Annotated in this window: 45 protein-coding genes and 2 pseudogenes (1 of these 47 running past the window's edge); 34 read left to right on the top strand and 13 right to left on the bottom strand. The window is 39.5% G+C overall.

The genetic code is table 11. The annotated features are described in order from the left end of the window. The 5 genes from hefA to H7N69_RS02170 form a co-directional block, all read left to right on the top strand. Positions 1-752 carry the 3' portion of an efflux RND transporter outer membrane subunit HefA gene (gene hefA, locus H7N69_RS02190; protein WP_187884667.1) on the top strand. Its footprint begins 682 nt before the window's first position, so the window shows 752 of its 1434 coding nt (coding positions 683-1434); the start codon falls outside the window, past its left edge; the stop codon is at positions 750-752. A 10-nt stretch (positions 753-762) separates the two neighbouring features. After that, complete coding sequence (gene hefB / locus H7N69_RS02185) at positions 763-1467, top strand: efflux RND transporter periplasmic adaptor subunit HefB (protein ID WP_187884666.1); 705 nt, start codon at positions 763-765, stop codon at positions 1465-1467. 12 nt (positions 1468-1479) lie between these two features. Further along, positions 1480-4560 (top strand): efflux RND transporter permease subunit HefC, encoded by a 3081-nt coding sequence (hefC, locus tag H7N69_RS02180; RefSeq protein WP_187884665.1) that lies wholly within the window; start codon positions 1480-1482, stop codon positions 4558-4560. Next, positions 4557-5126, top strand: coding sequence for an outer membrane beta-barrel protein (locus H7N69_RS02175; RefSeq protein WP_187884664.1), 570 nt, complete (start codon positions 4557-4559; stop codon positions 5124-5126). Before hefC ends, H7N69_RS02175 begins: the two co-directional genes overlap by 4 nt. A 156-nt stretch (positions 5127-5282) precedes the next feature. Beyond that, positions 5283-14846: a vacuolating cytotoxin domain-containing protein gene (locus H7N69_RS02170; protein ID WP_187884663.1), complete on the top strand. Its 9564-nt coding sequence runs from the start codon at positions 5283-5285 to the stop codon at positions 14844-14846. A 62-nt stretch (positions 14847-14908) separates the two neighbouring features. Here H7N69_RS02170 and H7N69_RS02165 read toward each other — a convergent pair. The 4 genes and pseudogenes from H7N69_RS02165 to ligA all read right to left on the bottom strand — a co-directional run bounded on the left by H7N69_RS02165 (position 14909) and on the right by ligA (position 19091). Then, positions 14909-15665 (bottom strand): annotated as a pseudogene (locus H7N69_RS02165) (ABC transporter permease). After that, a complete protein-coding gene (locus H7N69_RS02160) occupies positions 15665-16366 on the bottom strand; it encodes an ATP-binding cassette domain-containing protein (RefSeq protein ID WP_187884661.1) in 702 nt (233 codons plus the stop codon). Before H7N69_RS02160 ends, H7N69_RS02165 begins: the two are co-directional and overlap by 1 nt. Positions 16367-16663: 297 nt before the next feature. Further along, positions 16664-16996: a hypothetical protein gene (locus H7N69_RS02155; RefSeq protein ID WP_033583843.1), complete on the bottom strand. Its 333-nt coding sequence runs from the start codon at positions 16994-16996 to the stop codon at positions 16664-16666. Between the two features lie 124 nt (positions 16997-17120). Then, positions 17121-19091: an NAD-dependent DNA ligase LigA gene (ligA, locus tag H7N69_RS02150; RefSeq protein ID WP_187884660.1), complete on the bottom strand. Its 1971-nt coding sequence runs from the start codon at positions 19089-19091 to the stop codon at positions 17121-17123. A 72-nt stretch (positions 19092-19163) separates the two neighbouring features. Here ligA and H7N69_RS02145 point away from each other — a divergent pair, with 72 nt between their 5' ends. From H7N69_RS02145 to ppa, 7 genes are read left to right on the top strand one after another with little or no spacing between them, the layout of a single operon-like run. Then, positions 19164-20105, top strand: coding sequence for a chemotaxis protein CheW (locus tag H7N69_RS02145; protein WP_187884659.1), 942 nt, complete (start codon positions 19164-19166; stop codon positions 20103-20105). A gap of 34 nt (positions 20106-20139) precedes the next feature. Then, positions 20140-21873, top strand: coding sequence for an aspartate--tRNA ligase (gene aspS / locus H7N69_RS02140; protein ID WP_187884658.1), 1734 nt, complete (start codon positions 20140-20142; stop codon positions 21871-21873). 16 nt (positions 21874-21889) lie between these two features. Continuing rightward, entirely contained in the window at positions 21890-22465 is a 576-nt protein-coding gene (locus tag H7N69_RS02135; RefSeq protein WP_000811249.1) for an adenylate kinase, read from the top strand. A 24-nt stretch (positions 22466-22489) separates the two neighbouring features. Further along, on the top strand, positions 22490-23488 hold the full coding sequence (locus H7N69_RS02130) for a glycosyltransferase family 25 protein (protein ID WP_187884657.1): 999 nt from the start codon (positions 22490-22492) through the stop codon (positions 23486-23488). A gap of 39 nt (positions 23489-23527) precedes the next feature. Continuing rightward, positions 23528-24070, top strand: a complete 543-nt coding sequence (locus H7N69_RS02125; protein WP_097683619.1) for a glycosyltransferase family 25 protein — start codon at positions 23528-23530, stop codon at positions 24068-24070. Next, positions 24012-24899: a glycosyltransferase family 25 protein gene (locus H7N69_RS07850; protein WP_232260171.1), complete on the top strand. Its 888-nt coding sequence runs from the start codon at positions 24012-24014 to the stop codon at positions 24897-24899. The genes H7N69_RS02125 and H7N69_RS07850 overlap by 59 nt, the downstream gene beginning before the upstream one ends. A 51-nt stretch (positions 24900-24950) precedes the next feature. Beyond that, positions 24951-25472 carry an inorganic diphosphatase gene (gene ppa / locus H7N69_RS02115; RefSeq protein ID WP_001046997.1) on the top strand — a complete coding sequence of 174 codons (522 nt, stop codon included), beginning with the start codon at positions 24951-24953 and terminating at the stop codon, positions 25470-25472. Between the two features lie 152 nt (positions 25473-25624). Here the strand turns inward: ppa and H7N69_RS02110 are convergent, their stop codons facing one another. The 4 genes from H7N69_RS02110 to H7N69_RS02095 are packed head-to-tail and all read right to left on the bottom strand — an operon-like array spanning position 25625 to position 30714. Then, positions 25625-27883 carry an endonuclease MutS2 gene (locus H7N69_RS02110; RefSeq protein ID WP_187884656.1) on the bottom strand — a complete coding sequence of 753 codons (2259 nt, stop codon included), beginning with the start codon at positions 27881-27883 and terminating at the stop codon, positions 25625-25627. After that, the gene (locus tag H7N69_RS02105) at positions 27883-28245 is read right to left on the bottom strand and encodes a hypothetical protein (protein WP_000500506.1); all 363 of its coding nucleotides are present in this window, start codon (positions 28243-28245) and stop codon (positions 27883-27885) included. The genes H7N69_RS02110 and H7N69_RS02105 overlap by 1 nt, the downstream gene beginning before the upstream one ends. Further along, entirely contained in the window at positions 28245-29594 is a 1350-nt protein-coding gene (gene murC, locus H7N69_RS02100; RefSeq protein ID WP_187884655.1) for a UDP-N-acetylmuramate--L-alanine ligase, read from the bottom strand. The genes H7N69_RS02105 and murC overlap by 1 nt, the downstream gene beginning before the upstream one ends. Next, positions 29587-30714: a succinyldiaminopimelate transaminase gene (locus H7N69_RS02095; RefSeq protein WP_187884654.1), complete on the bottom strand. Its 1128-nt coding sequence runs from the start codon at positions 30712-30714 to the stop codon at positions 29587-29589. Before H7N69_RS02095 ends, murC begins: the two co-directional genes overlap by 8 nt. 119 nt (positions 30715-30833) lie before the next feature. On the opposite strand from H7N69_RS02095, the gene ispG reads away from it, so the two are divergent. The 4 genes from ispG (at position 30834) to H7N69_RS02075 (ending at position 36470) form a co-directional block, all read left to right on the top strand. Continuing rightward, the gene (ispG, locus tag H7N69_RS02090) at positions 30834-31913 is read left to right on the top strand and encodes a flavodoxin-dependent (E)-4-hydroxy-3-methylbut-2-enyl-diphosphate synthase (protein WP_000892453.1); all 1080 of its coding nucleotides are present in this window, start codon (positions 30834-30836) and stop codon (positions 31911-31913) included. Positions 31914-31915: 2 nt separating this feature from the next. Then, the gene (locus H7N69_RS02085) at positions 31916-33121 is read left to right on the top strand and encodes a 2,3,4,5-tetrahydropyridine-2,6-carboxylate N-succinyltransferase (RefSeq protein ID WP_187884653.1); all 1206 of its coding nucleotides are present in this window, start codon (positions 31916-31918) and stop codon (positions 33119-33121) included. A gap of 11 nt (positions 33122-33132) precedes the next feature. Continuing rightward, positions 33133-34191: a tetratricopeptide repeat protein gene (locus tag H7N69_RS02080; RefSeq protein ID WP_187884652.1), complete on the top strand. Its 1059-nt coding sequence runs from the start codon at positions 33133-33135 to the stop codon at positions 34189-34191. A gap of 230 nt (positions 34192-34421) precedes the next feature. Beyond that, positions 34422-36470 carry a DUF262 domain-containing protein gene (locus H7N69_RS02075; RefSeq protein ID WP_187884651.1) on the top strand — a complete coding sequence of 683 codons (2049 nt, stop codon included), beginning with the start codon at positions 34422-34424 and terminating at the stop codon, positions 36468-36470. Between the two features lie 47 nt (positions 36471-36517). Here H7N69_RS02075 and mdaB read toward each other — a convergent pair whose 3' ends face one another. Further along, on the bottom strand, positions 36518-37102 hold the full coding sequence (gene mdaB / locus H7N69_RS02070) for an NADPH:quinone oxidoreductase MdaB (RefSeq protein WP_079300975.1): 585 nt from the start codon (positions 37100-37102) through the stop codon (positions 36518-36520). Positions 37103-37214: 112 nt separating this feature from the next. On the opposite strand from mdaB, the gene H7N69_RS02065 reads away from it, so the two are divergent. The 5 genes from H7N69_RS02065 to hydE are packed head-to-tail and all read left to right on the top strand — an operon-like array spanning position 37215 to position 42874. Then, complete coding sequence (locus H7N69_RS02065) at positions 37215-38369, top strand: hydrogenase 1 small subunit (protein ID WP_187884650.1); 1155 nt, start codon at positions 37215-37217, stop codon at positions 38367-38369. A 9-nt stretch (positions 38370-38378) separates the two neighbouring features. Continuing rightward, entirely contained in the window at positions 38379-40115 is a 1737-nt protein-coding gene (locus tag H7N69_RS02060; RefSeq protein WP_097691420.1) for a nickel-dependent hydrogenase large subunit, read from the top strand. Between the two features lie 11 nt (positions 40116-40126). Further along, a complete protein-coding gene (gene cybH, locus H7N69_RS02055; RefSeq protein ID WP_000359925.1) occupies positions 40127-40801 on the top strand; it encodes a Ni/Fe-hydrogenase, b-type cytochrome subunit in 675 nt (224 codons plus the stop codon). Then, on the top strand, positions 40798-41334 hold the full coding sequence (hydD, locus tag H7N69_RS02050) for a hydrogenase biosynthesis protein HydD (protein WP_127985817.1): 537 nt from the start codon (positions 40798-40800) through the stop codon (positions 41332-41334). Before cybH ends, hydD begins: the two co-directional genes overlap by 4 nt. Before the next feature lies 1 nt (position 41335). Next, on the top strand, positions 41336-42874 hold the full coding sequence (hydE, locus tag H7N69_RS02045) for a hydrogenase biosynthesis protein HydE (RefSeq protein ID WP_187884649.1): 1539 nt from the start codon (positions 41336-41338) through the stop codon (positions 42872-42874). 4 nt (positions 42875-42878) lie between these two features. On the opposite strand, the gene H7N69_RS02040 is transcribed toward hydE, so the two are convergent. Then, positions 42879-43292: a hypothetical protein gene (locus H7N69_RS02040; RefSeq protein ID WP_001223760.1), complete on the bottom strand. Its 414-nt coding sequence runs from the start codon at positions 43290-43292 to the stop codon at positions 42879-42881. 62 nt (positions 43293-43354) lie between these two features. Beyond that, a complete protein-coding gene (locus H7N69_RS02035) occupies positions 43355-43807 on the bottom strand; it encodes a hypothetical protein (protein WP_187884648.1) in 453 nt (150 codons plus the stop codon). Positions 43808-43987: 180 nt separating this feature from the next. On the opposite strand from H7N69_RS02035, the gene oipA reads away from it, so the two are divergent. Further along, positions 43988-44905, top strand: coding sequence for an outer inflammatory protein OipA (gene oipA, locus H7N69_RS02030; RefSeq protein ID WP_187884647.1), 918 nt, complete (start codon positions 43988-43990; stop codon positions 44903-44905). Between the two features lie 238 nt (positions 44906-45143). Here oipA and queC read toward each other — a convergent pair whose 3' ends face one another. Then, the gene (gene queC / locus H7N69_RS02025; RefSeq protein WP_187869115.1) at positions 45144-45821 is read right to left on the bottom strand and encodes a 7-cyano-7-deazaguanine synthase QueC; all 678 of its coding nucleotides are present in this window, start codon (positions 45819-45821) and stop codon (positions 45144-45146) included. A gap of 62 nt (positions 45822-45883) precedes the next feature. Between queC and H7N69_RS02020 the strand changes: the two genes are divergently transcribed. From H7N69_RS02020 to H7N69_RS01965, 12 genes are all read left to right on the top strand, one after another. After that, positions 45884-47092, top strand: coding sequence for a CCA tRNA nucleotidyltransferase (locus tag H7N69_RS02020; protein WP_187884646.1), 1209 nt, complete (start codon positions 45884-45886; stop codon positions 47090-47092). A 13-nt stretch (positions 47093-47105) separates the two neighbouring features. Further along, positions 47106-47609, top strand: coding sequence for an SRPBCC family protein (locus H7N69_RS02015; RefSeq protein ID WP_187884645.1), 504 nt, complete (start codon positions 47106-47108; stop codon positions 47607-47609). A 14-nt stretch (positions 47610-47623) separates the two neighbouring features. Further along, positions 47624-48481: an NAD(P)-dependent oxidoreductase gene (locus tag H7N69_RS02010; protein ID WP_187884644.1), complete on the top strand. Its 858-nt coding sequence runs from the start codon at positions 47624-47626 to the stop codon at positions 48479-48481. 1 nt (position 48482) lies between these two features. Beyond that, entirely contained in the window at positions 48483-49136 is a 654-nt protein-coding gene (gene frxA / locus H7N69_RS02005; RefSeq protein ID WP_187884814.1) for an NAD(P)H-dependent flavin oxidoreductase FrxA, read from the top strand. Between the two features lie 165 nt (positions 49137-49301). Beyond that, a complete protein-coding gene (gene gltX, locus H7N69_RS02000) occupies positions 49302-50621 on the top strand; it encodes a glutamate--tRNA ligase (protein ID WP_187884643.1) in 1320 nt (439 codons plus the stop codon). Next, positions 50618-50911: a YggT family protein gene (locus tag H7N69_RS01995; protein WP_000577920.1), complete on the top strand. Its 294-nt coding sequence runs from the start codon at positions 50618-50620 to the stop codon at positions 50909-50911. Before gltX ends, H7N69_RS01995 begins: the two co-directional genes overlap by 4 nt. Positions 50912-50919: 8 nt before the next feature. After that, complete coding sequence (locus H7N69_RS01990) at positions 50920-52602, top strand: lytic transglycosylase domain-containing protein (protein WP_187884642.1); 1683 nt, start codon at positions 50920-50922, stop codon at positions 52600-52602. After that, positions 52599-53420, top strand: coding sequence for a UTP--glucose-1-phosphate uridylyltransferase GalU (galU, locus tag H7N69_RS01985; protein WP_000591496.1), 822 nt, complete (start codon positions 52599-52601; stop codon positions 53418-53420). The genes H7N69_RS01990 and galU overlap by 4 nt, the downstream gene beginning before the upstream one ends. Positions 53421-53431: 11 nt before the next feature. Beyond that, the gene (locus H7N69_RS01980; protein WP_187884641.1) at positions 53432-53839 is read left to right on the top strand and encodes a hypothetical protein; all 408 of its coding nucleotides are present in this window, start codon (positions 53432-53434) and stop codon (positions 53837-53839) included. 2 nt (positions 53840-53841) lie between these two features. Beyond that, the gene (gene murA, locus H7N69_RS01975) at positions 53842-55110 is read left to right on the top strand and encodes a UDP-N-acetylglucosamine 1-carboxyvinyltransferase (RefSeq protein ID WP_187884640.1); all 1269 of its coding nucleotides are present in this window, start codon (positions 53842-53844) and stop codon (positions 55108-55110) included. Positions 55111-55167: 57 nt separating this feature from the next. After that, positions 55168-56574: an aspartate ammonia-lyase gene (gene aspA, locus H7N69_RS01970; RefSeq protein WP_001217484.1), complete on the top strand. Its 1407-nt coding sequence runs from the start codon at positions 55168-55170 to the stop codon at positions 56572-56574. A gap of 44 nt (positions 56575-56618) precedes the next feature. Then, positions 56619-57209 carry a uracil-DNA glycosylase family protein gene (locus tag H7N69_RS01965; RefSeq protein WP_187884813.1) on the top strand — a complete coding sequence of 197 codons (591 nt, stop codon included), beginning with the start codon at positions 56619-56621 and terminating at the stop codon, positions 57207-57209. An 8-nt stretch (positions 57210-57217) separates the two neighbouring features. On the opposite strand, the pseudogene H7N69_RS01960 reads toward H7N69_RS01965, so the two are convergent. Continuing rightward, positions 57218-57671, bottom strand: a pseudogene (locus H7N69_RS01960) (glycosyltransferase family 10 domain-containing protein); the annotation flags it as partial.

Here is a 57671-nt window from a genome sequence, read left to right as displayed (position 1 = left end):
ACGAAGGGCTAACCACGATTGATGATTTGCAAAGCTTAAAAGCGCAAGGGAATTTGAGCGAATACGATATTTTGGACATGCAATTTGCTTTGGAGCAAAACCGCTTGACTTTAGAATACCTCACTAACCTCAGTGTGAAAAATTTGAAAAAGACCACGATTGATGCGCCTAATTTGCAATTGAGAGAAAGGCAAGATTTAGTCTCTTTAAGGGAGCAGATTTCTGCAATCAGATACCAAAACAAGCAACTCAATTATTACCCCAAGATAGATGTCTTTGACTCATGGCTTTTTTGGATCCAAAAACCCGCTTATGCCACAGGGCGTTTTGGGAATCTCTACCCCGGTCAGCAAAATACGGCTGGGGTTACTGCGACTTTGAATATTTTTGATGATATAGGCTTGAGCTTGCAAAAACAATCCATCATGTTAGGCCAATTAGCGAATGAAAAGAATTTAGCGTATAAAAAATTAGAGCAAGAAAAAGACGAACAGCTTTACAGAAAATCGCTTGATATCGCCAGAGCCAAGATTGAATCTTCTAAGGCTAGTTTGGATGCGGCCAATCTTTCTTTTGCCAATATTAAAAGGAAATACGACGCTAATTTAGTGGATTTCACCACCTATTTAAGGGGCTTAACCACGCGCTTTGATGCGGAAGTGGCTTACAATTTAGCGCTCAACAATTATGAAGTGCAAAAAGCCAATTACATTTTCAACAGCGGGCATAAAATAGACGACTATGTGCATTAAGGGAATGAAAATGATACGAAAAATTTTAATAGGACTTTTTTTGAGTTTTTTGAGCATGGAAGCTGGCGAAAAAGTGTATGCGATTTTCAATGTGAAAGCGATGCAAGACTCCAAACTCACTCTGGATAGCACAGGGATTGTGGATAGCATTAAGGTTACTGAGGGGAGCGTGGTCAAAAAGGGCGATGTTTTGTTGCTTTTGTATAATCAAGAGAAGCAGGCTCAAAGCGATTCTACCGAGCAACAACTCATTTTTGCTAAAAAGCAATACCAACGATACAGCAAAACCGGGGGCGCTGTGGATAAAAACACTCTAGAGAGTTATGAGTTCAATTACAGGCGTTTGGAATCAGATTACGCTTATTCTATTGCGGTATTGAATAAAACCATTTTAAGGGCCCCTTTTGATGGCGTAATAGCGAGCAAAAACATTCAAGTGGGCGAAGGGGTGAGCGCGAATAACACGGTGTTATTGAGATTAGTCAGCCATGCTAGGAAATTGGTTATTGAATTTGATTCTAAATATATTAATGCAGTCAAAGTGGGGGATACTTACACTTATTCTATAGATGGGGATTCTAATCAGCATGAAATTAAAATCACTAAGATTTACCCCACGGTTGATGAAAACACCAGGAAAGTGAGCGCTGAAGCCCTTTTGTCTAAGCCTATGGCAGTGGGGCTTTTTGGCGATGGGTTTATCCAAACGAAATAATAGGGTATTTTGATGTATAAAACAGCGATTAATCGTCCTATTACGACCTTGATGTTTGCTTTGGCGATTGTCTTTTTTGGGACTATGGGTTTTAAAAAATTGAGCGTGGCGCTTTTCCCTAAAATTGATTTGCCTACAGTGGTGGTTACTACGACTTATCCTGGGGCTAGCGCTGAAATCATAGAGAGTAAGGTAACCGATAAGATTGAAGAAGCGGTGATGGGGATTGATGGGATCAAAAAGGTTACTTCCACGAGCTCTAAAAATGTGAGTATCGTCGTCATTGAATTTGAATTAGAAAAGCCTAATGAAGAAGCCTTAAACGATGTGGTTAATAAAATTTCTTCGGTGCGTTTTGATGATTCTAACATTAAAAAACCCTCTATCAATAAATTTGATACCGACAGCCAAGCCATTATTTCATTGTTTGTGAGCAGTTCAAGCGTGCCGGCTACAACCCTTAATGACTACGCTAAAAACACCATTAAACCCATGCTCCAAAAAATCAATGGGGTAGGGGGCGTGCAACTCAACGGCTTTAGGGAGCGCCAGATTAGGATTTATGCAGATCCCACTTTGATGAATAAATACAATCTCACTTATGCGGATCTTTTCAGCACGCTTAAAGCGGAGAATGTGGAAATTGATGGGGGGCGCATTGTCAATAGCCAAAGGGAATTGTCTATTTTAATCAATGCGAATAGTTATAGCGTTGCGGATGTGGAAAAGATTCAAGTGGGTAATCATGTGCGTCTTGGGGATATTGCAAAAATTGAAATCGGTTTGGAAGAAGACAACACTTTTGCGAGCTTTAAAGACAAACCCGGTGTGATTTTAGAAATCCAAAAGATTGCCGGAGCGAATGAAATTGAAATCGTGGATAGGGTGTATGAAGCTTTAAAGCGCATTCAAGCCATTAGCCCTAACTATGAAATCAGACCCTTTTTAGACACCACGAGCTATATCCGCACCTCTATTGAAGACGTGAAATTTGACCTAATCTTAGGGGCGATTTTAGCGGTTTTAGTGGTGTTTGCGTTCTTGCGTAACGGCACGATCACCCTCGTTTCAGCGATCTCTATCCCTATTTCTATCATGGGGACTTTTGCGCTCATTCAATGGATGGGCTTTTCATTAAACATGCTCACCATGGTGGCTTTAACGCTAGCGATAGGGATTATCATTGATGATGCGATCGTGGTGATTGAAAACATCCATAAAAAGCTAGAAATGGGCATGAGCAAACGCAAAGCGAGCTATGAGGGGGTGAGGGAAATTGGCTTTGCTCTAGTAGCGATTTCAGCGATGCTGCTCTCTGTGTTTGTGCCTATAGGGAACATGAAAGGCATTATCGGACGTTTTTTCCAAAGCTTTGGGATCACGGTGGCTTTAGCGATCGCTCTATCGTATGTGGTGGTCGTTACGATTATCCCCATGGTAAGCTCAGTGGTGGTCAATCCCAGGCATTCTCGTTTTTACGTGTGGAGTGAGCCTTTTTTTAAAGCTTTAGAGTCTCGTTATACCAGATTGCTCCAATGGGTATTAAACCACAAGCTTATTATCTTTATAACGGTGGTTTTGGTGTTTGTGGGTTCGCTTTTTGTGGCTTCTAAATTGGGTATGGATTTCATGCTGAAAGAAGATAGGGGGAGATTTTTAGTGTGGCTTAAGGCTAAACCGGGCGTGAGCATAGATTACATGACACAAAAGAGTAAGATCTTTCAAAAAGCGATTGAAAAACATGATGAAGTGGAATTCACCACCTTGCAAGTGGGTTATGGCACCACGCAAAACCCTTTTAGAGCTAAGATTTTTGTGCAACTCAAGCCTTTAAAAGAGCGCAAAAAAGAGGGTGAATTGGGGCAATTTGAGTTGATGAGCGCTTTAAGGAAGGAATTAAAAAGCATGCCTGAAGCTAAAGGTTTAGATACTATTAATCTTTCTGAAGTCTCGCTTTTAGGGGGCGGTGGGGATAGTTCGCCCTTCCAAACCTTTGTGTTTTCCCATTCTCAAGAAGCGGTGGATAAAAGCGTGGCGAATTTGAAAAAATTCTTATTAGAAAGCCCTGAATTAAAAGGCAAGGTTGAAAGCTATCATACAAGCACGAGCGAATCGCAACCGCAATTGCAACTGAAAATCTTAAGACAAAACGCCAACAAATACGGCGTGAGCGCTCAAACCATTGGCTCAGTGGTGAGCTCTGCTTTCTCTGGGACTTCTCAAGCGAGCGTGTTCAAAGAAGATGGCAAAGAATACGACATGATCATCAGAGTGCCTGATGACAAGCGCGTTTCTGTAGAAGACATCAAACGCTTGCAAGTGCGTAACAAATACGATAAATTGATGTTTTTAGACGCTTTAGTGGAAATCACAGAAACTAAAAGCCCGTCCAGTATTTCTCGCTATAACCGCCAACGCAGCGTTACGGTGCTCGCTCAACCTAAAGCGGGTATCTCTTTAGGGGAAATTTTAACGCAAGTGAGTAAAAACACTAAAGAATGGCTGGTTGAGGGGGCGAATTACAGATTTACCGGTGAAGCGGACAACGCTAAAGAGACTAATGGGGAGTTTTTAGTCGCTTTAGCGACAGCGTTTGTGTTGATTTATATGATTTTAGCGGCGTTGTATGAATCCATTTTAGAGCCTTTTATCATCATGGTTACCATGCCTTTAAGCTTTTCAGGGGCGTTTTTTGCTCTAGGTTTAGTCCATCAGCCTTTGAGCATGTTCTCTATGATAGGCTTGATCTTGCTCATTGGTATGGTGGGTAAAAACGCCACGCTTTTAATTGATGTGGCGAATGAAGAGCGTAAAAAAGGTTTGAATATCCAAGAAGCCATTTTGTTTGCCGGCAAAACCCGTTTAAGACCGATTTTAATGACGACCATTGCGATGGTTTGCGGGATGCTGCCTTTAGCGTTAGCGAGTGGGGATGGAGCGGCGATGAAATCCCCTATAGGGATTGCGATGAGTGGGGGCTTGATGATTTCTATGGTGCTAAGCTTACTCATTGTGCCGGTGTTTTATCGTTTGCTCGCTCCCATAGACGACAAAATCAAGCGGTTTTATCAAAACCAAAAAACTTTAGAATGAAAAAAATTGCTTTCATTTTGGCTTTATGGGCGGGCTTGTTAGGGGCGTTTGAGCCTAAAAAAAGTCATATTTATTTTGGGGCTATGGTGGGTTTAGCCCCTATTGAAATAACCCCAAAACCGGCTAGTGATTCTTCTTATACGGCTTTTTTATGGGGGGCTAAAGGAGGGTATCAATTCGCTTTTTTTAAAGCTCTAGCGTTAAGGGGTGAATTTTCCTACCTTATGGCAATCAAACCCACCGCATTCCACACGATTAACACTTCTTTATTGAGCTTAAATATGGACGTGTTGAGCGATTTTTACACTTATAAAAAATATAGCTTTGGGGTGTATGGGGGGCTTGGGATAGGGTATTTTTATCAAAATAACCATTTAGGCATGAAAAATAGTTCGTTTATGGGTTATAACGGGCTAATTAATGTAGGGCTTGGCAGCACGATCGATCGCCACCACCGCATAGAGCTTGGGACTAAAATCCCTTTTTCAAAGACTAGAAATTCTTTTAAAAATTCTTATTTTTTAGAGAGCGTTTTTATCCATGCGGCTTATAGTTATATGTTTTAAGAGAGAATAAAAAATAGCCTATTGGTGGTCGTTATCAATAAGATAAGATCCTTATGATATAATATAAGGAGATTGTGCCGTTTTTAATTAAATTGTATAGATGGATAGCATCAAAAAATATAACAACGAGTATGATCACATGAAAGGGTTCAAAATATGACTTATAGAAATGGCAAAATAGATTTAAAGGAACGCTTTAGCAAAAACCGCTCTTTTAAGGGCATTAAAAAGAAAATCGCTAAAAAATACAAAATCAAAAACTCGCCTTTGACAATTTACTCCTTAAAAACGCATTCAAATCTTTCTGCATCTTTTAACAAAAAAATCTTCTTAGGGCTAGGGTTTGTTTCGGCTTTGAGCGCTGAAGATTATAATAGTTCAGTGTATTGGCTCAATAGCGTGAATGAAAATAATAACAACAAATCCTACTATGTCAGCCCCTTACGCACTTGGGCTGGGGGGAATAGGAATTTCACGCAAAATTATAACAATAGTCAATTATACATAGGGACAAAAAACGCTTCTTCAACGCCCAATCATTCTTCTATATGGTTTGGTGAAAAGGGCTATATCGGTTTTATTACAGGGGTTTTTAAGGCAAAAGACATTTTTATCACAGGGGCTGTTGGCTCAGGTAATGAGTGGAAAACTGGCGGAGGGGCGATACTGGTTTTTGAAAGCTCAAACGAACTAACCACTAATGGGGCTTATTTTCAAAATAACAGAGCTGGGACACAAACTTCTTGGATCAATTTGATTTCCAACAATGGCGTGAATTTGACAAACACGGATTTTGGCAACCAAACCCCTAATGGGGGCTTTAATGTTATGGGGCGAAAGATCACTTATAATGGCGGAACAATCAATGGTGGGAATTTTGGCTTTGATAACGTGGATAGCAATGGCGCAACCACCATTAGCGGAGTAACTTTCAATAATAATGGCGCGCTCACTTATAAGGGTGGGAATGGTATTGGAGGGAGCATCACTTTCACTAACTCTAATATCAATCATTACAAACTCAATCTTAACGCCAATAGCGTTACTTTTAATAACAGCATTTTAGGGAGTATGCCTAATGGCAACGCTAATACTATAGGAAACGCCTACATTCTTAATGCAAATAATATTACTTTTAATAATTTGACCTTTAATGGGGGTTGGTTCGTTTTTAATAGACCTGATGCTCATGTTAATTTTCAAGGCGCAACCACGATTAACAACCCCACTTCACCCTTTGTCAATATGACCGGTAAAGTTACCATTAATCCTAATGCGATTTTTAACATTCAAAATTACACGCCTAGCATAGGGAGCGCTTACACGCTCTTTAGCATGAAAAATGGCTCTATCACTTATAATGATGTGAATAATTTATGGAATATCATCAGGCTTAAAAACACGCAAGCCACAAAAGACAATAGCAAAAACGCCACTTCCAATAATAACACCCACACTTACTATGTAACCTACAATTTAGGCGGCACGCTCTATCATTTCAGACAAATTTTTAGCCCTAATTCCATTGTTTTACAATCCGTTTATTATGGCGCGAATAATATCTATTACACCAATAGCGTGAATATCCATGATAATGTCTTTAATTTAAAAAATATTAACGATGATAGGGCTGATGCGATTTTTTATCTCAACGGCTTGAACACTTGGAATTACACGCAAGCGAGATTCGCTCAAACCTATGGCGGGAAAAATAGCGCTTTAGTCTTTAACGCTACGACCCCTTGGGCTAATGGCAGTATCCCTAAATCTAACAGCACGGTGCGTTTTGGGGGGTATGAGGGAGTCAATTGGGGGAAAACGGGCTATATCACCGGCACTTTCACAGCCGATAGGGTTTATATCACCGGTAACATGATGTCTGGTAATGGCGCTCAAACCGGTGGGGGGGCGACTTTGAATTTTGTGGGCGCGACTGAAATCAATATCGCTGGAGCCACTTTTAAAAACCTAAAAACCACTTCGCAAAACTCTTACATGACTTTTATCGCCTTAGGGGATAGCTCTGGGAGTGGTAAGATCAATGTTTCTCAATCTGATTTTTACGACTGGACAGGTGGGGGGTATGATTTTACCGGTAATGGCGTTTTTGATAGCGTGAATTTCAACAAGGCTTATTACAAATTTCAAGGTGCTGAAAATTCTTACCATTTTAAAAACACGAACTTTTTAGCAGGGAATTTTAAGTTTCAGGGCAAGACCACCATTGAAAAATCCGTTTTAGATGACGCTTCTTATTCTTTTGATGGCACAAATAACACCTTTAATGAAGACAAATTTAATGGCGGTTCGTTTAATTTCAACCATGCAGAGCAAACAGACGCTTTTAATAACAACTCGTTTAATGGCGGATCGTTTAGTTTTAACGCCAAGCAAGTGGATTTTAATCATAACTCGTTCAATGGGGGCGTGTTTAATTTCAATAATACCCCTAAAGTCAGTTTTACTGATGACACTTTTAATGTGAATAGTCAATTCAAAATAAATGGCGCTCAAACAACTTTCACTTTCAATAAGGGCGTTGTTTTTAACATGCAAGGGCTTTTGAGTAGCCTAAGCGTAGGCACCACTTATCAATTACTCAGCGCTAAAAGCGTGGATTATAAAGATAACAATAACGCTTTGTATCAAATGTTGCGTTGGACTAGCAGGGAAAATCCTAGCGGCACGCTAGTGGATGAAAATAAAACCGTGCCAAACAGCGCTAAAATTTATAATGTCCATTTCACCGATAACGGCTTGACTTACTACATTAAAGAAAATTTTAATAACGGGATCACGCTCACTCGTTTATGCACTCTAGGTTATACGCATTGCGTGAATATTGATAACGATGTGTTTAATCTCAAAAATGTCAATAACAACGCCAGTAACACCGTGTTCTATCTCAATGGCATGACGACTTGGAAGATCGCTGGCACAGGCGTTTTCACGCAAGATTATAGCGGTGCTAACAGCGTTTTAGTGTTCAACCAAACTACCCCCTTTCTTGCTGGGGCGAATCCCACTTCTAATAGCATGGTGAGTTTTGGGAAAACTTCAGGGGCTGAATGGGGGCTAGTGGGCTATATTCAAGGCGTTTTTAAAGCCAATCAAATTGACATTACTGGCACGATTCGTTCTGGTAATGGGGCTAAAACCGGTGGGGGTGCGACTTTAGTGTTTAACGCTCAAAAGCGTTTGAATATCGCTAACGCTCATTTGAATAGCGATAAAGCCGGTTTGCAAAATTCATGGATGAATTTCATTGTCAATAACGGCAACTTGAATGTAACAAACGCAAATTTTAGCAACCAAACACCGCATGGAGGCTTTAACCTTAAAGCGGGTGGTATTACTTTTAATGGGGGGTCTGTGAGTGGAGGGGGGAATTTTGGCGTGGATAATGCTAGTGCTAACGGAAATGCCGTGATTAAGAATGTTAATTTTAGCGATAACGGCACCTTGATTTATAAAGGGGGTGAAAACAGTGCCGGAAATTCCCTAACCCTAGAAAACAACACTTTCAATTCCTATAACATCAACGCAAAAGTGCAAAACCTAATTTTTAACAACAACTCGTTTAATGGCGGTAGCTATTCGTTTAATGACACTAAAAACACCACTTTTAAAGGCACAAACACACTCATTAACAGCGATCCTTTCAGCCGCCTTAAAGGATCAGTCTCTATTGAAAATGATAGTATTTTTAATATTGAAAGGAATTTGACCGATAAAACCACTTACACGCTTTTAAGCGGGGATAGCATCAAATACAATAACCAAGCTTTAGCGGATAATGTTTTTTCAAAAAATTTATGGGATTTGATCCATTATGGTGGCGAGAGAGGGACTTTATTAAGGACGGAGAAAAACACTTATTTTGTGCAATTCACCCAAAGCAACGGCCAAAAATTTGTTTTTGAAGAAACTTTTAATCCTGGCTCTATCACCTATAAATATTTTACTATCCATTCTTCACTTTTTCACACAGATAATGATTCTAAGGATATTTGGAGTCAGGTGAGGAAGCAATTTGATTTCATTCCAGGAAAAACCCCCGTGTGCGTTGGGGTGTGCTATATCGCGCCTTATAAAAATCAAAACCTTATCGGCTCTAGCGCTTTTGCATGGTCGCTGAATTTTGGGGCTACAGTGGTGGGGACTTTGCTTTTAGGGAGCGCTCAAGAAAAAGCCAATAACAATGGCGGCTCGATCTGGTTTGGTAAGAATAATTTGCTGTATTTGCATGGCAATTTCAACGCGACTAATATCTTTTTAACGAATAATTTTAATGTCGGCAACCCTAACGCTGGCGGTGGGGCAACGATTAATTTTAACGCTGATGAAACCTTGAACGCTGACGGGTTGAATTACACGAATTTCCAAACCGTGGCTATGGGCTTACAAACCAGCGCGAGCCAGCATTCATGGGCGAATTTTAATTCCAAGCTTTCTATGGAGATTAAAAATTCTAACTTTAGGGATTTCACATGGGGAGGCTTTAATTTTAATTCAGGGCGCATGGTTTTTGAAAACACCACTTTTAGCGGCTGGACCAATATTAACGGAGCGACTGAAAGCGGTTCGTCGTATGTGAACATGGTTGCGAATACGGATTTGATTTTCACTAATTCCATTTTAGGAGGGGGCGTTCGCTATGATTTGAAGGCTAATAACATTATTTTCAATAACACTCAAATGGTGATTGATGTGTCTAAAAACGTGAATCAGTCTTCATTGAATGGGAATGTTACTTTCAATAATTCCAGGCTTTCAGTCAAACCCAATGCGGCTATCAATATTGGGGGGGATCAGACCCAAACGACTTTAGAAAACGCTTCAAGCCTTTCTTTTTACAACAACAGCGTGGCGAATTTTAACGGCACAACCGCTTTTAACGGGGTGTCTTATTTGAATTTGAACCCTAACGCTCAATTAAGCTTCAATCAAGCAAATTTCAATAACGCTAATGTAACCTTTTATGGAATCCCACTATTTGGTAAAACGCCTGATTTTGGCAACTCTGTGCGCCTTATTAATTTCAAAGGGAATACGAATTTTAATCAAGCCACGCTCAATTTAAGGGCTAAAAATATCCATATCAATTTCCAAGGGGCTTCCACTTTTGAAAATAACTCTACGATGAATTTAGCTGAAAGTTCTCAAGCGAGCTTTAATGCGCTTAGCGTAGAAGGGGAAACGAATTTCAACCTCAACGGCTCAAGTTTATTGAACTTCAATGGCAACAGCGTTTTTAACGCCCCTGTGAATTTCTACGCTAATAATTCTCAAATTTCTTTCACTCATTCGGCGACTTTTAATGCAGACGCTTCATTTGATTTAGGCAATAACAGTGCTTTGAATTTTCAAAGCGTTCTTTTAAACAGCGCTCTAAACCTTTTAGGCAATAGCGGTAACAATCTAGCGATCAACGCTAAAGAGAATTTTAGTTTTGGATCTCAAGGGATTTTGAATCTGTCTTATATGAATCTATTTGGAGGGGATAAAAAAACTTCCGTTTATGACGTGTTGCAAGCCCAAAATATTAGCGGCTTAATGGGGAATAACGGCTATGAAAAGATCCGTTTTTATGGCATACAGATTGAAAAGGCTGATTACTCGTTCAATAACGGCGTTCATTCTTGGAGCTTCACTAACCCGCTCAATACGACTGAAACCATTACCGAAACCTTACATAATAACCGCTTGAAAGTGCAGATCTCTCAAAACGGCGTTTCTAATAATGCGATGTTCAATCTCGCTCCTAGCTTGTATGATTACCAACAAAACCCTTATGATGAAAGCGCGAATTCCTATAATCACACAAGCGATAAAGCCGGCACTTATTATTTGAGTAGCAGTATCAAAGGCTTTGGTAAGAATAATGAGATACCCGGGACTTATAATGCGCAAAACCAACCCTTACGAGCCTTACACATCTATAATCAGGCTATCACTAAGCAGGATTTAAGCGTGATCGCTAATTTAGGTAAGGAATTTTTGCCTAAAATGGCTAAGCTTATCGCTTCAGGGGCTTTAGACAATCTCAATCTCAATAGCCCGGATAGCTTTGAAACGATTTTTAGTATCTTAAAAGAATATGGCATTACTTTAAACCAAGCGAATTGGAAGAGTTTGTTGAAGATCATCAATAATTTTTCTAACACGACTAATTATCATTTTTCTCAAGGCAGTCTCGTTGTGGGGGCGATCAAAGAAGGGCAAACGAATACGAATAGCGTGGTGTGGTTTGGGGGCGATGGGTATAAAAATCCATGCGCGGTTGGGGATAACACTTGCCAGATGTTCAGGCAGACTAATTTAGGGCAATTGCTCCATTCTAGCGCGCCTTATTTGGGTTACATTAACGCTAATTTTAGGGCTAAAAACATTTACATTACCGGAACCATCGGCAGCGGGAACGCTTGGGGGAGCGGGGGGAGCGCGAATGTGTCTTTTGAAAGTGCGACAAATTTAGTGCTCAATCAAGCCAATATTGACGCTCAAAGGACTGATAAGATCTTTTCTTATTTGGGCAAAGAGGGCATTGAAAAGCTTTTTGGGGAAAAGGGCTTAGGGAATGTACTTTCTAATATTATTTATGAAGAAAGCTTGAATAATAACGCTATCCCTAAAGATTTAGCCAACATGATCCCTAAAGATTTGGGATCTAAGACTTTAAGCTCTTTGCTTAGCCCTACTGAAGTGAATAACCTCTTAGGCGTGAGCGCTTTTAAAAACGCGATCATGGAAATTTTAAATTCTAAAACGGTGGGCGATGTTTTTGGTGAAAACGGGCTTTTAAACGCATTGGATCCGGCAAAAAGAAAAGAAATTGATCAAATGCTTTTAGAGCAAATCCAAGCCCATTCTTCAGGGTTTGAAAAATTCATCGTTAAAACTTTAGGGATTGAAAATGTAGAGAATTTCATCAATAACTGGTATGGCAAGCAAAGCTTGAGTTCTTTTGCCAATAATTTTGTGCCTGGAGGCTTAAATCAAGCCCTTGATAAAATAGGTTCTAACGCTGATGCTAAAGACTTACAGAGTTTCTTGGATAAAACGACCTTTGGGGATATTCTCAATCAAATGATCAATCAAGCCCCCTTAATCAATAAGCTCATTTCTTGGCTCGGCCCGCAGGATTTGAGCGTGTTAGTGAATATCGCTTTAAATAGCATCACTAACCCTAGCGAAGAGCTAACTAACACCATTTCTAGCATAGGCGAAAAAGCGTTAAACGATTTATTAGGCGATGGCGTAGTGAATAAAATCATGAGCAATCAAGTTTTAGGGCAAATGATCAATAAAATCATCGCTGATAAGGGCTTTGGAGGCGTTTATCATCAAGGTTTGGGATCCATACTGCCTAAATCCTTACAAGATGAGTTGAAACAATTAGGCATGGGCTCTTTACTCAAACCTAAAGGCTTGCACAACCTTTGGCAAAAAGGGAATTTTAATTTCTTAGCTAAAGATTATGTGTTTATCAATAACAGCTCATTCAGTAACGCCACAGGGGGGGAATTGAATTTTGTAGCGGGCAAGTCCATTATTTTTAACGGGAAAAATACGATCAATTTCACGCAGTATCAGGGCAGGCTTTCATTGATTTCTAAAACTTTTTCTAATATTTCCCTAGACACTTTAAACGCTACCAACGGCTTAACGCTCAATGCACCACGAAATGACATTAGCGTCCAAAAAGGGCAGATTTGCGTGAATGTTTTAAATTGTATGGGCGAGAAAAAAGCCAATCCTTCAAACACAAGCGCTCCAACCGATGAAACGCTGGAAGTGAATGCGAATAATTTCGCTTTCTTAGGAACCATTAAAGCTAATGGATTAGTGGATTTTTCAAAAGTCTTACAAAATACGACTATCGGGACTTTGGATTTAGGGCCAAACGCTCTTTTGAGGGCGAATAACTTGATCGTGAATAACGCCTTTAACAACAATTCTAATTACAGGGTTAGTATCAGCGGTAATTTCAATGTGGCCAAGGGTGCAACTTTTAGCACGAATGAAAATGGTTTGGATGTGGGAGGGGATTTCAAGAGCGAAGGGTCATTGACTTTCAATCTCAAGCGTCCAACTGATAAAACGATATTAAGCGTGACTGGCAATTCTATGATCATGTCTTATAACAACCAGACTCTAATCAACTTAAACACCCAGCTTAAGCAGGGTTCTTACACGCTTATTAACGCTAAACGCATGCTTTATGGTTATGACAATCAAATCATTCGTCAAGGGAGCTTGAGCGATTACCTCAAGCTTTACACCCTCATTGATTTTAACGGCAAACGCATGCAATTAAACGGCGATTCACTAAGCTATGACAACCAACCGGTCAATATTAAAGATGGGGGTTCTGTGGTAAGCTTTAAAGACAATCAAGGGCAAATGGTGTATTCATCTATCCTTTATGATAAAGTTCAAGTTACCGTTTCGGATAAACCCATTAACATTCAAGCCCCTAGTTTGGAGTATTACATTAAATACATTCAAGGCAGCGCTGGTTTGAATGCGATCAAATCCGCTAACCCTAACGCTGTCAATTGGCTGAATGCGCTTTTTATGGCTAAGGGGGGAAATCCCTTGTTCGCTCCTTATTATTTGCAAGACACGCCCACCAAACACATTGTGACTTTAATGGAAGATGTGAACAGCGCTTTAGGCATGCTTTCTAAACCCAATCTTAAAAACAATTCCACCGATGCTTTGCAGCTCAACACTTACACGCAACAAATGAGCCGTCTAGCCAAGCTTTCTAATTTCGCTTCCTTTGATTCAACGGATTTTAGCGAACGCTTGAGCAGTCTTAAAAACCAAAGATTTGCTGATGCAATCCCTAACGCGATGGATGTGATTTTAAAATACTCTCAAAGGAATAAATTAAAAAACAACCTTTGGGCAACCGGCGTTGGGGGCGTGAGCTTTGTGGAAAATGGCACAGGAACGCTCTATGGTGTCAATGTGGGCTATGACAGATTCATTAAGGGTGTGATTGTTGGAGGGTATGCGGCTTATGGGTATAGCGGGTTTTATAAACGCATCACTAATTCTAAATCCGATAATGTAGATGTGGGCTTGTATGCGAGGGCTTTCATTAAAAAGAGCGAGCTGACCTTTAGCGTTAATGAAACTTGGGGGGCTAATAAAACCCAAATCAGCTCCAACGACACTTTACTCTCTATGATCAACCAATCTTATAATTACAACACATGGACGACGAACGCAAAAGTTAATTACGGGTATGATTTCATGTTTAAAAATAAAAGCATCATTTTAAAACCTCAAATTGGTTTAAGGTATTACTATATTGGCATGACCGGTTTAGAAGGGGTGATGCATAACGCGCTCTATAACCAGTTTAAAGCGAACGCCGATCCGTCTAAAAAATCCGTTTTAACGATTGATCTTGCTTTGGAGAACCGCCATTATTTTAACACAAACTCTTATTTTTATGCGATTGGCGGCATTGGCAGGGATCTATTGGTGCGATCTATGGGGGATAAATTGGTGCGTTTCATTGGCAACAACACTTTGAGTTACAGAAAAGGCGAGCTTTACAACACCTTTGCGAGCATCACTACGGGCGGGGAAGTGAGGTTGTTTAAAAGCTTTTATGCGAACGCTGGGGTGGGGGCTAGGTTTGGATTGGACTACAAAATGATCAATATTACCGGAAATATTGGAATGCGTTTAGCGTTTTAAGGGGTTGGGGCTTACCCCTTTTTTGAGCCATTAAACAATTGATAAATGGTGGGATTAAGGATTTAACGCATGCGTTCTTTTGGTGTTAGTAACATGCGATTAGCGCTTAGTAAAAATAAAATAATGCCACCAATAATGAAAAATGTTGAAGTTGCTAAAACCAGTATAGTATCAATCCCTTGAAAAGCTTTGATTAGAAGTTGATTAAGGTAGTAAAAAATAGATGTTTTGATAAATAATTGACCAATATTAGGTAGGTATTCTAAAGGAACAAAAACATTACAAGACATTAGCGCATAGAGATTGATGATATTACAAAATCCTAAGATGCTTTGTTCGTTTTGAAAAATTCTAGCTACAAAAATGGCCAAGCAAAAACAAAACAATGCGCTTGAAAAAACACTAACAAACCCCAAAATAAGCGCTTGAAAATTAAGAATAGTGATGATATTGAGCGCATAAAAAGAGAGAACAATAAAGATAAAAGCATATAGGATTACAACGATTAGTCTTGAAGCGATTAATGCTAGAGTTATTTGTTTGAAAGTTGCTGGTGATAGCATGTAGAACAAGAATATATTATGCGATTCTCAAGCTTGTTATAGCTTGTGTGAGACCAAAGATCGCGCTAGAAATAATAAGAAGTCCCATTAGACCTATAATGTTATTAAAGTAAAAAATTTCAGTGGTATTTTTTGAAAAAACAAAAATTAGTAATAGGAGCATTAAAATAGGATAAATAAAAGTCCAAAATAGCGCGCTTGTATTGGTGAGATAAGATTTGATTTCAAGTTTTAGGATAGATAGAATTGCTCCCACTAAATATCCTTTAGTAATGCTAATAAGTCTTTTGTGGTTGGTTTTTCTTTAAAGTTAAAAGTTTTAGCTACAGATTTTAATATAGAATTTAAAGGTTTGTATTGAGCAATGTTGCCATTCTTAAGGAACAATACCCATTCGCAACTATCTAAGACAATAGGATCATGAGTGGCGATGATACTTGTAAGTTGTTGGGTATTACGCAAGTTTATGAGATTTGATAGTCTTATAAGAGCGTTTTGCTCTAAACTGGTTTCTGGTTCATCCATAATAATTAATTGGGGGTGGTGGCTAAGAGCTAAGTCAATCTTTAAGTGCTGTTTTTGTCCATCGCTTAGGTGTTCGTAGGTTTTATTCAAAAGATTTTTTTCAAATAGATTTGGAGTGCAGTTTTTGTGAAAAAATTGATAGAATTTAAAAAGGTCGTTTGCGTTTAATCCAGGTGGGTAGTTGAATAGGTTAGAGACAACTCCCAATTGCTTGCGTTGTGGTATAACATTGTCGTGGTATGGAATATTATTGTTTTGTGCTTTAAAATTATAGTCTGATCTAATGCTTAGAATAGTGTTGATAAGCGTTGATTTTCCAGCACCATTTGTGCCAATAATGGCTGTACTAGTATGACTTTTAAATGAAAAATCTTGTATATTTAAAGCGTTTTTAAACATGGTTTTTGGGTGTATGCTGATGTTAGAAATCATAAAATCCCCTTATATAGAAATGATTTAAAATCCCATTCAGGGTTATTATATTCAAATGATGGTTTTATTGAGCGTAGTGTTACTAAAAAATAACTGATATTTGTTAAAATAAGCTAAAAGCGTTACTGACAGACACGATTTAAGCGAGTGGAACGATTTTAAAAAGCATTTCAACTCTAAAAATAGACAAAGTCAAGGCTTTAAATAAGAAGGACCCTAAAAAGCTAGAGAAACGGAGCTTTTGATTTCTTATTATCAAAACCCTAAATATCCTCTCGTTTTTTGCCTGCTATTGGTTTATGGGTGTTTTAGCATATAAAACTCCAACGCTTTTTCAAAGAGAAGCGATCGATTAGGAAAACCTTTCTCTTTCATGTATTCATCCACTTTAGCCATAAAACTGGGCGAAAGCAAAACGCTGTGATTGATTCTTCGCTCTTTACTTGTTTTTTCTTCGTATTCTATCTCTTCTATTTCGGCTAACAAGCTCGGCGAAAGCGAAACGTTAAAACTGCTCCTTCGTTCGCTGCTCACCTTTATTTCTGCTTCTAACTCGGCTAATTCGGTTAGCAACCTTTTGCGTTTGGCTTGTAAAGCCTGAACGGTTGTGTGCACTTTATGGTGTTCCATCATTGCTCCTTAAAATGTCTTTATTTTTCGCATTCTACTATAAAATAGGATTTTGTGAGTAAATTCATTAAGAATGAAAATTGGAATTTTTCTTTAGAATTTAACCGGGTATTTGATTTTAATTTTAATCCAATTCCTTAAGGCGTTTTAACAATTCTTCTTCATTCAAAACGCTCACGCCATGTTTTTGTGCTAGAGCGAGTTTTGAGCCGGCGTTTTCTCCAACGATTAAAAAATCGGTTTTAGTGCTCACGCTTGAAGCAATTTTTGCCCCTAAATTTTCTAACATTTGAGCGTATTCTTGCCGTGGTTTAGAAAGCGTGCCGGTTAAAACAATCGTTTTATTGCTGAAAACAGAAGAGCTTTTTTGCTTTTCTTCAGCCGTATCGCTACTTTTAGGGTTTAACAATTCAAATAACGATCGGATAAATTCCTGATTGCTCGCATAAAAATTGACTAAAGAGCGTGCCATTTCCACCCCAAAGCCTTCCATTTCCAAAAACTCGGCTTCGCTTTTTTCTAACACGTTTAAGCCGTATTTGGCTAGCGTTTTACTCGCTCCTTTACCAATATGCTCAATCCCTAAAGCGTTGATCAAACGCCATAAGGGAGGGTTTTTGCTCTTTTGGATAGCGTCTAACAGATTTTGAGCTTTTTTGATTTTGAATTTGTCTAGCCGCATTAAATCTTCCAATTTTAAAGCATACAAATCCAGGGCGTTAAAAATGAGTTTTTCTTCAAAAAGTTGCTCTATGACTTTATCGCCCAAGCCTTGAATGTTTAAAGCGTCTTTAGAAGCGAAATGAATCAAGCTTTCTTTTAATCTTGCCGGGCAATTAAGGTTTTGACAATAAGTAAAAATCTCTTCGCATAAAAGCTCATGCGAACATATAGGGCAAACTTTGGGGCGTTCAATTTTATGTTGCGAGCCGTCTCTATAAGATTCTAAAGGTTTGATGATTTTAGGGATCACATCGCCGCTTCTAATGACGACCACTTTATCATTGAGCATGATATTCTTTTTTTCAATTTCAGAATAATTGTGTAAGGTCGCTCTATTAATCATAGCTCCAGCGATTTCTACAGGCTCTAAGAGAGCGACTGGTGTGATCGCCCCGCTGCGCCCCACTTGGTTGATGACTCCTACAATTTTGGTGTGTTTTTCTAGAGCCGGGAATTTATAAGCGCAAGCGAATTTAGGGGATTTTTGCGTGTAGCCTAGCTCCTTTTGAATACCCAATTCATCCACAACGATCACCATGCCGTCTAAAAGGGCGAAAAAGCTCTCCCTTTCTCTAATTAGGGTGTGGTAATTTTCTTCTATTTCTTGGTGGTTTTTGTTCAAGCTTAAGTATTGAATAGCGCTAAAACCCAGTGAAACAATAAAATCCAAACATTCCTTAAAGCTTAGGAAATTCAAAGAATGCTTGCCCACGCCCCAAGGGATGAATTGCAATTTGCGCTTTTTAGTGATTTTACTATCAAGCTGTCTTAAACTCCCTGATGCGGCATTTCTAGGGTTAGCGAATAGGGGTTCGTTAGCGTTTAGGCGCTCTTTGTTTAAAGCGTCAAAATCGGTTTTAGCAATGATCACCTCGCCCCTGATTTCTATTCCTCCACTATAAGCGATAAAATGGGGGATATTAGCGATGTGTTTGGCGTTTGTAGTAACGAGTTCTCCTTCTAATCCGTTACCCCTAGTGGTCGCCTTTATTAGCTTGCCATGGTGATACAAAAGATTGAGTGAAACCCCATCAAGTTTGGGCGAACACACGAACGAAGCGCTAGGATAAACTTTTAAAATGCGTTGCAACCACGCTTGCAATTCACTTTGATTGAACACATCATCTAAGCTCCACATCCGCATTAAATGGGGGTTTTTACTGAACTCATTGGTGGCAGTAGCCCCCACTTTTTGGGTAGGGGAGTTAGCCTGAATGCGATTAGGGTTTTCTTCTTCATAAGCTTTTAATTCTTGGTAAAGTTCATCATAGACTGCATCGCTTACGATTGACTCATCAAGGTTGTAATAATGGTGCGATAGGGTGTTTAAATATTCAATTCTTTCTAAATACTCTTTTTGGCTTTTTATCATTAAAAACCTTTTAAACTAAATTAGGGTAGTATTATAACATTTAATCTTTGATAGGGCTTTAGGGGAAAATAGGTGGTAAGAGACATTGACAAAACGACTTCGTTGCACTTAAACAACGAAGCGCAATTTCTGTGCTTTAGATTAGATGCAGAAAAAGACGCCCAACTTTATGGCATGAATATTTTTAAGATCCGAGAAATTATCCATTATGATGGGGAGATTACAGAGATTCTTGGAGGGAGCGATGGCGTGATGCTTGGGTTTCTTAGCGTTAGGGGCGAATCCATTCCTTTAGTGGATGTGAAAAGGTGGTTGCATTATAACGCCAATGATCCGAGTCGTGATTTAAAAGAATACAGCGTTAAAGATGACCATAATTTGGTGATCGTGTGCCATTTTTCTAACCATTCCATCGCTCTAAAGGTTTTAAAAATTGAAAGGATTATTCATAAAAATTGGAATGAGATTAGCGCCGGGGACAAACAAGGCATTAATGAAGAGGGTAAGCTTAGCGCTATCGCTCGTTTTGATGAACAACGAGTGGTGCAGATCTTAGATGTGGAAAAAATGGTAAGCGATGTTTTCCCTAGCTTGAAGGATTTAGACGATTTGACTTTGCGTTGCATAGAAGCCATTCAAAGCCAAAAACTCATTTTAATCGCTGAAGATTCTTTAAGCGCTCTTAAAACCCTAGAAAAGATCGTTCAAACTTTAGAATTGCGTTATTTAGCCTTTCCAAACGGAAAGGAATTATTGGATTATTTGTATGAAAAAGAACATTACCAACAAGTCGGCGTGGTCATTACGGATTTAGAAATGCCTAACATTTCAGGGTTTGAAGTGTTAAAAACCATTAAAGCTGATCATAGAACTGAGCATCTTCCTGTGATTATCAATTCGTCTATGAGCAGCGATTCTAACCGCCAATTAGCCCAATCTTTAGAAGCGGATGGTTTTGTGGTAAAATCTAACATTCTTGAAATCCATGAAATGCTTAAAAAAACGCTTTCATAAATTTAATTTTTGTTTTAATTTAAAGGGATAAAACATGCGAAGTCATTTTTGCACAGAAATTAGTGAAAAAGATGTGGGTAAAATCATCAAAGTGGCCGGGTGGTGTAACACTTATAGAGACCATGGAGGCGTGGTTTTTATTGATTTAAGGGATAAAAGCGGTTTAGTGCAATTAGTCTGTGATCCTAGCTCTAAGGCTTATGAAAAGGCTTTAGAAGTCAGGAGCGAATTTGTGCTAGTGGCTAAAGGAAGAGTGCGTTTAAGGGGTGCTGGGCTAGAAAACCTTAAACTAAAGACCGGTAAAATTGAAATCGTTTTAGAAGAGTTAGTCATTGAAAATAAAAGCGCTACCCCACCGATTGAAATTGGCAACAAACATGTGAATGAGGATTTGCGCTTGAAATACCGCTATTTGGATTTGCGCTCTCCTAATTCTTATGAAATCTTTAAATTGCGCAGCGAAGTGGCTTTAATTACTCGTAACACTCTAGCCCAAAAGGGTTTTTTAGAGATTGAAACCCCTATTTTGTCTAAAACCACGCCTGAGGGGGCTAGGGATTATTTAGTGCCAAGCAGGGTGCATGAGGGCGAATTTTTTGCGCTCCCCCAAAGCCCGCAATTGTTCAAACAGCTCTTAATGGTGGGGGGAATGGACAGGTATTTTCAAATCGCTCGTTGCTTTAGAGATGAAGATTTGAGGGCGGACAGGCAGCCGGAATTCACGCAAATTGATGCGGAAATGAGCTTTTGTAGTGAAAATGATGTGATGGGCGTGGTGGAAGATTTGTTGCAAGAGATTTTTAAAGCGATTGGGCATACTATTTCTAAACCTTTTAAACGCATGCCTTATAAGGAAGCGATGGAAAATTATGGGAGCGATAAGCCGGATTTACGCTTTGAATTGCCTTTAATAGAAGTGGGGGATTGCTTTATGGACAGCTCAAACGCTATTTTTTCTAATATCGCAAAAGATCCTAAAAACAAACGCATCAAAGCTTTGAACGTTAAGGGGGCTGATGTCATTTTTAGCCGCAGCGTTTTAAAAGAATTAGAAGAATTTGTGCGCCAGTTTGGGGCTCAAGGCTTAGCGTATTTGCAGATTAAAGAAGATGGGATTAAAGGGCCTTTAGTTAAATTTTTGAGCGAAAAGGGGCTTAAGAATATTTTAGAAAGGACTGATGCGCAAGTTGGGGATATTGTCTTTTTTGGAGCGGGAGATAAAAAAATCGTGTTAGACTACATGGGACGCTTGCGCTTGAAGGTGGCTGAAACGCTTGATTTGATTGATAAAGACGCTTTGAATTTCTTATGGGTAGTCCATTTCCCCATGTTTGAAAAAACCGAAAACGGCTATCATGCTGCACACCACCCTTTTACGATGCCTAAAAATATAGAATGCGAAGACATAGAAGAGATTGAGGCGCATGCGTATGATGTGGTGCTTAATGGCGTGGAGCTTGGTGGGGGGAGCATAAGGATTCATAAAGAAGAAATGCAAAAAAAAGTCTTTGAAAAAATCAATATCAACGAAGAAGAAGCGCAAAAGAAATTTGGCTTTTTGCTAGAAGCGTTAAAGTTTGGCGCTCCTCCTCATGGGGGCTTTGCGATAGGCTTTGATCGCTTGATCATGCTAATGACTAAATCCAATAGCATTAGAGACGTGATCGCTTTCCCTAAAACGCAAAAAGCTTCATGCTTATTGACTGATGCACCTAGCCCCATTAATGAAGAGCAGCTAAGAGAATTACACATTCGTTTAAGAAAATAATTTAAAAGGATATGATATGAAACAACTATTTTTGATTATTGGAGCCCCAGGGAGTGGTAAAACCACTGACGCAGAGCTTATCGCTAAGAATAACAGCGAAACAATCGCTCATTTTTCTACTGGGGATTTACTCAGGGCTGAGAGCGCTAAAAAGACCGAGCGAGGCTTATTGATTGAGAAATTCACTTCTCAAGGCGAATTAGTGCCTTTAGAAATTGTGGTAGAAACGATCCTTTCAGCGATTAAAAGTTCTAGTAAAGGGATCATTTTAATTGATGGCTATCCTAGGAGCGTGGAACAAATGCAGGCTTTGGATAAGGAATTGAACGCTCAAAACGAAGTGATCTTAAAAAGCGTGATTGAAGTAGAAGTGAGTGAAAACACCGCTAAAGAAAGGGTTTTAGGGCGCTCTAGGGGGGCTGATGATAATGAAAGGGTGTTTCATAACCGCATGCGGGTGTTTTTAGATCCCTTAGCTGAAATCCAAAACTTCTACAAGAATAAGAAGGTGTATAAAGCGATCAATGGGGAGAGGAGTATTGAAGAAATCGTGAATGAAATGCAAAAATATATTTTGTCTTTTGCGAATTAAAATGCGTTCCAAAGAGAATGATCTGTGATTGGTGTCTATATCATTTCTTTAAAAGAAAGTCAAAGGCGTTTGGATACTGAAAAACTCGTTTTAGAATCCAATGAAAAGTTTAAAGGCCGTTGCGTTTTTCAGATCTTTGACGCTATTAGCCCTAAACACGAAGATTTTGAAAAATTACTTCAAGAGCTTTATGACGCTCAAAGTTTATTGCAATCTGATTGGTATCATTCTTATGTTGGCGCTGGTTTGACTTTGCCTGAATTAGGGTGCTATTTAAGCCATTATCTTTTGTGGAAAGAATGCGTCAAATTAAACCAACCGGTCGTCATTTTAGAAGATGATGTAGCCTTAGAGTCTAATTTCATGCAAGCTTTAGAAGATTGCTTGAAAAGCCCTTTTGATTTTGTGAGACTCTATGGGTGCTATTGGTATTACCACGAGACAAAATTCCATGTTTTACCCAAAGAATTTGTATTTCCTCCCTTTGATTATCCTTTTAAAAATAACCCTATTTTAGAAAAATTTAAAAAATTTTTTGATGTTTCTAGATTTTTAAATCTTTCTACCCATAAAGTCATCCACTATATTCTCAAAAAAATACAAAAAAGCTATTACGCAACGCATGAAAAAGAAGCCTTTTTTTTAGAGCATTTTTACCTCACCAGCGTGTATGTGGCTTCTACAGCCGGTTATTACTTAACCCCTAAGAGCGCTAAAACTTTTATAGAAGCCACGGAGCGTTTTAAAATCATAGAGCCGGTGGATATGTTTATGGATAATTCTGCTTATCATGATGTGGCGAATCTGACTTATGTGCCTTGCCCTGTTTCTTTAAGCGAGCATTCTTTAGACAGCACCATTCAAAAGCCCCAAAAAAAGAGCTTGAAATCTTGCCCCTTTCCGCCTAAAAAATCAACTTTTAAGAATCTTTTTTATTATAGCTTGAATGCCAAAAAACGCTTGAATGCCTTTCAACAATACAGCAAACAATACGCTCCTTTAAAAACCCCTAAAGAGGTTTAAAAAGAAATTTTATGGTAGAATGCATATTCAGGAGTTCATTTGACACAAGTTTATATCATTTCTTTAAAAGAAAGTCAAAGGCGTTTGGGCACTGAAAAACTCGTTTTAGAATCCAATGAAAAATTTAAAGGCCGTTGTGTTTTTCAAATCTTTGACGCTATTAGCCCCAAACATCAAGATTTTGAAAAATTTATTCAAGAGCTTTATGATTCTTCAAGTTTGTTAAAATCCGATTGGTTCCATTCTGATTATTGTTATCAAGAATTATTGCCCCAAGAATTTGGATGCTATTTAAGCCATTATCTTTTATGGAAAGAATGCGTTAAATTAAACCAACCGGTCGTTATTTTAGAAGATGATGTAGCGTTAGAGTCTAATTTCATGCAAGCCCTAGAAGATTGCTTGAAAAGCCCTTTTGATTTTGTGAGACTCTATGGGCATTATTGGGGAGGCCATAAAACCAATTTGCACTCTCTCCCTATCTATACAGAAACTGAAGCACCTGAAGCGCCTATTGAAAATTATGAAGTTACCCCCCCCCCCCAATTCCGCACAAGATGTGCAACAAGACTCTATTATTGAAACGCAACAAGACCCTAAAGGACTATCTGAGCCTTGCAAAATAGCGCCCCAAAAAATCTCTTTTAACCAAGTGGTTTTTAAAAAAATTAAAAGAAAGCTCAACCACTTCATTGGAAATATTTTAGCTCGGACAGAAGTGTATAAGAAACTCACAGGAAAATACGATGAACTCACAGGAAAATACGATGAACTCACAGGAAAATACGATGAACTCACAGGAAAATACGATGAACTCACAGGAAAATACGATGAACTCACAGGAAAATACGATGAACTCACAGGAAAATACGATGAACTCACAGGAAAATACGATGAACTCACAGGAAAATACGATGAACTCACAGGAAAATACGATGAACTCACAGGAAAATACGAATCCTTATTGGCAAAAGAGGTAAACATCAAAGAGACTTTTTGGGAATCTCGCGCTGATAGTGAAAAAGAAGCCTTTTTTTTAGAGCATTTTTACCTCACCAGCGTGTATGTGGCCACTACGGCAGGCTACTACCTCACGCCTAAGGGCGCTAAAACCTTTATAGAAGCCACAGAGCGTTTTAAAATCATAGAGCCGGTGGATATGTTTATGAACAACCCCACTTACCATGATGTGGCTAATTTTACCTATTTGCCCTGCCCTATTTCTTTAAACAAGCATGCTTTCAATAGCACCATTCAAAATGCAAAAAAGCCTGACATTTCATTAAAACCCCCTAGAAAATCCTATTTTGATAATCTTTTTTATCATAAATTCAACGCTCAAAAGTGCTTAAAAGCCTTTCACAAATACAGCAGACGATACGCTCCTTTAAAAACCCCTAAAGAAGTTTAAAAAGGGCGGGCTTTATGTTAGAATAAGTCTTTTTATTCAAAGGAGATTGCAATGAATTTAGACCAATTAGAAGTGAGCCATGACGCTGATTCTTTGTGCGTGGTGATTGAAATATCCAAGCATTCTAATATCAAGTATGAATTGGATAAAGAAAGCGGGGCTTTAATGGTGGATAGGGTGCTTTATGGGGCGCAAAATTACCCCGCAAATTACGGCTTTGTGCCTAACACTTTAGGATCTGATGGCGACCCTGTAGATGCACTGGTTTTAAGCGATGTGGCTTTTCAAGCCGGAAGCGTGGTGAAAGCGCGCTTGGTTGGGGTGTTGAACATGGAAGATGAAAGCGGAATGGATGAAAAACTAATCGCTCTACCCATAGATAAGATTGATCCCACGCATTCCTATGTCAAGGATATTGATGATTTATCCAAACACACTTTAGATAAAATCAAACATTTTTTTGAAACTTACAAGGATTTAGAGCCTAATAAATGGGTGAAAGTCAAGGGGTTTGAAAACAAAGAGAGCGCGATTAAGGTTTTAGAAAAAGCCATAAAAGCCTATCAAGGCTAAAGATTTTAAGGGTTTTGGCTCAATTAAGCGATAAAAACCCTTTTTAACGCTCTTTTAAAAAGGCTTTGTTCTTATTGGGTGTTGGTGTGAAATGGCTTTATAGTTTAAAGCGGATTTTTATATTAATCCCCCCCATAAAAAAGCACCAAAAACTACAATTTAACGATTTTAACCCCACTGCTGCCTAAATTAATGGGAGCGTCGCTAAAGCTCACCACTTTGGGGTGGTTTTTTAGAAATTCTTTCACGAACTTTTCTAAAATCCCGCTCCCTTTGCCGTGGCAAATAAGCACTTCTTCAAAACCCCCTAAAAGCGCATCGTTTAAAAAAGCGTCTAGTAAATCTAGGGCTTCTTCGCTGCGTTGCCCCCTTAAATCAAGGCGCAAGCTCGCTTCTTTAGGTTTGGGGATGGTTGTTTTAGGGAGTTTGAATTTGTTTTTAGAGGGTTTTTGGATTTGTTTCAACCAACTCCCATGCGCTTTCAAACGCATGCCAAGCTCGGTTTCTACCAAATAATAGCCCTTGTCTAAAATTTGTATAACCATCACGCTTTCATTTTTATAACGCGCTTTTTCGTTAATTTGAAAGCTTGTTATGATTTGTGGGATCTCTTGGTCTGTCTTATGCTTGTTTAAAATCTCGCTCGCCTTATGGATTTCTTTATGCATGGAACTGGTATCTTTTGAAGCGACTTCGCTTTTTAAGATGTTTAAGGCTTGCTGGTAGGATTTTTCCAATTCTAATTTTTTATGGTGAAAGATTTCTTTTTGTTTTTCCATTTCTAAAAGCCATGCGTTTTTTAAATCTTCTTGCTCTTTTAAAGCGTTCTCTAAGCTTTCATTTTTTTGCTTCAATTCCCTTTCTAACGCGCTGGAATTTTCAATCAAAATGTTCAATTTTTCCTTATCTTCGCCATAGAAGGCTTTCGCTTTTTCAATTAAAAAATGCGGCACGCCATAGCGCAAAGCGGTTTCAAACGCATAGCTTTTGCCAATAACCCCTTTTAAAAAAGTGTAAGTGGGCCGTTCTTTTTCCTCATCATAAAGAGCGGCCAGTAATTCCACTTCCTTGTTTTCTGCCATCAACACGCTCAAGCGTTTGTGGTGCGTGGTGATAATGATTTGGTTGTTTTGTTTGAGCAATTTTTCCAACAGGGTTTTATACAAACTGCTCGCTTCATCAGCATCAGTCCCTAGCTCAATTTCATCAACGCCTAAAAGCATGTTTTCTTTGGATAAAAGAGCGCTAAATTGCTTCATTCTGCCTGCAAAAGTAGAAATATTGTTCGCGCTGTTTTGGGGGTCGTTGATAATGGCGTGGATTTCTTTAAAATAGGGGATAATGGAATGATGGGCGTTGATTTTCATAGGAATGAGATGCTTGCTTAAAAAAGCCGCGCTTAAAAGCGATTTTAAGAGCATCGTTTTCCCGCCCGCATTCACGCCGGTAACAGCGAGCATGGATTTTTCAAATTTCAAATTTAAGGGCTTTGGCTCTTTTAAAATGGGGTGTGAAAAGTTTTCTAAAATCATTTTTTTTTGCGTAAAACTTGGCATGACAAATTCTAAATTGTAGGCTTTAGCGAAATTGAGCCTGGCTTGCAAGCTGTCTAAAAAATCAAATTCTTTAAAAAGGAATTTTAAAAATAAAAGGTGTTTTTGCAAGCTACGGCTTAGAGTTTGACACATTTCAACAATGCAGCAATCTATTTCATTACCAATTTGCGCGATTTTTTGCGCGATTTTTTGGGCGATTTCAGGCAAGAGGTAGAAATAGCCATTAGCGCTCCTTTCTAGCACAACGCCTTTAATCGCGCTAGAAAACCCGCTTTTTAATAAAAGGCATTCATAGCCATGCTTAAGGTGGCTTTGCGTATCCACTAAATAAGGAGCAAGCTCTTTAGAGTGGGCGTAATGATGAATGATTTTTGTGCTCTCTTTTTTAAGGCGGTTCAAACTTTCATTCAAAGCGTCTAGGGTAGCGTTCGCCCCTTGTTTGATTTTCCCTTCATCATCCAATAAAGCGATTAGATCATTAAAAAAAGGGGGCAGGACAATAGCGTTAAGGCGTTCATGAAATTTTAAATGCGTGAAAGTTTTAAAAGCGTTTTGTAAAACGACAATGTAGCGCAATCGTTTGACAATCTCAAAAATTTCATCTAAATGGAGCGTCCCTAATTTGGTGAGTTTGATAACAATGAGATCGCTTTCTTTCACGCTTTTAGGGGCGATCAAACCGATCGAATCCACTTCAGTTAGATAAGTGAAAGCCTGTTTGAGATCGTTTTCTAAAGCAATAGTATCTCTTTCTTTGGCAAAAAAGGTTTTAAAAAGAGCGATAAACTCTTTTAAATCCAGGCTTTCTTCTAGAGGTTTGGGTAGGGTATTATTACTATTATTATTATTCATCATTAGGGTTGGATTAAGGGATCTTTTTGGAGCGTCTGACAAGAATCCAAATCCACAAGAACGTCTTTCATAGGGGTTTGTTTTTTGCCTAAAAAGCTCAAAGTCCCGCTCACTAAATTAAAGGTTTGGTTATTCACTTTAATGCCTTTACACAACAAAGTTTCCCCCCTTAAAAACGCTCTTTGCAAAGCGATTTCTTGTTGGTTTTGTTGGTTTTGTTTGTAAGTATAAACGCTGATGCTTGCCCCTATAATCCCCACGATTAAAAAAGCTAAAATCTTTTGTTTAGGGCTAACTAAACCAAAATCCCTTAACACTAAAAACAATAAAATCAGCGTTAAAAATAAAACAACCGCTGCACCCATTACATTTCGCCTCTCAATTGATAGGTAATATCCCCCGCTCCAAAGCCTATCACAAAGCCTTTTTCAATCGTTTCTACCACATTATTATTGACTAACAGCTCTAAAAAATCCCCTTTTTTACGCACCCTGTCTATAAAGGTGGGGTTATAATGCTTAAAATGGGCTTTCAAATCAATGTCTCTTTTAACTTCACTCGCGCTATAAACGGGTAGGATAATCAATCTGTCGCAATGCTCTAAAAAACATTTTTTAAACTCTTCTAAATTATCCATTAAGCGAGAGTATTTGTGCGCTTGCCAGATCACTACAATCTTTTCTTGCGTGTTCAATAAGTTAGCATAAATCCTAGCGCTTTTTAAAGTGGCGCTGATTTCAGTAGGGTGGTGGGCGTAATCATCAATGAGAATGAGATCGTTTTTTTGCAAAATATCAAAGCGTTTTTTAATGCCTTTAAAATTCAATAAATTATTTCTAATTTCTTCTAAATCCAATTCATCTAAAGCACTTAAAATGGCCAAACTCGCATTCGTGGCGTTATGTTCGCCTAACCCCCACACCAAAAAAGCCCCCAAATTTTTCAATTCAAACGAAGTGTAAGGCTCGCCGTCTTTTAAAATGTATTGGATATTATAAATGTCTTTTTTTTCTAAAACAATGGCGTCTTTAGAATAGTTTTTTAAAAAAGGATCTTCTTTATAAATCACTCTTTTTTGAGCATGGTCTAAAAAATATTTATAAGCGGAGAAAAAGCGTTCTAAATCGTGATCATAATGCTCCAAATGTTCTGGCTCTGTGTTAGGCACAATCGCGCAAAAAGGGTTGGAAAATAAAAAACTTGAATCGCTCTCATCGGCTTCAAAAACCAAGCTATCATTCGCGCTCTCTCGCACATTGGAATCAAACTCTTTAGAATGCGCCCCAATAATCGCTCCAAAAGCGGGGCAAATCGCGCTCAACATGGCCGTGATACTGCTTTTTCCATGAGCCCCGCACACGCTAAAAACGCGCTTGTCTTTAAGGATAGAATACAAAGCGTCTTTACGAGACAAAATAGGGATTCCTAGTTCCTTAGCCCTTTGTATTTCGGTATTGTCTTCTTTGATAATGGCTGAATGGATAATGACATCTTGATTATTGATCGCTTTTGGATCATGCGGGATATTAATTTCTACGCCTAAAGCTTTCAAATACTTAACGCTAGGGCTTATGGCAATATCAGATCCGCTGATCTTAGTCCCTTGCGCTTTAAGGTATTTGGCTAAGCCTGAAATACCAATCCCCCCTATACCGATAAAATGGATCTTGCAATCTTGTAAGTTTTTGAGTAAAACTTTTGGGGTTTCAAGCATGGTTTTCTCGGTAAGCTTCTATGATTTCTAAAGGCTTTTCTAAAAGGGGAGTGTCATAGACAAGGGCTAAACGCACATAGTCAGTGCCGATATGGTTACGCCCTAAATACAAAGCCGGTAAAGTAATAATGCCTTCGTTTTGATAAAGCGTTTTGGCAAAATTTTCGCCGTTTTGAACGGGCAGATACGCATAAAAACTATAAGGATAAATGAGCGTGTTTTTAAAGATTTTTCGCGCTAGTTTCAAATTATTCGCATAAATATTGCGGAAAAATTCTGCATGAGTATCATCTAGCCAAGCGATTTCACTAGCCTTTTGGATCGCATTAGCGCTCGTATAGCCTAAATAGGTGCGAAACGCTTTGTATTTTTCTAAAAGGCTGCTATCCCCAGCGATAAAACCACTCCTTAGCCCTGGAGCGCTGGAGCGTTTGGAGAGCGAATGGATAACCAAAACATTTTTAAACGCTTCATTACCAGCTAGCATGCAAGCTTCTAAAAGCGAAGGGGGAGGCGTATTTTCATAAATTTCACTATAACATTCATCATTGATTAAAATAAAATCATGCTTTAAAGCGAGTCTGACCCAAGCGATCAGCTCTTCTAAAGAAAGGGTTCTTCCGGTGGGGTTGTTAGGGGAATTTAAAATCACTAAATCCACTTCTTGCAACTCTTTTTCATTCAAGCTTGGCGTGAAATCATTTTCTTTAGTTAAGGGCATTAAAAGGCTTTTGGCTCTAGCGAATTGGGCCGATCCTTCATAGATTTGATAAAAGGGGTTAGGGTAGGCGATAGTGGGGTTTGGATAATCAAATAAAACAAAACTAGGGAAATTGAACAACACTTCCCTAGATCCTAGCGTGGAAACTAATTCGTTTTCTTTCAATTCTACCTTAAAACGGCGTTTAAAAAAACCTCTTTGAGCCTCTCTCAAACCCTCTTCAAACGCGCTTTTAGGGTAGATATTGAGCGAATGAGCATGCTGTTTGAGAGCGTCTTGAATGAATTTAGGCGTTTCAAATCGCGGCTCGCCGATGCCTAAATCTAGCCCCCTTTTTTTAGGGGTGATTTCTTTAAACAAGGCTCTTAATCGTTCAAAAGGATAAGGCTCAAAGGTCATAGGGCTACTTTAATCTTAAAATGGAATAGTTAATCTTACCTAAAATTTAAGCGTTATGGTGTGAAACCACTAAGAAAGAGTATAATAGCGAGTGAGAATTTAACTGATGAAGAGGTTTAATGCTAGAAAACAGAGTGAAGACCAAGCAAATTTTTATCGGTGGCGTGGCCATAGGGGGTGATGCTCCCATAAGCACGCAAAGCATGACCTTTAGTAAAACCGCTGATATTGAAAGCACTAAAAATCAAATTGACCGACTCAAGCTCGCCGGGGCTGATTTAGTGAGGGTGGCGGTGAGTAATGAAAAGGACGCCCTAGCCTTAAAAGAATTGAAAAAAGTGTCCCCTTTGCCCTTAATCGCTGATATTCATTTCCATTATAAATTCGCTCTCATTGCCGCTCAAAGCGTGGATGCGATCAGGATTAACCCCGGAAACATCGGCTCTAAAGACAAAATCAAAGCGGTGGTTGATGCTTGCAAAGAAAAAAATATTCCTATAAGAATTGGCGTGAATGCCGGGAGTTTAGAAAAGCAGTTTGATCAAAAATACGGACCCACCCCAAAAGGCATGGTAGAAAGCGCTTTGTATAACGCCAAACTTTTAGAAGATTTGGATTTTACTGATTTTAAGATTTCTTTAAAAGCGAGCGATGTGATGCGCACCATAGAAGCTTACAGAATGCTACGCCCTCTTGTGATCTATCCTTTCCATTTGGGGGTTACTGAAGCGGGTAATCTTTTTAGCTCCAGTATCAAATCCGCCATGGCTTTAGGGGGGCTTTTAATGGAGGGCATTGGGGATACGATGCGCGTATCCATTACAGGGGAATTAGAAAATGAAATCAAAGTGGCTAGAGCGATTTTGCGCCATAGCGGGCGGTTGAAAGAAGGGATTAATTTGATTTCTTGCCCCACTTGCGGGCGCATTGAGGCCAATTTAGTGGATATGGCGAGCAAGGTAGAAAAACGCCTAAGCCACATTAAAACCCCTTTAGACATTAGCGTGATGGGTTGCGTGGTGAATGCTTTAGGTGAAGCCAAGCATGCAGACATGGCGATCGCTTTTGGGAATCGCAGCGGTTTGATCATTAAAGAGGGTAAAGTCATTCACAAACTGGCTGAAAAGGATTTGTTTGAAACTTTTGTGATAGAAGTGGAAAATTTAGCTAAAGAAAGAGAAAAAAGTTTAAAGGATTAGGCATGATCAATAAGTTTAAAAATTTTGTGAGCAACTACCAGCAATCCAGTTGTTATAGAGAGCCTTTAGGTTTTGGCATTGCTAGAGTGGATATTGCCCCTATTTCCAAAAAGATTTTATGCGCCACTTATCCTGTTTTGAACTGGAAAGATGAAAATCTAGGCTCTTATGCAGTGTTTTGCAACTCGCTTTCTAAAGAAAAAATCCTAAAAAGAAGCGCGAGCGAGTGCGTCATTGAGATTGATGAAAGTTTTGTGTTAAAAGCGCTAGAGTTTTATACGCCCTTTTTGAATGAAGCCTATTCTAATAAAATGGCTCATAAAAACATCCAAGTGGTTTTAGAGCTTTTAAAGGCTTTAGAAGAAAATCGTTTGAAAAATAATAATGGGGAGTCTCTTTATCGCTTGGTGATCTTGTATGAAGATAAGCCTTGCGAGAGCGTGGAGAGCGCGTATATGAAACTTTTAGCGCTCTCTTTAGGTAAAGCCCCTTTGAGGAGTTTGAATTTAGAGGGCATTTTTAACCAGCTTTCTAATGCGGCTTGGAGTGGCAACAAGCCTTATGAATTAGAATGGCTTAGAACGAACGAAGTGGCTTTAAAAATGCGAGGCCATTTCCCTAGCATTGATTTTATAGATAAATTCCCGCGCTATTTGATGCAATTAATCCCTGAGTTTGACAATATCCGCTTACTGGATAGCTCAAAAACGCGCTTTGGGGCGTATTTAGGGACCGGAGGTTATACCCAAATGCCCGGGGCGAGTTATGTGAATTTTAACGCAGGGGCTATGGGAGTGTGCATGAATGAGGGGCGTATTTCTTCATCAGTGGTGGTGGGAGCAGGCACTGATATTGGTGGGGGAGCGAGCGTTTTAGGTGTTTTAAGCGGAGGGAATAACAACCCTATTAGCATCGGGAAAAATTGTTTGCTAGGGGCTAATAGCGTTACCGGAATTAGTTTAGGCGATGGCTGTATTGTGGATGCAGGCGTTGCCATACTAGCTGGGAGCGTGATAGAAATTGAAGAAAATGAGTTTAAAAAGCTTTTAGAAGTGAATAGTGCTTTAGAAAAACATGCCAACAACCTTTACAAAGGCAAAGAGCTTTCCGGAAAAAATGGCGTGCATTTTCGTTCCAATAGTCAAAATGGCAAGCTGATCGCTTTTAGGAGCGTGAAAAAAATTGAGTTGAATCAAAACCTGCATTAAGGATTAAAAAAATGCTCAAAAGAAGTTTGTTATTGCTTGTTTTTTTAATCTTACAGCTTAGCGGCGCTGAAGAAAACAATCAAGCCCCAAAAAACACGCCCCCCGAATTAAACCCCGCTAACGCCAAGGGCACGCCAAACCCTAACACCCAAATCACCCCTAAAAACGATAACTCCAATCTATTAGACAAATTGGGATCGCCTGAAAACGCTCAAACCGAGCTTTCTGCCGGTATTGATTTGGCTAAAAAGGGCGATTATCAAGGGGCTTTCAAGCTTTTTTCCCAATCGTGCGATAACGGCAATGCGGCCGGGTGTTTTGCAGTGGGAGCGATGTATGCTAATGGGGTAGGGATCCAAACCAACAGACTAAAAGCCGCTCGCTATTATGAAATGGGTTGCAGTGGGGGCGATGCGACCGCTTGCGCGAATTTAGCTCAAATGTATGAAAACAAGAAAAACGCTGATTCAAACGACAAAGAAAACGCCTTGCAATTGTATGCGGTGGCTTGTCAAGGGGGGGATATGCTCGCATGCAATAATTTGGGGTGGATGTTTGCTAATGGGAGTGGGGTCCCAAAAGATTATTACAAAGCGATAAGTTATTATAAATTTTCATGCGAAAATGGGAATGATATGGGGTGCTACAATCTGGGCTTGATGTCTAATGTGAATAATATTTATGGCATTGATAAAGCACAACTCAGTCAAGTGGATTTGAATTATTTGGCTTGTAACGCTGGGGATATGATGGGGTGCGCGAATTTAGGCTGGATTTATGCGAATGGGGATTTAGGGGCTCCTTTGAATAACCACTACGCGGCGAAGTATTTTCAAATGGCATGCGATGGGGGGATTTTGGGGAGCTGTAACAATTTAGGCGTGTTGTATCAAAAAGGCTTAGGCGTGCCTCAAGACGATCAAAGGGCTTTGGATTTATTCTCGTATGCATGCGATAATGGTTTTGAGTCAAGCTGTCGTAATTACGGGAATTTCAAAGAGCATTTATTGCGCGTGAACCCTAATTACGGGCGCTTGTTCATGCCATACAATTCTTATGAGATACCCTAGTAATAGCAATTTTTTAAGAGAATAGGGGGTATTTTGAAACCATTCTCGCTCCCATTAACTTAACCCCCTAAAGATCGCATTTTTAAGAGATTACTACTTGCTTTGTGCAAGCTCTTTTATCTTTTTTTAGATAAATTCAGCCGCAAATTGCGGTTTTTTCAAAAATTTAAGCTCCTTTTTTTTTGATTTAATACTCGGTGTGATTTTAATCTTATTTAAAAGGAAAAGCGATGAAAGCGACAGAAAGCACCATTAACGACTTTTTTGCCTTAACAGGCACGATATTTTCTATCCCTGTATACCAGAGGAACTACACTTGGGAAGAAGAAAATTGTAAAAAATTACTGCAAGATATTATCAGTATCTCTCAAAATAAAAAAACGCATTTCATGGGTTCTATCACTTATATTTTGCATTTTTTTGATGATGAAAAGAGCTTAAGGAAACTGCAAGAATTTGTCATCATTGACGGGCAGCAAAGGGTTACCACTCTCATGCTTTTGCTTAAAGCCATAGAGACCAAGATACCAAATGAAGAGATAAAAAAAGAGATTGACGGACTGCTCAATCTTTCGGGACAAAAGCTGCGCTTAAAGCCTATTAAAAGCGACAAAGAAGCCTTTGATCTGGTCATGCAAAATCGATCGCATGAAATACAGGGCTTATCACACATCAAGAATAATTATAAATTTTTCACCAAAGAGCTTGACAATTATATCAGCAAAGGGTATCGCATAGAAGAGATTTATGGTACGTTTTTGCGGCTCAAAATCGTAGCCATAGGCTTAGAGTTGGGCGAAGACGATCCGCAAGTGGTGTTTGAAAGCATTAACGCTACCGGCGTGCAATTAAAAGGGCTGGATCTCATCCGCAACTATCTGATGATGGGGGAAAATTCTGACAGACAGAAACACCTTTATGAGACTTATTGGGTTCCTTTAGAAGATTGGCTTGGCGAAAGGGATTTGAATGATTTCATTCTAACCTATTTGAGAATCTATTTTGAAGATAAATTTAAAGAGGGAGGGCGTGAAGTGTATTACACGCTAAAAGCCCACCACAGAGACAATTTCTCTGATGATATACAAGGTCTTATGAGCGATATGCGTGAGTATGGCAGAATCTATCAAATCTTTTTAGACAGAGATCATTATTTTTTAGAGCGTGGGGACCCACAGCAGTTAGCGAATTTACGCCTGCACATTAAAGATCTTATGAAAATCAAATTTGGCGTGGCAAAGCCCTTTATTTTGCGTTGCGCTAGAGATTTTGAAGAAGGCAAATTGGATTATGAAAACTTCTGCGAAATCTTGCAAATCCTTATCAGCTACTTCGTGCGCCGAAGTGTGTGCGGGGATCCTACCGGTGCGCTTAACAAAGTTCTTTATCCTTTATACAGACAGCTAGGGGAAGATGTTTCAGCCGATGTGCTCAAGCACTATCTGGGTAAGAGCGTTGGTCAAGCGGCGTTCCCTAATGATGATCGAATTAAAGCGGCGTTTCTTGTGCGTAACGCTTATGCAGCGAATCAAGTGTGCAAATTCATTTTGCTTGAGATAGAAAAGCTAAGCAACGCTGAACCGCCAAGAGAAGAAAATCTAGAAGTGGAGCATTTCTACCCCAAAACCCCCACCCAAGAATGGCGCGATAGGGTGGGGGATTATTTCACTTTTGAGCAAGACTACCTTAATAATTTTGGGAATCTAACCTTATCAGGGCAAAATCAAAGGCTTGGCAACAAATCTTACGAGGCAAAAATTGCGCTTATGGAAGAATACAGCTCCTTGCATTTAAACGGCTATTTCATCAATAACACCCATTCTTGGGGGATAGAGGAAGTGAAGGCCAGGAGCGAATATTTAGCGGATCGATTTTGTCAAGTGGGATTGTTTAAAGATTTGCCTAAAGAATACCGCGCAAGAGAGATTAGTAAAACCCTTGATGATGACTTAACTAAACATAATCTTCAAAGCGTTAAGCTCCCCAATGGCCAAAGGAAACCAGTAAGAAACGCTAAGGAATTGGCTAGCGCTGTCATAGACTACTTGCTAGAAAACGCCAGAGAAGCCTTTGAAAGCTACACAGACGATGAATTTCAAAAATATATTTGTTGGGATAAAGCAAAAGCGCAACTAAGGGATAGAGATGGCACTTTGGTTGTGCCTTTTGAAAAATACGGATTCTACTTTGTGAGCAATGCGAGTTATCAAACTACAGGCAGTAATCTTAAAGATCTCATCTTAGGCTGCGATCTCAATCCCAGAGACTTTATGGTGTAACAAACAAGCCCCAAAAAATGGGGGGTAAAAAAACCCTTATTTTGAAATCACTTGCCAAAAGCTTGGTGCAAATGCGTGGTGAGAGAGTTAAGATACTGCTCTACTTGGGGGTTTTTCACCACATCGTTGCAAATAAAAGTAGGCAACGCTGAAAGCCCTAAAAATTGGAACGCCTTATGCAAATGCAAATACACAACATCCACACCCACCCCTTCAAAAAATTCACTAGGATCATTAAAGGCTTCAATGGGAGCGTTCCAGGTCAAGCTCAACATGTATTTTTTGCCTTGCATCAAGCCCCCTTTCCCGTAGTTTTTAGTGGGGTTTTGCGAACTCCTGCCATCGCTAGCATAAAGTTTCCCATGCCCTACGCTAAAGACTTCATCAATGTATTTTTTCACAATCCAAGGCTCTCCCATCCACCAGCCAGGCATTTGCCAAATCGTCGCATCAGCGCTAACGATCTTTTCCACCTCTTGGCTATGATTATAGCCTTTATCCACGATCGTTGTATCCACTTCTAGCCCTAAAGACTCTAGAGTCTTTTTTGCATGGTCAGTCAAGGTTTCATTGAGTTTCCCTCCAGAGCTCCCGAACGCTTTGGCTCCATTAATGATGAGTACTTTTTTCATTTTGTTCCTTTTTTAATAAAATAAGTGGGAATTCTATCCAAAATAAACCAATAGTAAGGCTATTCTATTTTTATTATGTTAAGATAATGCAAATTTTTATGAAGGAATGGCGATGTTCTACGATGAAAAAAAGACCTATCAAAAGATTGAAGAACGCCTTGATATCATTCGTTCGTTTAACGCTCATAACGAGCATAAAAACTTGCAAGACGAGTTTAAGGGTGCGGGCATTTCTAGGCGCGATTTATTGAAGTGGGCGGGCATGATGAGCACAGCGTTAGCCTTGCCGGCTAGTTTTGCTCCCTTGACTTTGAAAGCGGTGGAGGTGGCTAACAGATTGCCCGTGATTTGGTTGCACATGGCAGAATGCACCGGTTGTAGCGAAAGTTTGTTAAGGAGTGCAGACCCCACCATTGATAGCATTATCTTTGATTACATCAACCTAGAATACCATGAGACGATCATGGTAGCGAGCGGTTTTCAGGCTGAAAAAAGCTTGCATGACGCCATAGAAAAGCATAAAAACAATTACATTTTAATGGTAGAAGGCGGTATCCCCCAAGGCACCGAGTACTTCCTCACTCAAGGCCCAAACGCTGAAACAGGGGCTGAAGAGTGCAGAAAAGCCGCTCAATACGCAGCCGCTATTTTTGCCATAGGCACATGCTCAAGTTTTGGGGGCGTGCAAGCGGCTTACCCTAACCCCTCTAACGCGCAACCCTTGCATAAAATCATTGATAAACCCGTGATTAATGTTCCCGGTTGCCCGCCCAGTGAAAAAAATATCGTGGGCAATGTGCTTTATTACTTGATGTTTGGGGCTCTCCCTAAATTGGATGCGTATAACCGCCCCTCTTGGGCTTATGGGAACAGGATCCATGATTTGTGCGAAAGGCGAGGGCATTTTGATGCGGGCGAATTTGTGGAACATTTTGGCGATGAAAACGCTAAAAGGGGCTTTTGTTTGTATAAAATGGGCTGTAAAGGGCCTTACACTTTCAACAATTGCTCCAAACTCCGCTTCAATTCACACACTTCTTGGCCCATAGGCGCAGGGCATGGGTGCATAGGGTGTTCTGAGCCTAATTTTTGGGATACGATGAGTCCTTTTGAAGAGCCTTTGGCGAATCGCTCCATTAAAACCGCCTTTGATGGATTAGGGGCTGATAAAGTAGCGGATAAAGTCGGCACAACTTTACTCAGCGCAACCGCTATTGGCATTGCCGCGCATGCGCTCCTTTCTAAAGCGATCAAAAACAAAGAGTAAGGGATTAACATGTCAAAAAAAATTGTAGTCGATCCTATCACCAGGATTGAGGGGCATTTAAGGATTGAAGTGATCGTAGATGATGACAATGTGATCACTGATGCGTTTTCTTCTTCTACGCTTTTTAGGGGGCTAGAGACGATCATTAAGGGCAGAGACCCACGAGATGCGGGTTTTATCGCTCAAAGGATTTGCGGGGTATGCACTTATTCGCATTATAAGGCTGGTATCACTGCGGTAGAAAACGCTCTAGGCATCACCCCCCCATTAAACGCGCAATTAGTGCGATCTTTGATGAACATGGCACTACTTTTTCATGATCATGTGGTGCATTTCTATACTTTGCATGGGCTTGATTGGTGCGATATTATGAGCGCTTTAAAAGCCGACCCTTTTGAAGCTTCAAAACTTTCTTTCAAATACAGCCCTTATCCCATTAATACCGGTGCCGGTGAATTAAAAGCGGTTCAAAAACGCTTGAGTGATTTCGCTAAAGGCGGATCTTTGGGGCCTTTCAGTAACGGCTACTATGGGCATAAAACCTATCGTTTAAGCCCAGAGCAAAATTTAATCGTCTTAAGCCACTACCTCAAGCTTTTAGAAATCCAAAGGGAAGCGGCGAAAATGACCGCTATTTTTGGGGCCAAACAGCCTCACCCACAAAGCCTAACGGTGGGGGGTGTTACGAGTGTTATGGACATATTGGATCCGACGAGATTGGCTGAATGGAAGAGCAAGTTTGAAGTGGTGGCCAATTTTATCAACCATGCTTACTACCCTGATTTGGTGATGGCGGGCGAAATGTTCGCTAACGAACCATCCGTTATTAAAGGCTGTGGCTTAAGGAATTTTATCGCTTATGAAGAAGTGTTGCTCGGGAAGGATAAATACCTTTTGAGTAGTGGGGTGGTGCTTGATGGGGATATTTCTAAACTGCACCCCATTGATGAGAGTTTGATTAAAGAAGAAGTTACGCATTCTTGGTATCAATATGAAGACACTAAAGAGGTGCAACTCCACCCTTATGACGGGCAAACGAACCCGCATTATACCGGTTTAAAAGACGGCGAGAGCGTGGGGATTGAAAATAAAATCATCCCTGCTAAAGTGCTTGACACTAAAAATAAATATTCTTGGATCAAATCGCCCAGATACGATAGTAAGCCCATGGAAGTAGGCCCTTTAAGTTCCGTAGTGGTAGGTTTAGCGGCGAAAAACCCTTATGTTACTGAAGTGGCTACGAAGTTTTTAAAAGACACTAAACTGCCTTTAGAGGCGTTGTTTTCAACGCTTGGGCGCACAGCTGCAAGGTGCATTGAAGCCAAAACGATCGCTGATAATGGCCTTTTGGCGTTTGATGCGTTAGTGGAAAATCTAAAAAGCGATCAAAGCACTTGCACTCCTTATCACATTGATAAAAATCAAGAATATAAAGGGCGCTACATTGGTCAAGTGCCAAGGGGCATGCTAAGCCATTGGGTGCGCATTAAAAACGGCGTGGTGGAAAATTACCAAGCGGTAGTGCCTTCTACTTGGAATGCGGGGCCTAGAGATTCCAAAAACCAAAGGGGGGCTTATGAAATGAGCTTGATTGGCACTAAAATCGCTGATTTAACCCAACCTTTAGAAATCATTAGGACTATCCATTCTTTTGACCCATGCATCGCATGCTCGGTGCATGTGATGGATTTTAAAGGGCAGTCTTTAAACGAGTTCAAAGTAGAGCCTAATTTCGCTAAATTCTAAAAGGGTTACGCATGGATAAAATGAATAAGGTCGTTTTGCACAAAGAGTATTCAGGTTTTGTGCGCTTTTTCCATTGGGTTAGGGCTTTGAGTATTTTTACTTTAATCGCTACGGGGTTTTACATCGCTTACCCTTTTTTGCAGCCTAATTCAAGCTTTTATAAAGGGGTGTATCTTTTACAAGCTTATGTGCGCTCTTTTCATGTCATGTTTGGGTTTTTACTCATTAGCGCATTAATCTTTAGAACCTATCTTTTTTTCACGAAAGAAAGCTTGATGGAACGCAGGAGTTTTGGCCAACTTTTAAGCCCAAAAGCTTGGATCGATCAGATGAAAGCGTATTTTCTTATCAGCGGCAAACCCCATACTAAAGGAGCGTATAACCCTATCCAACTCGTGGCTTATTTCACTTTGGTTGTTTTGATCGTGTTGATGAGTTTGAGCGGGATAGTGCTGTATTATAATGTCTATCATGCGGGGCTTGGGGCGTTTTTAGCAAGCGCTTTTAAGTGGTTTGAAGCGCTTTGTGGGGGGTTAGCGAATGTGCGTTTTATCCACCATTTAGCGACTTGGGGGTTTATTTTGTTTGTCCCTGTGCATGTTTATATGGTGTTTTTCCATTCTATCAGGTATGATAGTTCAGGGGCGGATTCTATGATTAATGGCTATGGTTATACCAAAGAATGAGTCAAAAAATCCTAATTCTAGGCATTGGCAATATCCTTTTTGGCGATGAAGGGATTGGGGTGCATCTAGCCCACTACCTTAAAAAGAATTTTTCTTTTTTCCCTAGCGTGGATATTGTGGATGGGGGGACTATGGCTCAGCAACTCATTCCTTTGATCACTTCGTATGAAAAGGTTTTGATTTTGGATTGCGTGAGTGCTAAGGGCGTTGAAATTGGATCAGTCTATGCTTTTGATTTTAAGGACGCTCCTAAAGAAATCACATGGGCTGGGAGCGCGCATGAAGTGGAAATGCTACACACTTTAAGGCTCACGGAGTTTTTAGGGGATTTGCCTAAAACTTTTATCGTGGGGCTTGTGCCTTTTGTGATAGGGAGCGAGACCACTTTCAAGCTTTCAAGCGAAATTTTAAACGCTTTAGAAACAGCCCTAAAAGCCATAGAAACCCAACTCAACGCATGGGGGGTTAAAATGCAACGCACCGATCATATCGCCCTAGATTGTATCGCTGAACTCTCTTATAAGGGTTTTTGAATTGGTGTTTGTTTTTCTTTTTAAATGCGTTAATGAAGAAACAAGCCTGAATTTTACGCCCCTTTTAGAGCGAATGGCATGCAATTTGCAAGTGCATTTTTATAGCGTTTATAAGGATAATACCACTTCTTTCTACCTCCAAGCGAGCGCTGAGATCACTTTAGAGTTCGCGCAAAAATTAAGCGAGATCCTACCCTTTTCTTTAGATTTTAGCTTTTTGTCTTTAAAGGAAATCACAGAGCCTTTAGATGAAAATCTTTTCCAAACAACAAGCCTTTCAAAGCCCCTTTTTATGAACGCTAAAGAGCATCAAGATTTTTTAGATAACAATTCATCTTTATATGCCGACACTCTGGGCTTGATTGAAAACACCGCTTTTAAAGGGAAAATGATTCATAGCCCTAAAGAGCTTATAGATTGCTTAACCCAATTAAAAGGCATGCTCAAAACGCAGGATTTTATCCCTATTTCCACTTCTATGGGGCCGTTATCTTTTTCTTTAAAAAATCCCTCTCCAAGCGTTATTTTTAGCGATCTTTCTAGCGTTTTAACCTGCACTAAATTGCCTTTAGAGGACGCTCAATATTTGGCCAGTTTGGAAAAACCCTCTATCAAAGCCCCTTTAAAAAGCGTGTTTAAAGACACTTTTAAAAACGATGAAATCATAGCCCAACTGCCCTATGACCCCATATTGAATTTATTGTGCCATATTTTACAAGATGAAGGGATAGAATTTGTTTTTACGCATGAAAGCCGTTCTTGTGAAGCGCTTTTGCATTATGAAGCGCTTTTTAAAACCCCTAAGCGCTTGATCACACCCGCTAAAAAATTCGTGCTAGAAAACCATCTTTCAACCCTTCCCTTTAAAGATGAATTAGAGTTTTTAAGAGAAACGCCGCATTCTATCGTTTTATATTTTAGTTTCAAGCGCCCTACAAGGTTGTTATTGCATGCTAATGGTTCTTTAAAAACGCTTTTAAGCGTTGGTTTTGATTTCAATCAAATATTTAACCTCCTCAAACAAGATGAAAAAGCCTCCAGAATGCTAAAAAACTACGCGGCTAAATTCCCTGATTTTTACGCGCGCATTGCAGAGCTTTCTCAATACAATCTAGGGGGCGCGAATTTATTGGATTTTTTTCGCATTTTAGGCTTTATTTTGGGGTATAGCGAGGATTTTCATTCGCATAGCGTTATTTCTTTGGCTAAAGAATGCTTACGCCCTAAAGGCCCTAGGATTGATTATAAAATCCTTAAAGACGATTCTTTGAAAATGGCTTTAAACTTTTCAAAGATCATGCACAGCGCGATGAGTTTCAGGCTCGCGGGCGTGGAAAATGAAATTTTGAGTTTGGGGATTTTGGATTCTTTAGCGGAGTTTTTAGGGAATTTCATTTGGGATAACGCACAAAATTTTAGCGTCCAAGAAGTAACGATCGCTGGGGATTTCTTTGGCGAAAAAGTGTTTTTGGATTTGTTTGTGCGGTATTTCCCTAAAACCCTCGCTCTTAAAACGCATGCATTTTTGGATTATGAATAAGGGCTTAAAAGCGGATGTGTATCATCAGCCCGCCGTCCATGTATTGGGTTTTTTTGCTTTTAGTCCTTTCAAAATAAGGCCCAAAAGACAGGGCTTTATTGAAATTCACAATCGGCATGCTCACCCCTTCGGCGATATTGTTTTTAGCGAGTTGTTTGTAAAACTTTTTGTCGCTTTTTTTATGGCTTTTAAGGTTAGGGCTTTTTTCTAAATCCACGCCTTCTAATCTGCTATTTTTAGTGAAATCATAAAGCTTTTTGTCGTTTTTAGCCTCGGTTTCTGAGCCATGGTTTTTATGGAGTTTGTAAAATTTTTTACCGCTCTTTTTTTCGCTTTTAGTTTCGGTTTCTAAATCCGCTGCGAACGCGCTACTATACGCCACAAACGATACAAGAAATAAATTTCTAACTATACGCATAAGATCTCCTCTTAATATAGCTTTTCTTTATCACACTACCATAGCATGTTAGAATAAACTAATCAATAAAAAGCGTAGGGGAAGTATCCAGGCGCTCCATACCCATAAGGCCCATAAGGCATAAGACCTGACCCATAAGGCATGAAACCATAGGGCATGTAATAATAAGGCATGTAATAGCCTCCATACATGCCGTTTTGCATGGGCGAATTGAGGTTATCCACTGAATTGTAAAAGCCGTTTAAAGAACCATAAGCGTTATAATTAGTGAAACGATTGATTAAAGGCGTGGTGCGCGCATCAATAGTGGCGTTTTCTTGCTGGATGGCGTTTTCTTCTCTGGCGACTTCTTGGGATTTGGTTTCTTTAGGATCTTTAACTATCACTTCTTCTATAGGCACATTCGCCCCACAAGCGCTTAACAGATAGGCTAAAAAGCCGGTGTTTAAAAAAAGAACGATTTTAGAAAGATGAGCGGATTGGTTGGGTAAAAAAGTTTTATTGTTTTGATGCATGGGTTTTCCTAAATTTTAAAATAACTAAAGATTAACATGTTTTTGATTTAATGTTGGTTAAGCGGTGGTTTTTAGGGTTATTTCATTTTAACTTTGTTTTTCATTAAAACCCCATACTAAAATCTTATTTTATGATAAAATACCTAGCAATAATATCAAATCTTAAACCAAAGAAAAACCATGAAAAAAGCTCTCTTACTAACTTTCTCTCTCTTGTTTTGGCTCCACGCTGAAAGGAACGGATTTTATTTAGGTTTGAATTTTGCAGAAGGAAGCTATATTCAAGGACAAGGTAGCATCGGCGAAAAAGCTTCAGCAGAAAACGCCTTAAATCAAGCGATCAATAACGCAAAAAATTCATTATTCCCTAACACAAAAGCCATAAGAGATGCACAAAACGCCTTAAATGCAGTGAAAGATTCAAGCAAAATCGCTAACCGATTCGCAGGAAATGGCGGGTCTGGCGGTATTTTCAATAAACTCAGCTTGGGGTATAAATATTTTTTGGGTAAAAAAAGGATTATAGGGTTTAGGCACTCTCTTTTTTTCGGTTACCAACTTGGTGGCGTTGGTTCTGTTCCTGGCAGCGGTTTAATCGTTTTTTTACCCTATGGTTTCAATACGGATTTGCTCATTAATTGGACTAACGATAAGCGAGCGTCCCAAAAATATGTTGAACGAAGGGTAAAAGGGCTCTCTATATTTTACAAAGATATGACCGGCAGAACGCTAGACGCTAACACATTAAAAAGAGCATCAAGGCATATAATCAGAAAATCTTCAGGGCTTGTGATTGGCATGGAACTAGGGGCTAGCACTTGGTTTGCAAGCAACAATCTCACCCCTTTCAATCAAGTCAAAAGCCACACGATTTTTCAGTTGCAAGGAAAATTTGGCGTTCGTTGGAGTAGTGATGAATACGATATTGATCGCTATGGCGATGAAATCTATCTTGGGGGTTCTAGTGTTGAATTAGGGGTTAAAGTGCCAGCGTTTAAAGTCAATTACTATAGCGATGATTATGGGGATAAATTGGATTATAAAAGAGTGGTGAGCGTTTATCTTAACTATACATATAACTTTAAAAACAAACATTAAAAATGCGCTTTTTACCGCTCTTTGATTGTTTTGTAAAAACGCTCAAAGGCATTTTTTAAACAAAAATATAAAACAGCTTGATCTTAATCAAGCGACAATTTCTTAAAAAAACGCTCTTTTTGGGTTGGGGGTTTTAGTTGGGGGTTGTAGGGGGAATTATTTCAAAATCCCCTGTTCTCTTAAGAAATTTATTATAAAAACAAAGTTTTAAAAACCCCATTCTTTAAAAAATTATTTTTTACAGCATGGCTTGAAACTCTTCAAAGCCTTTTTTCCTCAATTGGCATGCCGGGCATTTATCGCAGCCATAACCATAAGCATGCAAAATCTTTCGCTCTCCTTGATAGCAGGTGTGCGTTTCTTTGATGATCAAATCTAAAGCCCCTAAATCTTTAGCCATTTGAAATTCTTGCGCTTTACTTAAAAACATTAGAGGCGTTACAATTTTAATCACCGTGTTTGAGCCTAAATTTAGGGCATGCTCAATGCTTTTAATAAAATCTTCTTTACAATCCGGATAGCCGCTAAAATCCGCTTGCGAAACCCCTAAAGCGATGTTGCTAGCCCCTAGTTTTTGCGCGTAAGAATGCAAAAGGGTGATAAAAATAGCGTTACGATTAGGCACAAAAGAATTGGGCAAATCTTTATTTTGCGCATGCGAATGCCCCATTAAATTGTTAGAGTTTTTAAAAAGCGCGGAGTGGGTGATATTCTCTAAAAAATCTAATGGGATGATTTCATAAGGGAGTTGTAAAAGAGAAGCGATTTTTTGAGCGCATTCTAATTCCACAGAGTGTTTTTGCGCGTAATCAAACCCCACTAAACAGACTTTTTTAAAACGCTTTTTCGCCCATACGGCTAAAGTGGTGCTGTCTTGCCCGCCGCTAAAACCGATCACGCAAATTTCTTGTTCCATCAAAAATCCTTAAAAATTCTAAAAAGATATAATAACACAAAGAAGTTTTAAGAGTAAAAAGCGTGTTTGAGTTAGAAGAAGGATTAAAAGAATTGTTTGACATTTATGAAAAATCCCCTTATGAGCTTTACTTGGTAGGGGGGTGCGTGCGCGATCGTTTAATGGGTATTACGCCTAAAGATTACGATTTGACCTCAAACGCTTTAGTCAATGAAAGCAAAGAGCTTCTTTTAAAGCACGATTTTAGGGTTCTAGAAACCGGTATCAAACATGGCACGATCACGGCTCTTAAAAACCATCAAAGCTATGAAATCACAACTTTTAGAATTGAAAAAGGGCATATCAAACACCGAAAGCCTAAAGAATTGGTTTTTAGCGCTCATTTAACAGACGATTTAAAGCGGCGCGATTTTAGCATGAATGCGATCGCTTATAGCCCTACAAAAGGGTTGATTGATCCTTTTAAAGGGCAGAATGCGATTGAAAATCAAATGATTGAATGCGTGGGGGAAGCGCGATTGAGATTTTTTGAAGACGCTTTAAGGATTTTAAGAGCGTTGCGATTTAGCGCGACTTTAGGCTTTAAGATAGCGCCAAGCACTAAAGAAGCGGTTTTTGCGTGTAAGGATTTGTTAAAACACCTCTCCAAAGAACGCTTACAAAGCGAGTTGAATAAGCTTCTTATGGGGAAAAACGCCTATGAAGTGGCTAAAGAATATCAAGAAATTTTAGAGTTGGTTATTCAAGAAAAAATAGAAAATTTAGGGTTTTTAAAAAACGCGCCTTTGAATCTGGAATTAAGATTATTAGGGTTTTTTAAACATCCAAAAAGTTTAGAAAATCTACGATACCCTAAAAAAACATGTGTTTTATTTTTAAAAGCTAAAGAATGCCATAAAGCTTTTTTAAACATTCATAACAAAACAGGATTGAAGTTTTTATTGAAAAACCACGATTTAGAGCCTTTTAATTTGGCTTTAGATTTTTATGTGCTCAAAAACCCCAAACATGCTTTAAAAATTAAAAGATTGTTAAAAGAAATCTTTGATTCTAACGAGCCTTTTAAAAAAGAGCACCTAGCCCTTAAGGGCGGCACGCTTCAAAGCTTGGGCTACCAACACCAAAAAATCGGCGAAATTTTAAACGCATGCTTAGATTTAGTCATTGAAAATCCTAAAAATAACGCTTTAGAGTGGCTGATAAAATGGGTTAAGGGTCATTATTTACCTAATGATGCTATAAATCATTCGCCAATAGGCAGAAAAAATTAAAAACAGAGAAAACATGGTAACGATGAATGCGATTCAATGGCCTAAGAAATGGGTTCCAGGAGAGACTGATAATTTCGTGTCCAATGAAGTCATTGTCAAAGGTTTGGATTTTAATAAAGTGGTGCAACACTTAAGAGACGCGTCTTGTTGGGAAAAGTATTACAAAAATTCAGGGAATGTTCATGTGTATCATCAAGACAATACCATTCTTAAAGATAAGACTCGTTTTTGTTTTGAAGCTTTTGGCTTTTTAGTGGAGGCACAGGTGGAAGAGTTTGAATTGAAAGACACCATACTGCGTTTGGCTTGGAGAGGTTGGAATGAAGCTAAAGGCGATGAGTATCTTGAAGCCTATCACGCATGGCTAGTTGAAAAATTAGACAATGATCGTGTGCGTATTTTAACCCAAGAAAGCCAATCGGGAGTCCCTGCTAAAGCTTTAGCGAAATCTGTGCCTAATGCGATGCTAAATGGCCATCAAGCTTGGTTAGATGGTTTAGTGGCGTATTCGCGCTAATAAGTGAGGATTGAATGAAAATCGGATGGATTGGACTAGGGGCTATGGGGACTCCTATGGCGACTCGCTTGTGCGATGCAAATTTAGAAGTGTCGGTTTATAACCGAACAGAGAGCAAAGCAGCCCCCTTAAAAGAAAAGGGCGTAGCGGTTTATACTAACCCTATAGATTTGGCCGCTAAAGTTGATCTGGTTTTTACCATGCTTTCGGATAAAACGGCGATTGATGCTGTTTTAGCGCCAAAATTTTGGGAACAGATGTCTGAAAAAATCGTGGTGAATATGAGCACCATCGCCCCTTTGGAAAGCTTATCTTTAGAAAAAACCGCTCAAAAGCATCAAGTAACTTACCTTGAAGCGCCCGTTTCAGGATCGGTTGGTGCGGCCAAAGCTGGGGCGTTATTGATTTTGGCAGCCGGTGAAGAAGAGGTGGTTGCTCAACTCAAACCTATTTTTGCACATTTGGGGAGTCAAACTTTTTATTTAGGAAAAGTTGGTCAAGGGGCAGGGGCTAAATTATCCATTAATAGCCTTTTGGCTCAAATGGGGGTCGCTTATTCAGAAGCTTTGCTGTTAGCCAAACGTTTAGGGGTTGATGCAGAGTTGTTTTTACAAATTATTGGCCAATCTGGCATGAATTCGCCTCTCTTTCAAGCTAAAAAAGGCATGTGGTTGCAAGATAGCTATCCGGCCGCTTTTAGTTTGAAACTCATGCTCAAGGATATTCGTTTAGCTAACAATGAAGCAGGAGAGGCGATGAAGTTGCCATTCTTATTCAAGGCAGAAGAACTTTATTCTCAAGCGGAAAAATCCGGTTTAGGCGAAATGGATATGGCAGCCGTTTATCATTATTTAGAAAAAGGAGAACATTAAAATAGACAGAGAACAAGTGGTTGCTTTACAGCACCAACGATTTGCTGCAAAAAAATACGATCCTAATCGTCGTATTTCCCAAAAGGATTGGGAAGCTTTGGTTGAAGTGGGGAGATTAGCCCCTTCTTCAATCGGGCTTGAACCATGGAAAATGCTTTTATTGAAAAATGAACGCATGAAAGAAGATTTAAAACCGATGGCTTGGGGGGCGCTTTTTGGTTTAGAGGGAGCGAGCCATTTTGTCATTTATCTTGCGCGAAAAGGCGTTACTTATGACAGCGATTACATTAAGAAAGTGATGCATGAGGTTAAAAAAAGGGATTATGACACCAATTCCAGGTTCGCTCAAATCATCAAAAATTTCCAAGAGAACGATATGAAACTCAATAGCGAACGATCTTTGTTTGATTGGGCTAGCAAGCAGACTTATATCCAAATGGCGAACATGATGATGGCAGCGGCCATGTTAGGCATTGATTCTTGCCCGATTGAAGGGTATGATCAAGAAAAAGTGGAGGCTTATTTAGAGGAAAAAGGCCATCTGAACACGGCGGAATTTGGCGTGTCGGTAATGGCTTGTTTTGGTTATCGCAACCAAGAAATCACCCCTAAAACCCGTTGGAAAACAGAAGTTATTTATGAAGTGATTGAATAAAAACGCTTTTAGCTTTTTGATAACCAACCATAAAGAGCTTGGCGTTAGCCAAGCACTAATCTCTTGAATAATGCTTATTCATGTTAAAAACAGAACTGCTTTCCATAAGCACAATTAAGTATTTTTTAGGTATAATCAAAAACTATTTTTAAATAAAGGGTTTTTATGCTTCGTTTTGCACCTTCGCCTACAGGGGATATGCACATAGGGAATTTAAGGGCAGCCATTTTTAACTACATTGTGGCCAAACAGCAACACAAACCCTTTCTCATTCGCATTGAAGACACGGACAAAGAGCGCAACATTGAAGGCAAAGACCAAGAGATTTTAGAAATTTTAAAGCTTATGGGGATAAGCTGGGACAAGCTCGTGTATCAAAGCCATAATATAGAGTACCACAGAGGAATGGCAGAAAAATTACTGAAAAAAAATAAAGCGTTTTATTGTTATGCGAGCGCGGAGTTTTTAGAAAGAGAAAAAGAAAAAGCTAAAAATGAGAAACGCCCCTTCAGGTATTTAGACGAGTGGGCCACTTTAGAAAAAGACAAAAACCATGCCCCTGTGGTGCGTTTGAAAGCCCCCAATCATGCGGTGTCTTTCAACGATGCGATTAAAAAAGAAGTGGAATTTGAACCTTATGAATTGGATTCTTTTGTGCTTTTGAGAAAGGATAAAAGCCCGACTTATAATTTCGCTTGCGCATGCGATGATTTGCTCTATGAAATCAGTTTGATCATTAGAGGTGAAGATCATGTGAGTAACACCCCTAAACAAATCTTAATCCAGCAAGCTCTAGGCTCAAACGATCCGATTGTTTATGCGCATTTGCCTATTATTTTAGATGAAACAAGCGGTAAAAAGATGAGCAAAAGGGACGAAGCGTCCAGCGTGAAATGGCTTTTAAATCAAGGGTTTTTACCGGTTGCGATCGTGAATTACCTCATCACTATCGGTAACAAAGTGCCTAAGGAAGTTTTTAGCCTTGATGAAGCGATAGAATGGTTTAGTTTAGAAAATCTTTCCAGTTCCCCGGCTCATTTTAATTTAAAATATTTAAAACACTTAAACCACGAGCATTTAAAGCTTTTAGACGATGAAACACTATTAGAATGCACTCACATAAAAGATAAAAATCTCTTAGGGCTTTTAAGATTGTTTATAGAAGAATGCGGCACGCTTTTAGAATTGAAAGAAAAAATTTCGTTGTTTTTAGAGCCAAAAGATATTGTTAAAACTTACGAGAACGAAGATTTTAAAGAGCGTTGTTTAGCGCTTTTTAACGCCCTAAAAGGCATGGATTTTCAAGCGTATAAGGATTTTGAAAGCTTTAAAAAAGAAGCCATGCGATTGAGTCAGCTTAAGGGTAAGGATTTTTTCAAACCTTTGCGCATTCTTTTGACCGGGAACTCGCATGGCGTTGAATTGCCGTTGATTTTCCCCTATATCCAAAGCCATTCTCAAGAAGTTTTAAGACTCAAAGCATGATCTTTTCTACCCTTATTAATGCGATAGCGGTGATTTTAAGCTCGCTCATTACGATTTATATGTGGATAGTGATCATTTATTCGCTTATCAGTTTCGTGCAGCCTAACCCCAATAACCCCATCATGCAAATCCTCGCTCGCTTGTGTGAGCCGGTGTTTTATTTTTTACGCTCTAGATTCAAGCTGGTGTTTAACGGGTTGGATTTCGCTCCTTTAGTGGTGGTCATTGTGTTGAAATTTTTAGATTTAACCCTCATCCAATGGCTTTTTGCGCTCGCCAAAAGCCTCTAAAGGAAATCATGCGTTTTTTTATTTTATTTTTTATCGGTGCGCTTGGCGTTGGTTTTTCTCAAACTGAGTTCAATTTAAAAGATTTAGAAAAAAAGCCCGCCGGGATCGTTAGGGATTATTATTTATGGCGTTATATTAGCGATAAAAAAACCACTTTAGAAAACGCTAAAAAAGCCTATGAATTGACTCAAAATAAAAACAACGCCCTACAAAAAGCCATGCAAGAAAAAGGCTCAGACAATGCAGAAAAAAACTCTGATGTTAAATTGCCTGAAGATATTTATTGCAAACAAATTACCCTAGAAAGCATGTTAGAAACAACAGACACTTTCCAAGCGAGTTGTATCGCTATCGCTTTAAAATCAAAAATCAGAGATTTTGATAAAATCCCCCTTCAAACCATCAAGCCCTTACAAGAAAAAATCAAAGAGGCTTACCCCGTTCTTTATGAAGAATTAGAAATCTTGCAAAGTAAGCATGTGAGCGCTTCTTTGTTTAAGGCTAATGTGCAAGTGTTTAGCGCGCTTTTCAATCATTTGAGTTATGAAAAAAAGCTCCAAATTTTTGAAAAGCATATCCCTATTAAAGAGTTAAACCGCCTTTTAGATGAAGATTACCCGGCGTTTAACCGCTTGATCTATCAGGTTATTTTAGATCCTAAATTGGATCATTTTAAAGACGCTCTCACTAAAAGTAACGTTACCCACAGCAACGCGCAAACCTTTTTTATTCTAGGGATCAATGAAATCTTGCACAAAAAAACTTCTAAAGCACTCAAGTATTTTGAACGCTCAGAAGCGGTTATCAAGGACGATGATTTTTCAAAAGACAGAGCAATTTTTTGGCAGTATTTAGTCTCTAAAAAGAAAAAAACTTTGGAACGCCTTTCACAAAGCCCTGCCTTAAACCTCTATAGTCTTTATGCGAGCCGCAAGCTCCAAACCACGCCCAGTTATCGCATCATTTCTCACATCCAAAATTTAAGCCAAGAAGCTCCTCCTTTTAACACTTATGACCCTTTTTTATGGCAAATTTTTAAGGAAAAAACTTTGAGTTTGAAAGATGAGAGCGCGTTTAATGCGATGCTAAAAAGCTTGTATTATGAAAAAAGCGCTCCTGAATTGACCTATCTTTTAAGCCAACGCAATAAAGACAAGATTTATTATTATTTATCCCCTTATGAAGGCATTATTGAATGGCAAAATGTTGATGAAAAGGCTATGGCGTATGCGATCGCTAGGCAAGAAAGCTTTTTGCTCCCGGCTTTAATCTCTCGCTCCTTTGCTCTAGGGCTTATGCAAATCATGCCCTTTAATGTAGGGCCTTTCGCTAAAAGCCTTGGCATGGATAACATTGATCTAAACGACATGTTTAACCCCAATATCGCCCTCAAATTTGGCAATTATTACTTGAACCATTTGAAAAAAGAATTCAACCACCCCCTTTTTGTCGCCTACGCCTATAACGCTGGGCCTGGGTTTTTAAGGAGGTGGTTAGAAAGCTCCAAACGATTTAAAGAAAAAAATCATTTTGAGCCATGGCTTAGCATGGAGCTTATGCCTTATAGCGAGACTCGCATGTATGGCTTTAGGGTCATGCTCAATTACTTGATTTATCAAGAAATTTTTGGGAATTTCATCCCTATTGATGCATTTTTAGAACAAACTCTTAACTCAAAGGACAAACCATGATTAAAAAATGCCTTTTTCCTGCCGCTGGCTACGGCACGCGCTTTTTGCCGATCACTAAAACCATTCCTAAAGAAATGCTGCCCATTGTGGATAAGCCTTTAATCCAATACGCTGTAGAAGAAGCGATGGAAGCGGGCTGTGAAGTGATGGCGATCGTTACGGGCAGGAATAAACGAAGTTTAGAAGATTATTTTGACACGAGCTATGAAATAGAGCATCAAATCCAAGGCACTAACAAAGAAAACGCCTTAAAAAGCATTCGTAACATTATAGAAAAATGCTGTTTTTCCTATGTGCGCCAAAAGCAAATGAAAGGCCTAGGGCATGCGATTTTAACCGGAGAAGCCCTCATAGGCAATGAGCCTTTTGCGGTGATTTTAGCCGATGACTTATGCATAAGCCATGATTATCCTAGCGTGTTAAAGCAAATGACTTCATTGTATCAAAAATACCAATGCTCCATTGTAGCCATTGAAGAAGTGGCGTTAGAGGAAGTTTCAAAATACGGCGTGATCAGGGGCGAATTGTTAGAAGAGGGGGTGTATGAGATTAAAGACATGGTAGAAAAACCAAGCCAAGAAGACGCCCCAAGCAATCTGGCCGTCATTGGGCGCTACATTCTAACCCCGGATATTTTTGATATTTTGCGTGAGACTAAACCGGGTAAAAACAATGAAATCCAGATCACAGACGCCTTACTCACTCAAGCCAAAAGAAAACGCATCATCGCTTACCAATTCAAAGGCAAACGATACGATTGCGGGAGCGTGGAAGGCTATATTGAAGCGAGTAACGCTTATTATAAAAAACGCTTATAAATCTTATCAACATGGGCAATTTGACTTATTACGCTTACATGTATTTGATCCTCTTTGTATGCTTGCTGCCTGTGTTATTGGTGGGGCTTGTTTGGAGGCTTACTCGCCCCCCCTTAAAGCAAAATATTCCTAATAAAAGCCTCTCTTTAGAAAATTTAAACGAACAAATCAAAAACCTTAAAAGCGTGCCAGCTTTAGAAAAACTGAAAAACGACTTCAATGAGCGTTTTAAAATTTGCCCTAAAGACAAAGAAACTCTGTGGCTAGAAACGATCCAAAATTTAGTCGCTTCAGAATTTTTTGAATTAGAAGACGCTATTAATTTTGGGCAAGAATTAGAAAACGCTAACCCTAATCATGTGCAAAAAATCGCTAACGCTACCGGCTTAGCCCTTAAGAATAAAAAAGAAAAAGGATAGAATTGGATTTTTTAGAGATTGTAGGACAAGTCCCTTTAAAAGGAGAGGTAGAAATTTCAGGGGCGAAAAATTCCGCGCTCCCCATTTTAGCCGCCACGCTTTTAAGCCGCCAAGAAGTCAAAATCAAATCCTTGCCCCAAGTGGTGGATATAAAGGCGATGGCGTTATTGTTGCAAAATTTAGGCGCAGAATTAGAATGGCTTAACCCACACACGCTCCAACTCAGCGCTAAATCCCTGCACCACACCGAAGCCATTTACGATTTGGTGCGTAAAATGCGCGCTTCCATTTTGGTTTTAGGCCCACTATTAGCGCGCTTTAAAGAATGCTTAGTGAGTTTGCCCGGTGGGTGCGCTATAGGAGCTAGACCTGTGGATTTGCACTTAAAAGCGATGCAACAATTAGGGGCTGAAATCAAAATTGAGCAAGGCTATATCCATGCAAAAGCCCCTAAAGGCTTGAAAGGGAATGACATTTTATTTGATAAAATCAGCGTTACAGGCACAGAAAACGCCCTCATGGCAGCAAGTTTAGCTAAAGGGATCACGCGCATCATTAACGCCGCTAAAGAGCCAGAAATCGCTCAATTGTGCGCGTTTTTACAAAGTGGGGGGGTAGAAATTGAGGGTGTTGGTAGCAGCGAGTTAAAGATTAGGGGGGTAGAAAGCGACGCTTTAAATTTAAAAGACATTCAAATCATACCCGATAGGATTGAAGCAGGCACTTATTTATGCGTGGGGGCTATCACTAACAGCCAGCTTAAAATCAATCATATCATCCCTAACCATATTCAAGCGATCACCGATAAGCTCATAGAAATTGGTTTTTCGCTAGACATTCAAGAAAATTCTATAGAAATTTACCCGACCAAAAAACGCCAAGCCTTTGAAATCACCACGAAAGAATACCCGGGCTTTCCCACAGACATGCAAGCGCAATTCATGGCGTTAGCCACGCAGTGTTTGGGGACGAGTGTGATTGAAGAAACGCTTTTTGAAAACCGCTTCATGCATGCAAGCGAATTGCAACGCTTGGGGGCTAATATCAGCCTAAAAACGAATGTGGCTACCATTAGCGGATCCACAGAGCTTACCGGAAGCGATGTGATGGCGACGGATTTAAGGGCTTCTTCGGCTCTCGTTTTAGCCGCTTTAGTGGCTAAGGGGGTGAGTAGGGTGCATAGGATTTACCACTTGGATAGGGGTTATGAGAGATTGGAGGATAAAATCAACGCTTTAGGGGCAAAAGTGTTGCGTTTAAAAGAAAAATAATCCAAGATTTGGTTACAATAGCTAGAATATTTTTTAATTATTACATAAGGAGCTTTTATGCGTATTGAGCATGATTTCATTGGGCAAATGGAAATTAGCGACGAGGTTTATTATGGGATTCAGACTTTAAGGGCGAGTGAAAATTTTTTCATCACCAACGACAAGCTTTGCAGTTATCCTGTTTTTATTAAATCTTTTGCTCAAGTCAAAAAAGCGGCCGCTTTAGCGAACGCGCAATTAGGCTTGATTGATGAAAAGCTTAAAATTGCGATTTGCCATGCGTGCGATTTGTTGATTGATGGTAAATACCATGATCAATTCATTGTGGATATGATTCAAGGGGGGGCTGGCACAAGCACGAACATGAACATGAATGAAGTGATTGCTAATTTGGCTTTAGAATACATGGGGCATCAAAAGGGCGAGTATCAATTTTGCCACCCAAACGACCATGTCAACCGCTCTCAATCCACCAATGACGCCTATCCTAGCGCGTTAAAAATCGCGATTTATGAGCGCTTGAGTAATTTAGTCGCCCCCATGAAAGCTTTAAGGGACGCTTTCGCTCAAAAGGCTAAGGAATTCGCTCATGTGATTAAAATGGGGCGCACCCAGCTTCAAGACGCTGTGCCTATGACTTTAGGGCAAGAGTTTGAAACTTATGCGTTGATGGTTGATAGGGATATTGAGCAGGTTTTAGACGCTAGGAATTGGGTAAGAGAGCTTAATTTAGGCGGCACGGCCATTGGCACAGGGATCAATTCGCACCCGGATTATCGCAGTTTGATTGAAAAGAAAATCCAAGAAGTAACGGGCCGCCCCTTTGTCATGGCTAATAATTTGATAGAAGCCACTCAAAGCACCGGGGCGTATGTGCAAGTGAGCGGGGTGTTAAAGCGTATTGCGGTGAAACTTTCTAAGGTTTGTAACGATCTCAGGCTACTCAGCTCAGGCCCTAGAGCCGGGTTGAATGAAATCAATTTGCCTAAAATGCAGCCGGGCAGCTCTATCATGCCGGGTAAAGTCAATCCGGTGATCCCTGAAGTGGTCAATCAAGTGTGCTTTGCGGTGATTGGGAATGATTTGAGCGTGGCGTTGGCCGCAGAAGGAGGGCAATTGCAACTCAATGTGTTTGAGCCGGTTATCGCTTACAAGCTTTTCCATTCCTTTGTGATTTTAGGGCGTGCGATTGAAACTTTAACGACTAAATGCGTGGAAGGCATCACGGCTAATGAAAAGATTTGCCACGATTATGTCTTTAACAGCATTGGCATTGTTACCGCGCTAAACCCTCATATCGGCTATGAAAAATCCGCTATGATCGCCAAAGAAGCCTTAAAAAGCGATCGCTCTATCTATGACATCGCTTTAGAAAAGAAAATCTTAACCAAAGAGCAATTGGACGATATTTTCAAGCCAGAAAACATGCTAAGCCCTCACGCTTTCAAAAAGCATAAAGACTGAACGCTTTGCAACACTCACGCCTTCAAACTTTACGCTCCCTTTATATGGAGCGTCTTTTGGGCGAAACTTACACCAATACCAACCTTACCACGCCCCAAAATAAGCCCCTTAACAAACAAGTTCATGAGGGTATAGAAAATTGCAATCTGTGCAAACGCCACCAACATTCAAAACCGGTGATTGGGCTTTTTAACCCCAATTCCAAGCTCGCTTTCATCACGCTCACCCCCATGCTGGATAGCCAATTACATTTCTTAAACAATTTAAAAGCGGTCATGTTAGAGAGCATTATCCAAAAGGTTTTTAACTACCCCTTAAAAGATTGCAGTATTTTATCGCTCCTTAAATGCGACTCTAACAGCCTTAATTTAGAAGAAGAAATCAACGCATGCCTACCCCATTTAATCTGGCAATTAGACAACAGCGCTTCAAAAGTCATTGTGGTATTTGGCGAGATTTTGCCCAAACGCCTTTTAAACCTTTCTAAAGAAGAGTCCTTTGGGCACATCGTGTCTTTAAAAACCAAACATTTTTTAAGCACCCATGCTTTAGAGGACATGCTCAAAAACCCCACGCTCAAAAAAGAAGCGTTAGCGCATTTCAAAATAGCACTCCAATTCCTTAATCAGTCTTAAAATACGCCTTATTTTTTAATCCACTTTCTCACCGCACGCAACAAAGGTAAGGATTTTTGATAGGCTTTGCGATAGATTTTAAAAGTGGTGTTTTGAGAGAGTTCTAATAAAGGCGAAGCGTTTTGTAAAAGGCGATCGTAATCGGCTCTCAAATCATCATAATTAACCCTCAAATCATCATAATTAACCCTCAAATCATCATAATTAACCCTCAAATCATCATAATTAACCCTCAAATCATCATAATTAACCCTCAAATCATCATAATTAACCCTCAAATCATCAATGGACACTAAAGGCTCATGCAAATCACGATAGAAAATGAAAGGGTTATTATGATAAATCGTATCGTTTTCTAAAATCGTTTTAAAAAAATCTAAAATCTTTTCAAAACTCAAATTTTGGTAAAAGTAAGCTTTCCCATCAAGGGTGTTTAAAGGGTTTTCATAGAGCATGTCTAAA

The sequence above is a fragment of the Helicobacter pylori genome (assembly GCF_014497725.1).
Taxonomy (GTDB): domain Bacteria; phylum Campylobacterota; class Campylobacteria; order Campylobacterales; family Helicobacteraceae; genus Helicobacter; species Helicobacter pylori_DE.
The sequence above is the reverse complement of the archived record's forward strand: the minus strand, read 5'-3'. Positions and strand labels throughout refer to the sequence as shown.

Coding starts and splice junctions, on each gene's coding strand:
- H7N69_RS02010 (WP_187884644.1), top strand. CDS start 47,624: ATGAAAATCGGATGGATTGGACTAGGGGCTATGGGGACTCCTATGGCG.
- H7N69_RS02065 (WP_187884650.1), top strand. CDS start 37,215: ATGTTCTACGATGAAAAAAAGACCTATCAAAAGATTGAAGAACGCCTT.
- H7N69_RS02035 (WP_187884648.1), bottom strand. CDS start 43,807: ATGCATCAAAACAATAAAACTTTTTTACCCAACCAATCCGCTCATCTT.
- H7N69_RS02060 (WP_097691420.1), top strand. CDS start 38,379: ATGTCAAAAAAAATTGTAGTCGATCCTATCACCAGGATTGAGGGGCAT.
- ligA (WP_187884660.1), bottom strand. CDS start 19,091: ATGATAAAAAGCCAAAAAGAGTATTTAGAAAGAATTGAATATTTAAAC.
- H7N69_RS02095 (WP_187884654.1), bottom strand. CDS start 30,714: ATGACCTTTGAGCCTTATCCTTTTGAACGATTAAGAGCCTTGTTTAAA.
- hydD (WP_127985817.1), top strand. CDS start 40,798: ATGAGTCAAAAAATCCTAATTCTAGGCATTGGCAATATCCTTTTTGGC.
- oipA (WP_187884647.1), top strand. CDS start 43,988: ATGAAAAAAGCTCTCTTACTAACTTTCTCTCTCTTGTTTTGGCTCCAC.
- H7N69_RS02155 (WP_033583843.1), bottom strand. CDS start 16,996: ATGGAACACCATAAAGTGCACACAACCGTTCAGGCTTTACAAGCCAAA.
- gltX (WP_187884643.1), top strand. CDS start 49,302: ATGCTTCGTTTTGCACCTTCGCCTACAGGGGATATGCACATAGGGAAT.
- H7N69_RS01980 (WP_187884641.1), top strand. CDS start 53,432: ATGGGCAATTTGACTTATTACGCTTACATGTATTTGATCCTCTTTGTA.
- H7N69_RS02080 (WP_187884652.1), top strand. CDS start 33,133: ATGCTCAAAAGAAGTTTGTTATTGCTTGTTTTTTTAATCTTACAGCTT.
- H7N69_RS01990 (WP_187884642.1), top strand. CDS start 50,920: ATGCGTTTTTTTATTTTATTTTTTATCGGTGCGCTTGGCGTTGGTTTT.
- mdaB (WP_079300975.1), bottom strand. CDS start 37,102: ATGAAAAAAGTACTCATCATTAATGGAGCCAAAGCGTTCGGGAGCTCT.
- H7N69_RS02170 (WP_187884663.1), top strand. CDS start 5,283: ATGACTTATAGAAATGGCAAAATAGATTTAAAGGAACGCTTTAGCAAA.
- H7N69_RS07850 (WP_232260171.1), top strand. CDS start 24,012: ATGAAGTTACCCCCCCCCCCCAATTCCGCACAAGATGTGCAACAAGAC.
- hefB (WP_187884666.1), top strand. CDS start 763: ATGATACGAAAAATTTTAATAGGACTTTTTTTGAGTTTTTTGAGCATG.
- H7N69_RS02040 (WP_001223760.1), bottom strand. CDS start 43,292: ATGCGTATAGTTAGAAATTTATTTCTTGTATCGTTTGTGGCGTATAGT.
- galU (WP_000591496.1), top strand. CDS start 52,599: ATGATTAAAAAATGCCTTTTTCCTGCCGCTGGCTACGGCACGCGCTTT.
- ppa (WP_001046997.1), top strand. CDS start 24,951: ATGAATTTAGACCAATTAGAAGTGAGCCATGACGCTGATTCTTTGTGC.
- murC (WP_187884655.1), bottom strand. CDS start 29,594: ATGCTTGAAACCCCAAAAGTTTTACTCAAAAACTTACAAGATTGCAAG.
- H7N69_RS02085 (WP_187884653.1), top strand. CDS start 31,916: ATGATCAATAAGTTTAAAAATTTTGTGAGCAACTACCAGCAATCCAGT.
- H7N69_RS02135 (WP_000811249.1), top strand. CDS start 21,890: ATGAAACAACTATTTTTGATTATTGGAGCCCCAGGGAGTGGTAAAACC.
- H7N69_RS01995 (WP_000577920.1), top strand. CDS start 50,618: ATGATCTTTTCTACCCTTATTAATGCGATAGCGGTGATTTTAAGCTCG.
- cybH (WP_000359925.1), top strand. CDS start 40,127: ATGGATAAAATGAATAAGGTCGTTTTGCACAAAGAGTATTCAGGTTTT.
- H7N69_RS02175 (WP_187884664.1), top strand. CDS start 4,557: ATGAAAAAAATTGCTTTCATTTTGGCTTTATGGGCGGGCTTGTTAGGG.
- aspA (WP_001217484.1), top strand. CDS start 55,168: ATGCGTATTGAGCATGATTTCATTGGGCAAATGGAAATTAGCGACGAG.
- H7N69_RS02075 (WP_187884651.1), top strand. CDS start 34,422: ATGAAAGCGACAGAAAGCACCATTAACGACTTTTTTGCCTTAACAGGC.
- H7N69_RS02105 (WP_000500506.1), bottom strand. CDS start 28,245: ATGGGTGCAGCGGTTGTTTTATTTTTAACGCTGATTTTATTGTTTTTA.
- H7N69_RS02160 (WP_187884661.1), bottom strand. CDS start 16,366: ATGATTTCTAACATCAGCATACACCCAAAAACCATGTTTAAAAACGCT.
- H7N69_RS02110 (WP_187884656.1), bottom strand. CDS start 27,883: ATGATGAATAATAATAATAGTAATAATACCCTACCCAAACCTCTAGAA.
- hefC (WP_187884665.1), top strand. CDS start 1,480: ATGTATAAAACAGCGATTAATCGTCCTATTACGACCTTGATGTTTGCT.
- H7N69_RS01965 (WP_187884813.1), top strand. CDS start 56,619: ATGGAGCGTCTTTTGGGCGAAACTTACACCAATACCAACCTTACCACG.
- queC (WP_187869115.1), bottom strand. CDS start 45,821: ATGGAACAAGAAATTTGCGTGATCGGTTTTAGCGGCGGGCAAGACAGC.
- ispG (WP_000892453.1), top strand. CDS start 30,834: ATGCTAGAAAACAGAGTGAAGACCAAGCAAATTTTTATCGGTGGCGTG.
- aspS (WP_187884658.1), top strand. CDS start 20,140: ATGCGAAGTCATTTTTGCACAGAAATTAGTGAAAAAGATGTGGGTAAA.
- H7N69_RS02015 (WP_187884645.1), top strand. CDS start 47,106: ATGGTAACGATGAATGCGATTCAATGGCCTAAGAAATGGGTTCCAGGA.